Origin of the sequence: Blautia sp. SF-50 (assembly GCF_900101315.1) — a bacterium.
Classification (GTDB): domain Bacteria; phylum Bacillota; class Clostridia; order Lachnospirales; family Lachnospiraceae; genus Blautia_A; species Blautia_A fusiformis.
The window spans coordinates 1-53,291 of sequence record NZ_FMUW01000021.1; the positions used below are offsets into that span (position 1 = coordinate 1).

General features: G+C 39.7%; 66 protein-coding genes and 5 pseudogenes. 2 read left to right on the forward strand and 69 right to left on the reverse strand.

What is annotated here, in order from left to right:
• The 29 genes and pseudogenes from BLP57_RS12445 to BLP57_RS12575 form a co-directional block, all read right to left on the reverse strand.
• A partial coding sequence (locus tag BLP57_RS12445; RefSeq protein ID WP_207646710.1) for a reverse transcriptase domain-containing protein occupies nucleotides 1-903 on the reverse strand: 903 nt, incomplete at its 3' end.
• Between the two features lie 582 nt (nucleotides 904-1,485).
• Nucleotides 1,486-2,829: pseudogene (locus tag BLP57_RS12450) on the reverse strand (VirD4-like conjugal transfer protein, CD1115 family); the annotation flags it as partial.
• A 42-nt stretch (nucleotides 2,830-2,871) separates the two neighbouring features.
• Nucleotides 2,872-4,035, reverse strand: coding sequence for a PcfB family protein (locus BLP57_RS12455; RefSeq protein WP_021650613.1), 1,164 nt, complete (start codon nucleotides 4,033-4,035; stop codon nucleotides 2,872-2,874).
• Nucleotides 4,036-4,045: 10 nt separating this feature from the next.
• Entirely contained in the window at nucleotides 4,046-4,465 is a 420-nt protein-coding gene (locus BLP57_RS12460) for a hypothetical protein (RefSeq protein WP_021650614.1), read from the reverse strand.
• The gene (locus BLP57_RS12465) at nucleotides 4,466-5,419 is read right to left on the reverse strand and encodes a hypothetical protein (protein WP_072448027.1); all 954 of its coding nucleotides are present in this window, start codon (nucleotides 5,417-5,419) and stop codon (nucleotides 4,466-4,468) included. It abuts the gene before it with no gap.
• The gene (locus BLP57_RS12470) at nucleotides 5,420-6,835 is read right to left on the reverse strand and encodes a relaxase/mobilization nuclease domain-containing protein (RefSeq protein WP_092072128.1); all 1,416 of its coding nucleotides are present in this window, start codon (nucleotides 6,833-6,835) and stop codon (nucleotides 5,420-5,422) included. It abuts the gene before it with no gap.
• A 3-nt stretch (nucleotides 6,836-6,838) separates the two neighbouring features.
• The gene (locus BLP57_RS12475; protein WP_072448023.1) at nucleotides 6,839-7,162 is read right to left on the reverse strand and encodes a plasmid mobilization protein; all 324 of its coding nucleotides are present in this window, start codon (nucleotides 7,160-7,162) and stop codon (nucleotides 6,839-6,841) included.
• A 511-nt stretch (nucleotides 7,163-7,673) separates the two neighbouring features.
• Nucleotides 7,674-9,197 (reverse strand): DNA (cytosine-5-)-methyltransferase, encoded by a 1,524-nt coding sequence (dcm, locus tag BLP57_RS12480; RefSeq protein ID WP_092072131.1) that lies wholly within the window; start codon nucleotides 9,195-9,197, stop codon nucleotides 7,674-7,676.
• Nucleotides 9,198-9,427: 230 nt separating this feature from the next.
• Nucleotides 9,428-10,345 (reverse strand): DUF5688 family protein, encoded by a 918-nt coding sequence (locus BLP57_RS12485; protein ID WP_139148846.1) that lies wholly within the window; start codon nucleotides 10,343-10,345, stop codon nucleotides 9,428-9,430.
• Nucleotides 10,335-10,583, reverse strand: a complete 249-nt coding sequence (locus BLP57_RS12490; protein WP_072448017.1) for a hypothetical protein — start codon at nucleotides 10,581-10,583, stop codon at nucleotides 10,335-10,337. The genes BLP57_RS12485 and BLP57_RS12490 overlap by 11 nt, the downstream gene beginning before the upstream one ends.
• A 12-nt stretch (nucleotides 10,584-10,595) precedes the next feature.
• Nucleotides 10,596-11,657: a DUF3991 domain-containing protein gene (locus BLP57_RS12495; protein WP_072448015.1), complete on the reverse strand. Its 1,062-nt coding sequence runs from the start codon at nucleotides 11,655-11,657 to the stop codon at nucleotides 10,596-10,598.
• Nucleotides 11,638-12,693: a hypothetical protein gene (locus tag BLP57_RS12500; RefSeq protein ID WP_072448653.1), complete on the reverse strand. Its 1,056-nt coding sequence runs from the start codon at nucleotides 12,691-12,693 to the stop codon at nucleotides 11,638-11,640. Before BLP57_RS12500 ends, BLP57_RS12495 begins: the two co-directional genes overlap by 20 nt.
• Before the next feature lie 216 nt (nucleotides 12,694-12,909).
• The gene (locus tag BLP57_RS12505) at nucleotides 12,910-18,345 is read right to left on the reverse strand and encodes a SpaA isopeptide-forming pilin-related protein (RefSeq protein ID WP_159430635.1); all 5,436 of its coding nucleotides are present in this window, start codon (nucleotides 18,343-18,345) and stop codon (nucleotides 12,910-12,912) included.
• 130 nt (nucleotides 18,346-18,475) lie between these two features.
• Nucleotides 18,476-18,628, reverse strand: a complete 153-nt coding sequence (locus tag BLP57_RS17855) for a hypothetical protein (protein ID WP_155512673.1) — start codon at nucleotides 18,626-18,628, stop codon at nucleotides 18,476-18,478.
• Nucleotides 18,629-18,641: 13 nt separating this feature from the next.
• A complete protein-coding gene (locus BLP57_RS12510; RefSeq protein WP_072448012.1) occupies nucleotides 18,642-19,058 on the reverse strand; it encodes a hypothetical protein in 417 nt (138 codons plus the stop codon).
• A 16-nt stretch (nucleotides 19,059-19,074) separates the two neighbouring features.
• Nucleotides 19,075-20,001, reverse strand: coding sequence for a ParM/StbA family protein (locus BLP57_RS12515; RefSeq protein WP_092072137.1), 927 nt, complete (start codon nucleotides 19,999-20,001; stop codon nucleotides 19,075-19,077).
• Nucleotides 20,002-20,034: 33 nt separating this feature from the next.
• Nucleotides 20,035-20,577, reverse strand: a complete 543-nt coding sequence (locus tag BLP57_RS12520; RefSeq protein WP_072448009.1) for a hypothetical protein — start codon at nucleotides 20,575-20,577, stop codon at nucleotides 20,035-20,037.
• Nucleotides 20,574-20,750, reverse strand: a pseudogene (locus BLP57_RS18750) (helix-turn-helix transcriptional regulator); the annotation flags it as partial. The pseudogene BLP57_RS18750 and the gene BLP57_RS12520, both read right to left, overlap by 4 nt.
• Nucleotides 20,751-20,783: 33 nt before the next feature.
• Nucleotides 20,784-21,899, reverse strand: coding sequence for a DUF6017 domain-containing protein (locus tag BLP57_RS12530; RefSeq protein ID WP_072448005.1), 1,116 nt, complete (start codon nucleotides 21,897-21,899; stop codon nucleotides 20,784-20,786).
• Nucleotides 21,900-21,903: 4 nt separating this feature from the next.
• Nucleotides 21,904-22,041, reverse strand: a complete 138-nt coding sequence (locus BLP57_RS17860) for a hypothetical protein (RefSeq protein WP_159430634.1) — start codon at nucleotides 22,039-22,041, stop codon at nucleotides 21,904-21,906.
• A gap of 326 nt (nucleotides 22,042-22,367) precedes the next feature.
• Nucleotides 22,368-22,502: pseudogene (locus BLP57_RS12535) on the reverse strand (ABC transporter ATP-binding protein); the annotation flags it as partial.
• A gap of 135 nt (nucleotides 22,503-22,637) precedes the next feature.
• A complete protein-coding gene (locus tag BLP57_RS12540) occupies nucleotides 22,638-23,537 on the reverse strand; it encodes a sensor histidine kinase (protein WP_092072140.1) in 900 nt (299 codons plus the stop codon).
• Nucleotides 23,530-24,207, reverse strand: coding sequence for a response regulator transcription factor (locus tag BLP57_RS12545; protein ID WP_092072143.1), 678 nt, complete (start codon nucleotides 24,205-24,207; stop codon nucleotides 23,530-23,532). Before BLP57_RS12545 ends, BLP57_RS12540 begins: the two co-directional genes overlap by 8 nt.
• A gap of 176 nt (nucleotides 24,208-24,383) precedes the next feature.
• Entirely contained in the window at nucleotides 24,384-25,340 is a 957-nt protein-coding gene (locus tag BLP57_RS12550; protein ID WP_092072146.1) for a helix-turn-helix domain-containing protein, read from the reverse strand.
• Between the two features lie 225 nt (nucleotides 25,341-25,565).
• Nucleotides 25,566-25,754, reverse strand: coding sequence for a hypothetical protein (locus BLP57_RS12555; RefSeq protein WP_005342828.1), 189 nt, complete (start codon nucleotides 25,752-25,754; stop codon nucleotides 25,566-25,568).
• A 47-nt stretch (nucleotides 25,755-25,801) separates the two neighbouring features.
• A complete protein-coding gene (locus tag BLP57_RS12560) occupies nucleotides 25,802-25,993 on the reverse strand; it encodes a DUF6019 family protein (protein WP_059085796.1) in 192 nt (63 codons plus the stop codon).
• 63 nt (nucleotides 25,994-26,056) lie between these two features.
• Complete coding sequence (locus BLP57_RS12565) at nucleotides 26,057-26,407, reverse strand: DUF2116 family Zn-ribbon domain-containing protein (protein ID WP_092072149.1); 351 nt, start codon at nucleotides 26,405-26,407, stop codon at nucleotides 26,057-26,059.
• 75 nt (nucleotides 26,408-26,482) lie between these two features.
• The gene (locus tag BLP57_RS12570; protein ID WP_173775443.1) at nucleotides 26,483-26,665 is read right to left on the reverse strand and encodes a hypothetical protein; all 183 of its coding nucleotides are present in this window, start codon (nucleotides 26,663-26,665) and stop codon (nucleotides 26,483-26,485) included.
• Between the two features lie 97 nt (nucleotides 26,666-26,762).
• Nucleotides 26,763-28,211 carry a L,D-transpeptidase family protein gene (locus BLP57_RS12575; protein ID WP_092072155.1) on the reverse strand — a complete coding sequence of 483 codons (1,449 nt, stop codon included), beginning with the start codon at nucleotides 28,209-28,211 and terminating at the stop codon, nucleotides 26,763-26,765.
• 530 nt (nucleotides 28,212-28,741) lie between these two features.
• Between BLP57_RS12575 and BLP57_RS12580 the strand changes: the two genes are divergently transcribed.
• Nucleotides 28,742-29,155, forward strand: coding sequence for a hypothetical protein (locus BLP57_RS12580; protein WP_092072158.1), 414 nt, complete (start codon nucleotides 28,742-28,744; stop codon nucleotides 29,153-29,155).
• A 108-nt stretch (nucleotides 29,156-29,263) separates the two neighbouring features.
• Here BLP57_RS12580 and galT read toward each other — a convergent pair.
• From galT to BLP57_RS12680, 22 genes and pseudogenes are all read right to left on the reverse strand, one after another.
• Nucleotides 29,264-30,753, reverse strand: a pseudogene (gene galT / locus BLP57_RS12585) (UDP-glucose--hexose-1-phosphate uridylyltransferase).
• Nucleotides 30,747-31,097 carry a DUF2500 domain-containing protein gene (locus tag BLP57_RS12590; RefSeq protein ID WP_158526443.1) on the reverse strand — a complete coding sequence of 117 codons (351 nt, stop codon included), beginning with the start codon at nucleotides 31,095-31,097 and terminating at the stop codon, nucleotides 30,747-30,749. The pseudogene galT and the gene BLP57_RS12590 overlap by 7 nt, the downstream one beginning before the upstream one ends.
• Before the next feature lies 1 nt (nucleotide 31,098).
• Nucleotides 31,099-31,278 (reverse strand): helix-turn-helix domain-containing protein, encoded by a 180-nt coding sequence (locus tag BLP57_RS18755; protein ID WP_092072164.1) that lies wholly within the window; start codon nucleotides 31,276-31,278, stop codon nucleotides 31,099-31,101.
• 353 nt (nucleotides 31,279-31,631) lie between these two features.
• Complete coding sequence (locus tag BLP57_RS18900) at nucleotides 31,632-31,730, reverse strand: hypothetical protein (RefSeq protein ID WP_173775452.1); 99 nt, start codon at nucleotides 31,728-31,730, stop codon at nucleotides 31,632-31,634.
• 25 nt (nucleotides 31,731-31,755) lie between these two features.
• Nucleotides 31,756-32,235 carry a hypothetical protein gene (locus tag BLP57_RS12600; RefSeq protein WP_092072167.1) on the reverse strand — a complete coding sequence of 160 codons (480 nt, stop codon included), beginning with the start codon at nucleotides 32,233-32,235 and terminating at the stop codon, nucleotides 31,756-31,758.
• A gap of 61 nt (nucleotides 32,236-32,296) precedes the next feature.
• A complete protein-coding gene (locus BLP57_RS12605) occupies nucleotides 32,297-32,491 on the reverse strand; it encodes a zinc ribbon domain-containing protein (RefSeq protein ID WP_055056113.1) in 195 nt (64 codons plus the stop codon).
• A gap of 80 nt (nucleotides 32,492-32,571) precedes the next feature.
• A complete protein-coding gene (locus tag BLP57_RS12610) occupies nucleotides 32,572-32,952 on the reverse strand; it encodes a DUF4825 domain-containing protein (RefSeq protein ID WP_092072171.1) in 381 nt (126 codons plus the stop codon).
• Between the two features lie 221 nt (nucleotides 32,953-33,173).
• Entirely contained in the window at nucleotides 33,174-33,506 is a 333-nt protein-coding gene (locus BLP57_RS12615) for a DUF1648 domain-containing protein (protein WP_015524994.1), read from the reverse strand.
• Nucleotides 33,494-33,844: a hypothetical protein gene (locus tag BLP57_RS12620; protein WP_092072174.1), complete on the reverse strand. Its 351-nt coding sequence runs from the start codon at nucleotides 33,842-33,844 to the stop codon at nucleotides 33,494-33,496. Before BLP57_RS12620 ends, BLP57_RS12615 begins: the two co-directional genes overlap by 13 nt.
• Nucleotides 33,845-33,867: 23 nt before the next feature.
• Nucleotides 33,868-34,071 carry a PF20097 family protein gene (locus BLP57_RS12625; RefSeq protein WP_092072177.1) on the reverse strand — a complete coding sequence of 68 codons (204 nt, stop codon included), beginning with the start codon at nucleotides 34,069-34,071 and terminating at the stop codon, nucleotides 33,868-33,870.
• 100 nt (nucleotides 34,072-34,171) lie between these two features.
• Nucleotides 34,172-34,474, reverse strand: coding sequence for a DUF3784 domain-containing protein (locus BLP57_RS12630; RefSeq protein WP_242872625.1), 303 nt, complete (start codon nucleotides 34,472-34,474; stop codon nucleotides 34,172-34,174).
• 378 nt (nucleotides 34,475-34,852) lie between these two features.
• Nucleotides 34,853-35,257, reverse strand: coding sequence for a hypothetical protein (locus BLP57_RS12635; protein WP_173775444.1), 405 nt, complete (start codon nucleotides 35,255-35,257; stop codon nucleotides 34,853-34,855).
• A gap of 14 nt (nucleotides 35,258-35,271) precedes the next feature.
• Nucleotides 35,272-35,412: a hypothetical protein gene (locus BLP57_RS17870; protein ID WP_161208826.1), complete on the reverse strand. Its 141-nt coding sequence runs from the start codon at nucleotides 35,410-35,412 to the stop codon at nucleotides 35,272-35,274.
• A gap of 18 nt (nucleotides 35,413-35,430) precedes the next feature.
• Nucleotides 35,431-35,883 (reverse strand): zinc-finger-containing protein, encoded by a 453-nt coding sequence (locus BLP57_RS12640; protein WP_055066318.1) that lies wholly within the window; start codon nucleotides 35,881-35,883, stop codon nucleotides 35,431-35,433.
• Nucleotides 35,884-35,974: 91 nt separating this feature from the next.
• Nucleotides 35,975-36,937, reverse strand: coding sequence for a S1 RNA-binding domain-containing protein (locus BLP57_RS12645; RefSeq protein WP_242872626.1), 963 nt, complete (start codon nucleotides 36,935-36,937; stop codon nucleotides 35,975-35,977).
• 558 nt (nucleotides 36,938-37,495) lie between these two features.
• Nucleotides 37,496-38,419: a thioredoxin-disulfide reductase gene (gene trxB, locus BLP57_RS12650; protein ID WP_015524990.1), complete on the reverse strand. Its 924-nt coding sequence runs from the start codon at nucleotides 38,417-38,419 to the stop codon at nucleotides 37,496-37,498.
• Between the two features lie 15 nt (nucleotides 38,420-38,434).
• On the reverse strand, nucleotides 38,435-38,758 hold the full coding sequence (locus BLP57_RS18320) for a thioredoxin family protein (protein WP_015524989.1): 324 nt from the start codon (nucleotides 38,756-38,758) through the stop codon (nucleotides 38,435-38,437).
• A 333-nt stretch (nucleotides 38,759-39,091) separates the two neighbouring features.
• Nucleotides 39,092-39,865: a NifB/NifX family molybdenum-iron cluster-binding protein gene (locus BLP57_RS12660; RefSeq protein ID WP_015524988.1), complete on the reverse strand. Its 774-nt coding sequence runs from the start codon at nucleotides 39,863-39,865 to the stop codon at nucleotides 39,092-39,094.
• A 98-nt stretch (nucleotides 39,866-39,963) separates the two neighbouring features.
• Nucleotides 39,964-40,548 (reverse strand): 4Fe-4S binding protein, encoded by a 585-nt coding sequence (locus BLP57_RS12665; RefSeq protein ID WP_092072183.1) that lies wholly within the window; start codon nucleotides 40,546-40,548, stop codon nucleotides 39,964-39,966.
• Nucleotides 40,545-40,745 carry a 4Fe-4S binding protein gene (locus BLP57_RS12670; protein WP_092072186.1) on the reverse strand — a complete coding sequence of 67 codons (201 nt, stop codon included), beginning with the start codon at nucleotides 40,743-40,745 and terminating at the stop codon, nucleotides 40,545-40,547. The genes BLP57_RS12665 and BLP57_RS12670 overlap by 4 nt, the downstream gene beginning before the upstream one ends.
• 119 nt (nucleotides 40,746-40,864) lie before the next feature.
• A complete protein-coding gene (locus tag BLP57_RS12675) occupies nucleotides 40,865-41,191 on the reverse strand; it encodes a hypothetical protein (protein ID WP_226844668.1) in 327 nt (108 codons plus the stop codon).
• Nucleotides 41,192-41,276: 85 nt separating this feature from the next.
• A complete protein-coding gene (locus tag BLP57_RS12680; protein WP_015524986.1) occupies nucleotides 41,277-42,197 on the reverse strand; it encodes a hypothetical protein in 921 nt (306 codons plus the stop codon).
• A 134-nt stretch (nucleotides 42,198-42,331) separates the two neighbouring features.
• Here BLP57_RS12680 and BLP57_RS12685 point away from each other — a divergent pair, with 134 nt between their 5' ends.
• Complete coding sequence (locus tag BLP57_RS12685) at nucleotides 42,332-42,991, forward strand: Crp/Fnr family transcriptional regulator (protein ID WP_226844672.1); 660 nt, start codon at nucleotides 42,332-42,334, stop codon at nucleotides 42,989-42,991.
• Between the two features lie 111 nt (nucleotides 42,992-43,102).
• Here BLP57_RS12685 and BLP57_RS12690 read toward each other — a convergent pair whose 3' ends face one another.
• The 18 genes and pseudogenes from BLP57_RS12690 to BLP57_RS12770 form a co-directional block, all read right to left on the reverse strand.
• Entirely contained in the window at nucleotides 43,103-44,794 is a 1,692-nt protein-coding gene (locus BLP57_RS12690) for an FAD-dependent oxidoreductase (RefSeq protein ID WP_092072197.1), read from the reverse strand.
• 1 nt (nucleotide 44,795) lies between these two features.
• Entirely contained in the window at nucleotides 44,796-45,116 is a 321-nt protein-coding gene (locus BLP57_RS12695; RefSeq protein WP_015524982.1) for a rhodanese-like domain-containing protein, read from the reverse strand.
• A 13-nt stretch (nucleotides 45,117-45,129) separates the two neighbouring features.
• Nucleotides 45,130-45,435, reverse strand: coding sequence for a thioredoxin (gene trxA / locus BLP57_RS12700; RefSeq protein ID WP_005421612.1), 306 nt, complete (start codon nucleotides 45,433-45,435; stop codon nucleotides 45,130-45,132).
• A 92-nt stretch (nucleotides 45,436-45,527) separates the two neighbouring features.
• Nucleotides 45,528-46,274, reverse strand: a complete 747-nt coding sequence (locus BLP57_RS12705; RefSeq protein ID WP_005421611.1) for an SDR family NAD(P)-dependent oxidoreductase — start codon at nucleotides 46,272-46,274, stop codon at nucleotides 45,528-45,530.
• Nucleotides 46,275-46,428: 154 nt separating this feature from the next.
• A complete protein-coding gene (locus tag BLP57_RS12710; RefSeq protein WP_005339874.1) occupies nucleotides 46,429-46,587 on the reverse strand; it encodes a rubredoxin in 159 nt (52 codons plus the stop codon).
• Nucleotides 46,588-46,681: 94 nt separating this feature from the next.
• A complete protein-coding gene (locus BLP57_RS12715) occupies nucleotides 46,682-47,056 on the reverse strand; it encodes a desulfoferrodoxin family protein (RefSeq protein WP_015524981.1) in 375 nt (124 codons plus the stop codon).
• Nucleotides 47,057-47,239: 183 nt separating this feature from the next.
• Nucleotides 47,240-47,440: pseudogene (locus BLP57_RS12720) on the reverse strand (rubrerythrin family protein); the annotation flags it as partial.
• Between the two features lie 89 nt (nucleotides 47,441-47,529).
• A complete protein-coding gene (gene yaaA / locus BLP57_RS12725; protein WP_005421606.1) occupies nucleotides 47,530-48,276 on the reverse strand; it encodes a peroxide stress protein YaaA in 747 nt (248 codons plus the stop codon).
• Nucleotides 48,276-48,731, reverse strand: a complete 456-nt coding sequence (bcp, locus tag BLP57_RS12730) for a thioredoxin-dependent thiol peroxidase (RefSeq protein ID WP_005421605.1) — start codon at nucleotides 48,729-48,731, stop codon at nucleotides 48,276-48,278. The genes yaaA and bcp overlap by 1 nt, the downstream gene beginning before the upstream one ends.
• Nucleotides 48,732-48,734: 3 nt before the next feature.
• The gene (locus BLP57_RS12735) at nucleotides 48,735-48,947 is read right to left on the reverse strand and encodes a DUF6219 family protein (protein WP_005421604.1); all 213 of its coding nucleotides are present in this window, start codon (nucleotides 48,945-48,947) and stop codon (nucleotides 48,735-48,737) included.
• Between the two features lie 179 nt (nucleotides 48,948-49,126).
• A complete protein-coding gene (locus BLP57_RS18070) occupies nucleotides 49,127-49,393 on the reverse strand; it encodes a hypothetical protein (RefSeq protein ID WP_207646711.1) in 267 nt (88 codons plus the stop codon).
• Nucleotides 49,394-49,538: 145 nt separating this feature from the next.
• A complete protein-coding gene (locus BLP57_RS12740; protein WP_015524976.1) occupies nucleotides 49,539-49,973 on the reverse strand; it encodes a bacteriohemerythrin in 435 nt (144 codons plus the stop codon).
• A gap of 76 nt (nucleotides 49,974-50,049) precedes the next feature.
• Complete coding sequence (gene rd, locus BLP57_RS12745; RefSeq protein ID WP_015524975.1) at nucleotides 50,050-50,214, reverse strand: rubredoxin; 165 nt, start codon at nucleotides 50,212-50,214, stop codon at nucleotides 50,050-50,052.
• Between the two features lie 276 nt (nucleotides 50,215-50,490).
• On the reverse strand, nucleotides 50,491-50,862 hold the full coding sequence (locus BLP57_RS12750) for a hypothetical protein (protein WP_059086885.1): 372 nt from the start codon (nucleotides 50,860-50,862) through the stop codon (nucleotides 50,491-50,493).
• 9 nt (nucleotides 50,863-50,871) lie between these two features.
• Entirely contained in the window at nucleotides 50,872-51,282 is a 411-nt protein-coding gene (locus tag BLP57_RS12755; protein ID WP_242872627.1) for a hypothetical protein, read from the reverse strand.
• 376 nt (nucleotides 51,283-51,658) lie between these two features.
• The gene (locus BLP57_RS12760) at nucleotides 51,659-51,922 is read right to left on the reverse strand and encodes a hypothetical protein (RefSeq protein ID WP_015524971.1); all 264 of its coding nucleotides are present in this window, start codon (nucleotides 51,920-51,922) and stop codon (nucleotides 51,659-51,661) included.
• 25 nt (nucleotides 51,923-51,947) lie between these two features.
• A complete protein-coding gene (locus BLP57_RS12765; protein ID WP_015524970.1) occupies nucleotides 51,948-52,418 on the reverse strand; it encodes a hypothetical protein in 471 nt (156 codons plus the stop codon).
• Between the two features lie 344 nt (nucleotides 52,419-52,762).
• Nucleotides 52,763-53,291 (reverse strand): RNA-guided endonuclease InsQ/TnpB family protein (locus BLP57_RS12770; protein ID WP_139148847.1); only part of this gene is annotated, 529 nt, incomplete at its 5' end.

The window sequence follows — 53,291 nt, forward strand, 5'->3', positions numbered from 1 at the left end:
GTTATAGACGTAAGGTGTTGTAGATTTTTCAATCATTTCCAGTTCCTTAAGATTTTTGCATCTGATTTTCTTTTCTTCGTCAGACAGACTATCCCATATCTCTCTGCCCTTTTTCCTATATCTGTATGCCTTACCGACACTGGACTTATATGCAGTAGAAAAATGTTTCTTCTTAGCTTCTGTATTGAAGTTTTCTGCATAATTTTCCATAAATTTGTCCAATTCATGAAGGTAAATATTTGCCAGCACTGGACTGACTCCCGACCCCTGCGGCACTCCGCTATAGGTTCTGTTGAATGTCCATTGTTCCATATATCCTGCTTTTAGGAATTTCCATATAAGCTGGATAAACGCTTCGTCATCAATCCTCTTTTTCAAGAGGTCGATAACTACATGGTGGTCGAAACTGTCAAAACAAGCGTGTATATCTCCTTCCACAAACCAGTTCGCACCAGTAAAGGTGTTCTGTATCTGTTTCAGTGCTGTCTGACAGCTTCTGTTTGGTCTGAACCCATGTGATTTATTACTGAACACAGGCTCATAAATACTCTCCAAAATCATCTTAACGACTTCCTGCACGAGTTTATCATCCCCCGACTGAATACCCAGAGGACGTTTTTTACTGCTGTTTTTCTTTGCAATATATTCTCTTCTTGCAGGCTTAGGTTGGTAACTTCGGTCTTTTAAGGATAAAATAATCCTCTCAATTCTCTTGTTACCCATGCCATCAATCGTTGTTCCATCAGCTCCGGCAGTCATACTGCCATCATTTGCGTAGATATTTTTATACGCAAGCCAATAAAACTCCGGATTGTACAGATTTCTGTATAATCTCTGAAATCTGTAAGTTTCATTCTTTGACTTTTCCATCAAATTTTTCAATACCTCAGTTGGATTTCTCAATGCCTCTCGCACCTTCCTTCATTTTAGTATTTTCTGATAAGCTGCTCCCCTTCGCCATGTGAACGTCATTAACGTCTCGGACTACTATGGGAGCTGTGTGACCATGCCTGTTACCAGGTTTAGGTCATCCCCAGTTAGTAAATACAGGATTAGCATTCAGTGTTGTCGGCACCGACTTTCGCCATTTATCCGCTGTCTTGCGGTTGCTCTTTCATGAGTATCGCTTGCTTTCATAACTGCGAAATGAAACCAACATGAAAAGCATACGTTTCAATCCTTTTCGTATGCGGGGCACAGGTTCCCCCACTCTGGCTATCGTTTAGGCAGTTTAGCTTTGTACCTCATACACTGATTTTTATTCTTAAATATTCTGACGCATAGGATTAGCGCCTTTCCTATTTACGTTCCAACTGGAACAACAACATGCTACACTCCCCTTCGGGTTTCCCCTCTCGGATAAGTTGTAGAATAATAGGTTGTGATTTTTCATCACCTGATACTTTTACCTACCGCTTGCTAAAGGCGGTATCCTGTAAATACCACGTCGCCAATTTATATTGCGCTGGCGACTTCTGGGCGCACACAATTACCCGGTATGGTTTCCCAGGTTTTCTCAAACAAAGCCTTGATCTGGGCAAGGTTTTGGATAAAAATGGTACATGAAATATTCCTGGAACGCATGGTACTAAGGAGGCAGCAGTAGTCATCTGGCAATGGCACGTTGGCAAATTCGTCCAGCATAAAATTGACGTTAATGGGAAGTTTTCCATTGTAATGGAAGTCTGCCTGGTAATACAATTCCTGGAAAATCTGGGAATAAAGCATACCAATTAAAAAGGCATAACTCTTATCCGAATCCGGCGTTACACAAAAAAGTGCAGTCTTCCGGTTTCTGTCCCCGTCAACACCAAGCCCAATCTCCTCAATCTCCATTTCATCATGATCCAGAATCCGCAAAATTTGTGGGTTCTGTAACAATCCCAGCCTTGCATTTGCGGAAATGATGATACTCCTTACCGTATCTCCGGCACCCCGGATCACTTTATTATACTGGATTAAAGCAGGGTGATTGCTTCCCTTTTTTCTCTCCAGTCTGCGGAAACGCCGGTCTAAATCAGAAGGGGAACCGTCTGCATGGACTTCCGCCTCATTCAAAAGCTGCAGAACCATACGGAAATTCCTTTTCTCCATTTCACACTCCTGCCACACATAAAGAAAAATGGCCTGCAAGTACAAAGACTCGGCTTTCTCCCAGAATGGATCACTGGGCTGTGCGTTTTTCGGTGTGGTATTATTGATCAGGTTGGTAACCAGTTTTACAATATCTGTTTCAGAGCGGATATAGCGGAATGGATTATATCCGTTAGACTGCTCCATTTCCACCAGGTTCAGCACCCGTATCCGGTATCCATGCGCTTTCAGCATACCTCCGCAGCATCTTAAAATCTCCCCTTTGGGATCTGTAATGATCTGGGAAGCCCTGCTTAACTGAAGGAGATTGGGTTTCACCATGAACAAGGTTTTTCCAGCGCCGCTTCCTCCGATTACCAGGACATTTAGGTTTCTCCTGGTCTTTCTGGTATTCATGGACAGCCTGACATTCTGGGATAAGATCAGGTTATTGTGTTCATCTTTATCCGCAAACTGCTTTGCCACTTTTTTCGGATCTGCAAAAACAGCGGTACCAAATTCCTGTCCCGGCATATAGTTTTTCCGGCTGGTGACATACATGACCATACCGATCACATATACAAAAATCCCCAAAATGATTGCTTTTAAGGAAGTTTCGTTCCAATAATTGGCAAACGGGGCTGCCATCACCTGATCCAGACGGTTTAAAAAATAATTGATATCCTTTCCGGGCTGATAACACACGTTCAAGAGATAACCTCCATAGCCGGAAGCTATGCCACCAATAAGATACATGCCCCAGGACTGTTTCTTCTTTTTCTGAATTGCTCCGGTTCTCTACCTCCTTCGCCCCTGTATGGTTCTTCTCCCTGCTTCCAGGTTCTGTTGTGCCTTCCTGTAATTCTGCTCCCTTCTTCTGCGTATCTTTTCCTGCTCCTGTCTGGCACGTTCCCTGTGTACCGGGTCATAGCTTTCCCTATATAAATCTTCCCCCGAAGTTTTTCTAAGAAAACGGTCCTCCAGGTCTAAAATTGCATACTCCTTCTTCTTTTCCAATCCTGCAAAAATCGTCTTATGGTCATTAATCCAGCTAATTTCCGATTTATCCAGCCAGATAAATTCATTCTTACGGTACGGAATCCTGGTTTTGATATGATGCTCTGTTTCTTCATATACCAGCTTCTGGTCTATGGTAATGGCATTCACACCTGGATTGTTCCGTTTCTCCTTTTGGATACGCTGAATGACCTGCATCTTTTCTTCTGTTTCCTGGCTGCTTCCAGTGCTGCGTCTTTGGGCTTCCTCTTCCCCAAACAACTGTTTCCACTGCTGGGAATCTACCAATTCTTCCATCTGTTCCGGTGTCCTGGTCAGTGTTACCGTACCTTCCTTCCCTTTCTCCAAAATCCCCTGTTCTTCCATGTAGCAGATAATCGGCCAGATCTGAAGCCAGGTCATATTCAGACGGGAACGGACATCACTGATCTTCTCCACCTGGTTTTTCGCCAGCTCCCGCGCAACCAGTTCACACTCCTTCGGCTCCGGCAGGGCAGGCTTTTTTACTTCTTCTACCAACTGCTCCACCTTATCCGGCTCTGCATTTTCATAGTATTCATCTAACGTCCCAATATTGGAATGTTCAATTTTTGCCATCATGGACTGAATACGGGGTGCTGCCTGGGAATGGAACAAAATTTCACTCATACCGTCCTTCTCATTCAAATCCGGCAAAATGGAATATAAAATCCCATACTTATTTGCCAGGGCTTTTACCCGCTCCAGGTCTTTTGTTTCAAAACGGAAAACCTGTAAATCGCCTCCCATTTTCAGGAGCTTTTGTACAGAAGTTTTCCCTGACAGTTTTTCCTGGTCCAGAACTTTTTTAAATACCGCACAAATATCTTTTACAAACTGCCAGCCTGTATTTCCCATTTTCAGAATGATTTCTGCGCCTTCAAAGGAAACTTTAATGATCTGCGCCGCATCTTGTATTTCACTCATGCTCTCCCTCCTATCCCATTGCCCTGTCCTTTTTTACTGGAACAGCCGCCTTTATTTTTCCTTCTGTAAGCATGGCTTCCAGGTCATACTGGATATTTTCCTGTTTTAAGAGAGCCGCCAGCATGTGGTTTGCTTTTTCCTTTTCATAGGTCATATATTGAAGCTGAAAAATATAATTCTCAATCTGCAAAATATTTTCCGGAACCTGAAAAAACGGTTCAAGGTAATGAGAAAGGATACGCTCTTTTTCTTCCTTTCCTGCATGAGGCGCCTGTAACTGCAAAATAATTTTTTCTACCTCTTCCATAGACTCCTTATGAAAAGCAATACGGTACAAATCCTGTTTCTGCTCCCTGGTAAGAAAGGGCTGTTCCTTTTCGGCAGCTTCCAAAAGGGAAAATGTTTTTACCACATGTTCAAGTTCTGCCATTTACACACCCGCCTTCCGTTTCCGCATCAAAAGGATAATTTCCCTCATTTTTTTCATTCTCTCCGGTGAAGGGCTGTTCTCCATCACCTGAAGGATTTCTGCATCTGCCAGCCCACTTTCTACGCACTGGCGGATTTCTTCCAACTGCTCTGCGGACAGGTTATATTCCAGGATCTTCTCCACAACACTTTTGGGTACTTTTTTCCCAAGCATGGCAATCCCAAGCAGCCGGCGCTTACTTTTTTGCAGCCCTTCTGCTGTTTGTATGCTTTTTTCTTCCAATACCACTTTTGTTTCCCTGGAAACAGCTTCTGTTTTTTCCCTGTATTTTTCTGCTTCTTTTTTCAGATCCTGAATTTCCTGCTCTTTCTTTGCCAGCTTTTCCCTTAATTCCTGTATATTTTTATCTTTGTATTGCAGGTTCTCATACAGGTCTTTAATCTCCTGATTTTTCTCTTCAACAACATGCTCCTTTACCAGAGAGGACAAAGCTGTAAAACGGTCATTGCTTTCCCGGAACTGCTGAATGGATTGTTCCATGATCCCCATAAGATTTTTCATATAAGAACGCATTTCTTCATCTTTCGGAACTTCTTTTTTTACCTTTGACTCTTCCAGTTGTATCCGCATGGTCCGCATACGACTGGCCGGCAGTTCATTTCCGGCATAGGTTTTCACCTCTTCCAGATCCAGCCCGTTTTTTAAGCCTTCTACGATTTCCCGTACCTGGAACTGGTTATAATTTCCTTCACATAAAAAGTCGATTTCCCCAATCCCTTCCATAAGCCCTATGATGATTGCTTTCATCACCGGGGCTTCCTGGTTACTCTTAACTACCTTCTGGATATCCGAAACAGGAAGACCAAAATCCAGCCCCATAGAAACTGCGTCCATCTGTTCTTCTTTTAAAACTTTCCGGCATTCTTCCAGATACCGTTGTCCTTCTACTGTCATTTACCCTCCTTTTCTTCTGCCCCTTGCAGACGTTTCCCTATTCTTTTCCTTCTGTTGTGCTTCCAAGTTTTCTTTTTCTTCTGCTTTTTCACGCAGACGCTCTGCAATCCTTTTTTCTTTTAAGATTTTTTTCCGTTCGATCCGCAAACGCTCCTCTTTCTCAAAGAAATAAGCGTCTGTCTGTTCTGCCTCAGACAAGGAATATCCCATTTCTTTTAACTGCCCAAGAAGGTTTTGGTATGTCTGGTGGTCTTGAAAAAATTCCTGATACCCTTCCTGATAAAGTTCTGCTTCCATCTGTTTTTCCTGCAGCTTATTGAGAAGCAGAAGCATTTCCTCATAAGGAACCATTTCTTTTCGTAGCTGCTTTCTTGCCCTGCTGTTTTCCCAAAGCTGTTCCTTTGTTGCATCAGAAATGGCTTTCAACTGCGCCTTATCCTGTATGCGATAAGCTGCCAGAAAATCAAATTCCTCCTGCAATTTTTTCAATTCATGGATTGCTACCCTGTATTTCCAGGTTTTAGAGTCTGCCATTGGTTTCCCCTGCCGGTACCTGCGAAGAAAACGTTCCTTCTGGTATCTGGTCAAATGCCGCTCCCGGTATGGGATAAACACATACGTCCATTCTATCGGTATCTCCTCTCCGGTCATTTCCGGGATTGGAAGGCGTCCAAAACGCTGCCGAAGCCTTTCCTCTGTATATTCTTCCCCTAGCTGGTCAAGCCGTCTTGCCCTTCCTGCTCCGGGTTCCCGAACAGAAAGGTGCTTTCTCCCCCGCAACTCATATCCCATGCTGGAAAGATTTTCAAGAAATTCCTCATAAGAACCTGCGTCCTGTAATGCCTGGTCCACATCTCTTCTGATCCGCCTGTCCCGTTCAGAAAGAGATTTTTCTTCCTGTCCTTTTTGTTTGCGTTTTTCCTTTACTTCTTCCTGCTCCAGCACAGATAAACCATGCTCCCTGCATATCCGGTTGGTCAGAGGCTGGATACTGTTTTCCCAATCCCCGTTTTTATAATCGTATTTATATCCCGTAGTACAGCGTACTGAATTAAAAATAATGTGCCCATGAATATGGTCCGTATCATTATGGACTGCATAAACCGCTTCAAAATCCTTCCCAAGAAATTCTGCCACAAACTCTCCTACCACTTGGAAGGCTTCTTCTTCCGAAACCTCATCTTCCTCAAACGAAAGAATGAAATGGTAGCCCTGCCTTTTATCCAGCTTTCCAAAATGACGTTTAGTATCTACCATCTGGGATAATGCCTGTTCAGGAATACAGTTATGTCCACAGACATAGCGGCCATGTTCTGTTTTCTCCGGGTTCATAATATAGCGAAGACCGTTTGCCAGATGTTTTGCCGGATAACCCGTTTTTGCCTGTTTCATGTGCAGGCACTTTGTAATTGCCATAACCTACAGCCTTTCCTGCACCTGGCTTACCAGTGTTTTTATCTGCTTCAAAAACACATACAGACGGTGTTTATCTTCCCTGGAATAAAGGGCGCTGTTATTGTTATGGGTAATCTGGTTGATGTTTACACCAATCCGGTTGATTTCCTGGTTCATGCGTTCCAGTTCCTTGCGGATTTCCGGGTAATCCCTGGGGCGGTTGGTAATCAGCATACGAAGATACTGGGAATCAGAAAGCCCCATCTTTTCTGCCTGTTTTTGTAACTCTTCCAGCTCCCACCGATACAGCCGGATTTCTTTTCTACATTTCATTGTTTCTTTTTTCATGCTCCCCCTTTCCTTATCTTTATCACAGATTTCATCTACCGATTTCTACTTCAACGCTATCTGCTGTCAACTCCTAAGACCTGCTATCGGTCACTGTATAACTTCCCGGCGTCCGGACTGGCTATGCCAGTCCTCTGCAAGATACGGATTTTACCGTACAAAATCCCATCTTGTTAGGGGGCACCCCCTAATACCCCGGATAAAATAGATAGCAAAACGCAGATACTGATAGCAGACCTGCGTTCTATATAGAGAAAAACCGATAGCAGTTCTAAACATCTGCTATCGGTTTTTCCGCTTCCTACTTCTGTTTCTGCTAACAAAACCCCAGTTCTGTTAGCAAATCTGTCAGCCTCCTGTGTCTGATGTGACAGCAGTTCTTCCATTCTGCTATCAACGCTTTTGCACAGACTCCCTGCAGGCTGCTTCTTCTTCCGCAATTTCTCTCTTTCCACCAAGTATGGGAAGACTCTCTATGGACCATTTGCCGCTTTGGGTTTCTCTTATGAAATTATTGGTTTACCTGTTCTTCCAAACGCTCCAATGCCTTTTCAAAAGCTCCAATCCCACTGAAAAAGGAAGAAAGCCGGATATTCTCAAACAGATATGGCATGGCTTTGTATAGTTCCAGAAAAATATAGTACAGCACATCAACAACAATGGAATTTCCTGCCTGTTTGTAAAGCTGGCTGTTGCTTATGCCTGCTTCTTTTGCTTTCCAAAAATCCGCATCGGAAAAGCCCATAAGCCGGAAGCACTCTAAAGGTGTCAGCCTCCGGATACGGATCAAAGACTCTAAACGGTGTATTCCATTTGATGTTGTAAGCGTAGGGCAGAGTTCCCCATGCTCCTGTACCCTTCCCCGTTTTTCCACAGACGGATAACTAAGATTTACAACACCATTTTCTAAACATTCCTCATAACCTTTCTGTGTCTTTTGACGTACCAGAATGATATTATCTTTTTGTACAGAAGTAAGGGTATGGCAGACTTCTTTTTCTCCCAGTTCCAAAGTCTGCACAATCCGACCTTCCGAATCATACCTGCCCCGGATTGCTCCAGGGTATTTTTCTACAATCTTTGGCTGGTCATGTCCTGCTAAAACCGCACCGCTGCTTCCTAAAGGGGAATAAATAACCCCGCTTGAACCATAACCGGTATGAATATCTCCTACTTGAAGAATTTTGGGCTGCTGCCCGCCACCACCACAGGCAGTTACCGTAGGGCAGCACCCGTCTGGCAGATAGACCCGTCCAGTCTGTTCAAACACCCCTTTGATATTTCCGGCTCGCTTTACCCGATTTTCCCGAAAAGCCTTCAGGCTTTTTTCGTCCGGCTCAAACAAAAGCACTTTTCTCTCTTCCATATCTTCAATCAAGCGGCGTACTTTTTCCTGGGATAAGTAGTATCTTTCCTCTACCGTATCCTCCAGAATATCCATAAGGCACTGGAAGGACTCCAGCGGTTCTGGAAACTGGAATGTTCCATTATCCACTTCCTTCTGTATCAAAATCAGATATACCCGTTCCCTGTTCTGGGGTATTCCATAATGCTTTGCATTAAGAACACTCCAATAGGTGTGGTATCCGTATTCATGCAGTTCTTCTTCAAACAACCGGAATGTGGTATCCCGGAATTTTTTTCCTACAATATTTTTCACATTTTCATAAATCCCCCATACTGGTTTTACTCCCCGTATCATACGGAGCCATTCCACCAGAAGGGAAGAACGTGTTTTATCAATATCATGAGAACCACACATGCTGCAGGTGTCCCTTTTAGAATAATGTACCTGCAGAGGGTTATACTCATGCCCGCAGCTTCGGCATTTCCAAACCGCCCCTGCCTGCTTACCTGCCAGGGAAAAATCCTGACAGGGGCTTCCGCCGCAGATCATGTTAAACGGTTCAATCTCCTTTTCGTCCACTTTTGTAATATCTCCCAGATTCAATGTTTCACTTGTACCATGAATCGCACAATAACTCTTTGCTGCATATTTATCAAACTCACAAAAATTCACCAAACTATATTTCATTCCTCATGTTTCATGAGGTGTAGCTACACATTTTACCTAGGATTACTCACTTATTTCCTCCTGTCTCCTAAATTTTTTTATAGTCTTCATGAGAAATCCACAGCTACAAACGAAATATCCATCTGGCATTACCTTACAATCATAGAATCACCCCTTCCCGTATCCAGAGTTTACCCTTCTGTCAAAAATTCTGTTGGTCTGCATCACCTCCTTCACATTCTTCTGTTTTCTTATCTCTTAATAGGCTCCTGCTTTTCAGGATTTTGTATTTCCTTTGTTCTTTGTTCTCCTGCCAATTTTAGTTCTCTTGTATAACTATCATAAACATATACCTCATTTGATAAAAAATCTGCCCCTACCAAATCTGGTTTACTGTTTATATCCCGAACCATTGTTTTAAGTTCTTCAACCGTATACACATGTGTATCTACTGCCAAACACTCATGGATACTAGAAGGAAGGATATAGGTTTTCCCACCAAAAAAATCCGCAACTTCATCCATGATATCCTTATTCAGAATAGAAGCAGCTCCCCAGTTTTTATTTTGGTTTGTAACACAATACATCTCCTGTTCCTTCGGTATCTCTGTATCCCCTGTTTCAAAAAGTCTGCTAATTGAAAATACTTCTGTTTGATCTTTAAAAGAAGGATCATTGATAAGTTCCTCCAAAAATTGTTTCGGTTCTATCTGATGGTGGTTGAAATATTCTTCCGGCAATTTTACGCTATACTCTGTACCAGGGATATTCCATCGAAAGATAATTTCCAGGTTTTCAAATGGAACATGTGCCAACTCAGGTTTAATCTCCAAACTTTCTTTAGGAACAAAAGCAGGTATAATATCTTCTTTCTTTGCCTCAAAAATCTGGATATTTTTTGCAAACTGCATTTCTCCTTTTGCTTCATCAATCATTTCTTTATATCTTTCAATAATAGAAGGAAAACTTATTCCTTCTTTATACATACGATAAAAATCTTCTGCATAAGTAGTGATTCCTACATTACTTCCTTCCGGAAAAAATACAATTCCCTGGTTCTGTTGCCCATTTTTATATACCATCCGAAAATCTATGTTTCCTTCTAATTCTTCTGAGGCGATCTCCAAAATCTGCTTTTTCAATTTTTCATAAAAGATATCAAACTCCATGTTTCCCACCCTTTCTAACCTCTTCTTTCCTGATGTTTGCCAGCACCCTGGACACATACACCTGCCTGGGTATCCCCATGCGGTATCCCTGCCGCTCATAGCTCTCTTCGATAAACGCAACCCGTACACGTCCATGCAGTTTCCTCTTTCCTATCCACTGCACTACTTTTTCCATCTCCGCTTCGCATTCGTCGATCTCCCATTTTTTGAAACATTCCTCATCATAGCTATTTTCCAAAAGAATACCCTCCTATCTTGCCTGTGCTATCTGGTATGGTACTATGTTCCTGTGTCCTACCATTTTTTCTATCTTTTGTATTTTTGTCCCTTTTGTTTCGGTAAGAAGCGCCCTTTCCTTTTCTACCAGGCTGGAAAGCTCCTGGTTTTCCTTTTTATACTGCAAAAAAGCGTTATAGTCTTTTCCCATAGGTGGAAGACGTACAAAAACCTCATAATTCATAAGGGTATATTTTCTTGCCAGTTTTTTTACCGCTTGTCTGCCCGGCGGGTCATTATCCAGACAGAACTGTATATTCCTGATATGGGAATAGTCTTTTAAAAACTTTTCCAAAGGACCATCGGAAAGCATTCCAAGTACCAGGATATTGTTCCGGTAATCTCCCCGCAGTTCCATATCGGACATGGCATCAATCGCCGCCTCATATACATAGAGCGTATCACTGTTTCGGTCTACCAGATTAACTCCATACGTTTTGTCATTCCCAGTAACATCTCCTTTAAAGGGTTTTCCGTATTTATCCAGGGTTCCTCTCTGGCTGGCAAAACGTGGGACACCTTCCGGGTCTTTTCCTACAAAAACCAGATTGTGATATTTTCCGCTTTCATATAAAAGTCCCTTTTTTATCCAGAAGTCGATCACCTGCTTTGACAGTCTCCTCTGCTTCATAAGGTATCCATATAACCGGCGGCTGGTTTCTGATTTTGGAGGCAGCACAAAAGGTTCTTTCGGTATCTCTTTTTTCTTCTTTGTATCTTTTGTCATTCCAATCTGTCTTTCCGGTTGAAATTTTTGCATGGTTTCAGTACGGATATATCCGGCAAACTCCAGCAGATATTTGACTGCCTCCACAAAATCCATATTTCTGAAATATTCCAGAAAATCAATGGTACTACCTCCTACCCCCTGGCTAAACCGGCACCAGGAAGACCGGTTGAAGATCATCACAGAGTCCATACCCACTGCCTGATAAAACCTGCCTTTTCTTTTCAGCGGAATCCCTATCTGCTCCGCCAAATCCACTAGATCCACTGCCTTTGCAATCTGAATTTCTTCAGCCGTAAATTTTCCCATACTGCACCTCTTCATATTTCATATCCAGATAATGCGCCATTTCCGGGTGCAGAGCTCCAAAAGCAGTCAGGTAGCGGAAGCAGGAACTATGCTCCCCCTGTCCGATACAAAATTCCCGCAGGCTCTTTTTTGAATACTGGGCCGGCTGGTTACACCAACGACTTAGGTTGATATACATTCCCTTATAAACCTCCGGTGCCCGTTCCCATGCTGCATAGCGCATCAAGTAAGCCAGGCACTTATACCGCATCAAAATCTCAATCCGTATGAAAACGTCCCGAATATCCTTTGCCCAAAAATCTGCTTTCCAGGTTCCTTCCCAGTCATAGCCGCACAGTACATACAGCTTAATTTTCTGGTAAGGAACTGGGATTACTTCCCGCAAAAGTTCCAGTTTTCTTACAATAAGTTCCTGATCTTTGATATGGTCAAAGGCAAAAATCATGCCATTATCCAATTTTCCTGATGCTAGAAGTTCCATCTGCCTTTTCTGCATAATCCGCAGATCCAACCCTTGCCGGAACTGAAAACGCCTGCCTGTTTCCAGGACACTGGAAAAGATTTTTTCCCACCCTGCACAGGCAAAAAAGTTATCGTCCAGAAAACATAACTTCTTTCTGGACGGATCATAAAATTCTTCCAATGGGCTTGCTGCTACTGCACCAGTGCTATTTTTGTTTACACAGAAACTACACTTCCGAAAACACCCCCTGGTGAGGAAGCCAATGGAATAGTCCGTATAAAATTGGAACTCCTTCTTCTTTTTCTCTCCTGCACTGTTTTCTTTTACCATCTGGTCATACAAATGATAGTCCGGTGTATGGTGTTCAACCGCTTCTGGAAGTACCGGTGCTTTATCGTAAAAAAATCCAGTCCCTCCATAAATGGTTGTTTCCCTCGTCAAAATATGTTCCGGCACAAAGGTATCCGTAAACACTTTTGATACATAGAGCCGGTCATATTCTCCAGCCTGGCTGTAATCCAAAAGAAGCTCTGTTTCAAATCCCCGCTCCTTCCAATAAGCGGAAAGTTTCATACATGCCAAGTTCGGAAACCGGTGTCTTTTCCGGTACAAAAGATCTGCATCTATAATCCCTATCCTCAACGCCTGCTCCTTTCCATACGGGTAGTTCCGGTTTTCTGCCTCTGCTTACTTACTTCTTTTCTTTTTTTCTCTTCCATGCTTCTCACCTCATATTGCCAAAGAAAGGACAGCCGCAGCCGCCCTTTCCCAAGTTTAAAAAACTAATTTTTATTTCCTATGCCTTTTTCTGTAATAAAGTAAGCCTGCTACCATGCCTGCACTTACACCAAGAGCCAGCAAAGGCAGGAACCAGTTTGTATCATCACCGGTTTTTGGTCCCGGTTTGACGGTACCTGGTGCTTCCGGTATTTTTTTATTCTGGATTTCTTTTACCACTTCAATGACTGGTGTTTTATCATTCTGGTAGCTGAATACAATCTCCCACTCTTCTTCTGTCTTCTCATATCCTTCTAAGGCTGCGGTTTCTTTCAGCACATAGGTAATCGGTTCTTTGAAAGTACCATTTTCATAAGTTCCAATCGGAAGCAGGCTGGAAACTGCTTTTCCATCTTTCCCAGTCTTCAGGCGTTCTACTTCTTTACCGGTTTCCTTTTCCATGAGGACAAATTCTACTCCTTCCAGAGCCGCTTTACTGTCTGCATCGGTCTTTACAATAACCAGTTGTCCCATAGCACGCTCATCTTCCATCTTCACCTTCTGAATTTCTCCCGTTTCTTCTACTGTAAACTCCACGTCATTAGCCACAATATATCCATCAACTGCCGCTTCTTCATGCAGAGTATAAGTACCTACCGGAAGGTACTCAATCAGGTGTTCCTCTCCTGTGGTCCAGGACTCTACCACTTCCCCGTCCTGATCCAGAATCTGCAGCTTCGCTCCCTCAATTTCTTTTCCATCTGTAATATCTGTTTTGGAAATCGAAACTTTGGTATGGTCGTCCTCCATTTTCACTTTTTGTACGTCCCCTGTTTCTTCCACAACAAATTTCACATCTTCTGCCCGGACATATCCCTGTTCCGTAGGCGCCTGTTCTTCATGCAGTACATATTCTCCTGGTTCCAGTGCATAGACTACATGAGGTTCTTTCTTAGATACCCACTCTTCTACCACCTTTCCGTCCTGATCTAAAATCTGCATTTTTGCACCTTCAATTTCCTGTCCGCCAGTCAAATCTACTTTTGTAACTTCTGTAATGGTAGGCTGATTAGAAATTTCTTCTGAAAAAGCGAGAAGTTCAAGCGTCTGGTCTGTATAAGACGCATCAAAGGAATACACCTCATCATTTGGCAGGTATCCCGGCTTATGCTCTACTTCCTGAATATAATATTTTCCATGAGGAAGATCTGCCTGAAATACCAGCTTGCCCTCTTCATCTGTTGTTCCCAGTTCAATCAGGGCATCTTTTTCTACAACTACTTCCCCGGCAGCATTTTTGATATCCTCCTGCGCATACAGCCCGAATACCACTCCTTCCAGCGGTTTTCCGGTTTCTGCGTCTTTCTTCAGAATACTCAGGGAAACTTTCTGTCGCTGATTGGTAAGTTCCATTGTTACATAATCCACTGCTACTTCCTGTCCCTTATATGCAATTTCAAATTCTTTTGCTTCCGGGTCAAGCACACAGTTCTGACCTGCCTTTTCTTCCACTACATAGTATTTTCCGATAGGAAGATTATTCAGGACTGCCTTTCCTTCTTTATCTGTTACCATACGGGCTACCAGGGCATCTTTTTCATATTTTACAATGCGGTTTCCTGCTTCGTCTTTCTGTCCGTCCGGGGTATAAATGGTTTCCTTTGCATGAATGGCAAATTCTGCACCTTCCATATTCCCTTCTTCATAGTCAAATTTATAACCTTTCTCTTTTTCCATGACTTCTTCCCCGGTGAAGAAACTGCTTACCTGATTTACGAAACCTGCTACACCGTTTTTCATCTTCGTCAGGAACTTTTCTTCTACTTTAGAAGCACCAGAAAGTTTTTCTCCCTTTTTATGGATTGTAAGGCTTCCTACTGCTTCATCATTATACTGTTCAATGACAACAATAAATTTACCGGTTTCCTCTTCTACCTGGTGTACGGTATCAGAATCTACGGTAATAGTGATCGGCGCTTTCTTTGCCTCCTGGTATGTGCCTCCGTCTGCAACTTCATTCAGTGGAACTTCCTTTCCGTCTTTTAAGAGGGCATTTTCAAATCCTACCTGTACATAATTTTCCGGCGCTTCCACTTCTTCAATCCGGTAAGTGCCACATTTTAACTGCTCCGGTGTAATCAGGTATCCCTCTTCGTTGGTCCTGAACACAGATACCACTTCTTTTTTCGGATATCTTACGATCATTTCCACATATTTTTCTGCTTCCACATCATAAATCTTATAAGCTGCACTGTTATCCAGCACCGGCTTCTGCGTCTGGGCATCTTTTTTCACAATCTTGAAGTAATACTGCAAAGGACGGTCATCAAACACACGCCATACCTGGGGTTCCCGGCTGTCTTCTGAAATCTGTACGATAAATGGACGAATCCCTTTTAAATTTTCCGGAACTGTAGACTCAAACACCACATAGGTTCCATAAGGAAGTTCTGGACTCTTTAAATATCCTTTCTTATCTGTAAACAGCTCTGGTACCGTAATCTTTTTACCATTCTCCCAATAAGAAGCGGTTTCGTCTTTGCTGTAATCATAGGTGATAAAATCTTCCGGGGTATAATAAGAACCATTTCCCGGCTTCAAACTTCCATCTTTTACACCAGACAGCTCACTGATGAGGAATACCTTAAATCCAGCTCCTTCTACCAGTTCTGTTTCTGTCTGCTCCCCGTCTTCTGAGATCTTGATAAGCTGAAAGGCCTGTTTCTTTACAGTTTCCTTTACAGTTACTTCCCGGTGTACAATCTGTACCTCCTGTCCTTCATACGAAACCTCTACGGGATACTCTGTTTCATCTAACAGATACCCTTCTGCCGGCTCTATTTCTTTCACGAAATAATTTCCAAGATACAGGTTTTTGAAATCTACAGTTCCTTCACTGGAAATCGTACCCTGCGCTACAAGTTCCCCTTTTTTATGGACAATCCCATCTTTCTTATTGGGGTGTTCAATATCTTCTGCAGCATATAATCCGTATTTTGCCCCTACTAAGGTTGCGTCACCCTGGGAAATAAATCCCTGGGAATCCTGATCAATCTTACTTACATGAACTTCTCCCCGTACTTCCTCATTTTTAAAATCATGGGAAAAAGTATATGTGTAGGTGCTGTCGTCTTTATATTCATAGAAGAAACGATACACCTCATCTGTCATATAATACTTATCCGGTGCCTGGATTTCTTTTACGCTGTAATGGAAATTCAAAGGAATATCCGCATGGAACACAGCCATTCCTTCCCTGTCGGAAACAGCACGTTCCACCAGGCTTCCCTTTTCTACAAGAACCTTTCCGTCTGCCGCTGTCAGGTCTTCTTCTGCATACAATCCAAACGTCGCACCCTCCAGGGTAACGTCATCATGTTTCGATTTTTTCACTACATTTACGGAAATCTCCGGTCTTGCATTGGTAAAAGTGGTTTCCCCCTGGGATAACTCTACATTCTGTCCTGCATAGGACAAGGTTACAAACTGGGTACGTTCCTGTTCTGTTTTTCCAATCACCAGATTTTCCGGTGCTTTCTGTTCTACAACCTTATATTTTCCAAGATACAATTCTTTGGAAACAGCACTTCCATCTTCCCCGGTTGTCAGACTTTCTACCAGATCCCCTGCTTTATGCACCTTCGTCACTTTATCCTGGCTGTAAATATCCTCTGCCGCATAAATGTTATATTCTGCCCCTGCAAAGTCCGCATTTCCATATACAAAAGTCAGGTTCCCCTCTTCTCCGGTTACTCCAGTCAGAACCTCACCTTTTTTACGGATTGTGATTTTTCCTTTCTGTTCCTCATTCGTCACTGCAACAGAAGTTGTTTTTCCTGTTTCCAGCTTCACATTAAAAGACTCTGTATTCAGCTTATAGCCTTCTGGAACAGAAATTTCTTTTAAATATACCGTATCCTGGGTTTTCGGAAGCTCCACCTCAGAAGTACCGTTGCTGTCTGTGGCCGGCATCTGCACAAGAAGATTTTTACATGCACTGTCTGAATAAATACCAAAAACAGCGCCGGACAGATTTACTTTACTGTTCTTATCTTTTTTTGTTACCTTTACCCTTGCCAGGTCCAGCCACTTCACCGTAAATTCCACAGAAGCACTTTCTTCTTCAAAAAATGCCCCATACCCAATGTCCTGGGAACCAGAACCCGTAGACAATACTAAGGTCTTCCACTGGGTTCCCATTTGTCCTTTCAGCTTACCGCTGTTCCATGTACCCGTTACAGTTTTGGGAGCGCTGAAATAGAATGTGGTATTCCCATTGATCTTTACGGTTCCTGTCTGTTTTGTACTTCCACTGTGATAAGTCACATTCTCTGGCATTTTTAAAGTAATATAGTTTCTATGGTCACCTTTTAAAGTAAACTCCCCGGTACGCTGTTCCTTTCCACTTTCATAAGCCTTTGCTTCCTTTGGGGACAACGTGATTGCTGCTGTCGGAGGTGCTTCCAGGCTGTAAATATGCTGGATATATCCCCACACACCGCTTGCCTTAATATCTTCAAAGGTACAGCCATAAAAACCGTCCATGCCACAATAAGAATAAGCGGCAGCTAAATGCGTAAAAATATACTTTGTCTTCCAGTCAAAAGAGGGCATATACTCCCCGGTAATGTCCCCAGGACCGCCATATCCATAATAAAGGACTTTCTGCAATTCCGGGTTGCTTTCAAATTCATTTGCTACATAATCCGAGGTCGGCGGGGAAGCCTTCATAGACTCCAGACAATATGCCACATGGCCATTTACAGTGAAATAGGAAGTAGAATAGTTCCCCACGTTAGAAGGGTATGGGATTTTTTCTCCCTGTACCAGATGTACATTGCTTCCTTTTTGCTGCTCCATTGCTGCCGGAACAACCGATAAGAACATTCCCTTATCCTCTTTTGGTGTCAGATCAATCAACTCTGCCCCTGCATCTGGCATTTCCGGTTCTTCCGTCAGTACCTCCGGTATCTCCGGGTCAGGGTCCGCCTCACCGTCCTCACCGGAGCCATCTTCGGTATGCTGGCTTACTTCTCCCTGGGGTTCCTGTGTACTGTTTTCCCTTGCTTCTACCACAATTCTTCTCATAATCTGATAGGAAGGGTTTCCGCTTAACGGATCAACACGATAAAATGCCTGGTAAGAACCTGGGGTATTGAAATCAAAAGAATTGCCGGAGTCCCCTTCTGCTTTCAGAAACGTCACCTTTACTTTTTCATCATTTTTCTGAAAACCCCTGTAATCTGTTTCCAAGTCAAAGGACTCTCCTGCTTTTATGGTAAGGTCCTCTGCATACACCAGTTCTTCTTCTGTTAGTTGCTCCTTTACCTCTTCCAACTCCGGTAATGTTTCTGAAGCAGCCTCCTCCTGTTTTACTTCCTGTATCTGTGCATGTTCCTCAGACTGTTCAGAAGCCAGTGCGGTGATCCCTGTATTGAGTAACGTAGAACAACTAAGAAGAAGTGCCAGCGTCCCAGCCAGCAGCCTTTTCTTTTTTCCTTTCATCATAGCTTTGCTCCTTTTCATTTTTTCGTCAAAAAAAGCAGGCCACACAAGCCTGCTTTCCATTTTCTATCTTCTTTTTTCTATCTTTTGTATACGGTCTGTCCCGTATCCAATGCACCTGTCAATCCCCTTTCTATTCCCTGCTCCCTGCATGGAACACTGCCAAAACAAGCTGCAGAACCAGCAGAAACAAACATATCACCAGTTTCCCTGTCAGATACAGCAGTTTCCCCACTGCAATGAAAATCCCTTTTACAACTTCCCATACACTTCTTCCTACTGCCATATCTTTTTCCTCCTTATTCTTCAAATGCCCCATAAAATTCCGCAAACCGTAAATCTTTTTCCATACAGGCTTCTTCCTTTTCCCTGTCCTCTGCTATCGTTCCACCGTCAGAAAGTTCTCCCTGAACGGTCTTTTCCAGCACACCCCGCTTCTCAAAGGCTTCTTCCTGTGCCTTTGAAACCGCTTCTTTTACGATTTTACAAAATTGTTCTTTCTGGTTTTCCAGAAGGGTATTTAATAGTTTCATCTGCTGTACTTCTTCTTCCTGCTGTAGATACTTGGCAAAATAAACGATTGCTTCTGCTATAAAATCGTCTTTTGTCTTGAAAATATCTTTGTTATACTCCTTCAGATACCGATAAGCCTGATGATGTACCGGTCTGCTTTTATACAGCCGCAGTGAAGTTGTATATACTTTTTCCGTATCCATAAGTTTTCACTTCCTATCATGCTGTCCGCATTTTCCTCTGTTTTGCCCGGATAATACTTTTCACTGCTTCTTCACAGCCCCTTGCATTGGCATGTATATCCGTTACAAACTGTACATCTTTTCCCTCATTGGCTCCAAAATGCTCCACAATGGAAGAACCACCGCCCATAAATACCATTTTGGTCAGATCCAGATTATAATGGTTTGCCTGTATGATACCATAAATTTCCTCTGCGTAGGACTTCAAACAGTTTTTTATGACGTCCTGATACTGCTTCGGGCAGTCATAGCTTCCTGTTCTCATAAATGCTTCTGTAATGTATGCCGGTACCCCTGCCCCTGTTTTGGCAATGGCTTCCTCATTGACTTTTCCGATACAGTACAAAGCTGCCTTATCCGAAATCGAATACTTCCCGTCCGGCATTCCGTCAACAAACTCTACCAGGTCGGTAGTTCCTCCACCAATATCTACTAAAAGGCAATAGCCGGGAACTGCTTCTAAAAGCGTATGGATCACCACATGCCCCTGCATAAAAACAAACACATTTTCCAAAGACACATGATAATGTACTCCTTCATAACGGAAATGCAGTTCCTTTGTCTTTAACAGATATTTCTTGAAACTTTCTTTCTGCTGCTGAAATCTTCTAGGCGGAAGGGCAGCTCCCATTTTTACGGAAGCGTCTGTCAGTCCCCGGCAGCGCATTTCCTGCGCCAGTGCTGCAAGGGTAAGAAGATAATAATTTTCATTCTCTGTCTTATCCACACACTCCTTTTCCGGCACTTTCCCTCCCACATAATAAAACTGGTTCTGGTATTCCAAAATGTGCTCCAGGCTGTCCGGCCTTGCCTGCAAAGGCTGGATTGCTGCTGAGAATACCGTATTTGCAGTTTTCATGTTACGGTTTCCATGATCAATTCCAATAATCATTTTAGTTTCCACGTTCTTATCCTCCTGAAAGTTATAGTTTGTATTTTATCTTGTCCTCTTTGGTTCTTGACCTGTTTCTTTCTTTTCTTTGTCTATCACAGGAAGTTTTTCAAACAGTTCCCCTATCACAGCTTCCATTTCCTGAAACTTCATTTCATCTGGCATACACAGAAAAACAATCACTGCGTCAGTCAGACGTTCCCCATTCTCTTTCCGGTAAAGTTCCGTATAAGAACCCCAACAACCGTCCTCACCTGCATAAAACTTTTTTGTCTTCTCATTTACTTTTATGAGGTATTCCTCGGTATCAACAAAAATTTTCCGAATGGATACTTTTTGTAAATCGTATTTCATGCTGTCCATATAAACCGGAAGGTGTTCCTCCGGGGCAAAATAGACATACATTGTGCAATAAGTATCTCCTTCCGTCCCCATCTCCTGTAAGACAATCCCGGCTTCAAACATTTCCGGCGGAGCATAATCTACTACAAAATCCGACTCCTTATCCTGCGAAGGTTTTTCAAAACGCCCTGAATCTCCAACCTGAAAATGTTCGGGGCACTGAATACGAAACCTTTCTTCCCTCATTCTGTATATTCCTCCATAATCTCACTAATATCTTTTTGAAATAACCGCTGAAGTCGGACAACTACATAGACATTGGGCTTTTGCTGTCCGTATTCAATCCTCTGATACGTCCGAAGACTGATACCCAAGACAGCCGCAAGTTCTATCTGTGTATATCCATGAGCTGTCCTGAATTTTCTTAATTTTGTTACTTTCTATCACGCTCCTTACGTCTGAGGGATAGCTTCCTGATAAGCAAACAGATTGGATATATAGCTGTTTGCTGTCAATGTGGCATTGTATAAAGCGGTAAGCAGCACTGCCCGGATATTATTGGCTTTCCTTGTACACTGCTTAATTGAGTCTATCACATACTCTACGGTAAACTTATCCAGCTTTTTATACATTCCCTGTACAATGCCAAGAGGTCGTTCTTCCTGATTTACCCTTATGGTCTTTGCATTGGACGTCAAAACATCTACTGCAAGCCCTACAATCTCATTAAGCAGTTTTCTGTCAAAAGGTCTGTCTATCCATATCGCATCATAATCAATCTGATCTTTGAACTGTTCTTCTGCTGCCTGATAGGATAAGATAGGATTATCTCTATACCCATTCACCATTTCTGTTGTATTCTTTTGGGTACTTTCTGCTGTAGTCTTTGTAGTAATCTCTGTATTTGTCTGCCCGCTATCGGTCTGAGGTACCTCTTTGGGTATCCAGGGCTCTGTTTCCCTGTGGGGGTATGCTCTCTCTTTGAATGGTGACACCCTCTCCCTTTGGAAAGGGACAGCCCTCTCTTCTACAAAATGTATCTCTTCCTCTATGACTGTATGGGGACTGATTTTCTCTGCTTTGGATTTCTCTCTTCTTTTTTCAAAGGAAACCGGATCTGCTCCTGTTTCTTCTGGATAAGTCAATTCTTTTAACCGGTCTACGATCAATTCCAGATACAGAACATTATTTACAACAATCCCATTCATGGAAATGGTTCTAAATACCCGTTTTACCACACCCAGCTTCTCTAAAAATACTACTGCATTTGTCGCTTCTTTTTTGGAAATCCCAAACTGTTCGCTGATCTGCTGGTAACTTCTCTGAAGAAGATCTGACTTAAATTTCTTTCTCACCCCAATGACCTGTCCGGTTCCTTCATCTCTGATTTCTGTAGGCTTATACCAATACACAATATCTGCCAGTATAATAATGGCTGTCAGATTTGGCTTTCCACTTTCTCTGATGATTGTCCGATACCACACCTGCGGAATGATATTTCCAGATATATTCAGTTTTGCATTTTCATCTACAATTTCATTTCCAGTGCTATAAATACCTCCATTCATACGTTTATTCCTCACTCCTCTGCTTCTTTTCTTTTTCAAATAAAGCACTTATTTCTTCATCTGCTCTTTTGCCTGCCACCAGACACGCATACAACGAAACGAGGAAAAAAATTATTCCAACAATCATAATCACCTTTATCATTGCTCCGTCCTCCCAAGAAAAAAGGACTAAGCCAGCTAACAGAATCTTTTAACTAACCTAGTCCTTAACATATTTTTTTACAATGTATTGCAACCGAATGGTTTTTCACAAACTTGACCGCCTGTGAGAATGGATATAATTTTGACAGGACCAGTAGCAATAGGTTTCTATCTTTAAGAGCCCCTGCCATTTGATTTTTACTATGAAAAATTCATTCCCGGTCTATGAATTTTCTACCTTTTATGGTATAATAGAAAAAAGACTAAATTGGCGTGAGCCCTTATTTTATAAGGAATCTGCTAACTTAGTCTTATTTTAACATAATCACCGGATCCGGATGTGCCGACAATTGCAACAAACTCTCCCTTCTTCACACTTAAATCAACTCCATCCAACGCATGAACTGCGTTATTACCGGAGCCATAAATCTTTTTCAGGTCTTTTGCCTGTAAAACCTCCATAAACGAGTACCTCCATGAAAAAATCTGTATGTATGAAAGGAAATGATCCTTTGATACATACAGATTATCGCATAGGATTCTTTCCACATTCTTTCCGGCAGAAAATGAAATCTAACAGTTTTGATAGAATTGTTGTTATTTCGGCAGAAATATGGAAAACGTACTTCCTTTTCCCGGAACGGAAGCAACCTTGATATAACCGCTCTCACCGGATATAATCTGTCGGGCAAGGTATAAGCCGATGCCAACCCCTTCTTGTTCCTGAACAGCATTTGAACGATAAAAACGGGAAAATATCTTTGCCTGCTCGTTTTCCGGGATACCTGAACCGGTATCCGATATATCGATCCTTGTAAACATTTCGTAACTTACGGTAGAAATCGTGATTGTTCCATGCTCCGTATATTTGATGGCATTGTCTACAATATTAGCCAGTGCTTCCGCTGTCCATTTTAAGTCAAATGTAGCGGAAATATCTGTATCGTACAGATATATGGATAATCCTTTTCCAGAAGCCTTGGCGGCATATTGTTCTACTACGCTTTCAAGCAGCGGCTGAAGTGATGCTTGCTGAGGGGAAAGTGAAATGATCCCATTTTCCAGTCTGGAAAGTTTTACGAGAGAGTCAATCAGAAATCGTAGCTTTTCCGATTGTTTGTACAGTGCCTCCACGTTTTCCTTTGCCGATGCAGGCAGAGTTTCCTCCATCAAAAGCTCGCTGTATAACAGCAGGTTTGCAATCGGCGTTTTCGTCTGGTGGGAAATGTCCGCAATCAAGGATTTGATTTTGTCTTTTTCCTGTGCCATATTTCGAGAAGATGCTTCTGCGGCAGAAAGATAGTGTGCAAACTTTGTTTCCAAAGCAGACAGCTGGCTTTCATCAAAAGTGATTTCAGAAAAAGAACCGGTCATGGCAGCGTCCAGCATCCTTTCGATTTCTTCCATCGTTTTTCTGACCTTTCTCCGCTCCCATAATACAACAGCTGCCGCCGCCAGAGAACACAGCAGTATGATCACAATGCCGGTTTTATTCATCTTTTGTCACCCAGCTATAACCGATTCCATAGACGGTTTTAATGTATTTCTGTGCCCCAAGCTTATCCCTCAGACGCTTGATCGTAACAGACAAAGCATTTTCATCCACATATTCTGCGCCATCTGTCCAGATCTTGTCTATAAGGTTTCCACGCGTCATGGTCTGACCGCGGTTTTCAACAAGAAGACGCAGTAATTTTTGCTCTGTTTTACTTAATTCCACTTTTGAATCTCCCACATAAAAGGTCATTGCTTCAAAGTCAAAGTGAAATAGATCCATATGGATCGGTGCATTTTTATGGCTTGACGTTTGCTTTCGCAGTTGGGTATTCACTCTTGCCCGCAAAACCGAAAGAGAAAAGGGCTTGGTAATGTAATCATCAGCGCCCCTCTCCAGTCCGTCCACGATGTCCAGATCGGTATCATTGGCAGTCAGCAGAATAACAGGAATCCCGGGTGTGGTTTCCTTGACATCCCGTAGCAATTCAAGCCCACTGCCATCCGGCAGATTGATATCCAACAGGATCAGGGATACACCGCCGCAAAACAGCTGCTCCTTCGCCGTTTTCAAGTCTTGGCAGGAAATGATCTTCCGATCATCTACTTTCAGTGCTTTGCATAAACCTTGATTCAAACCAATATCATCTTCAACAATCAATAATTGCTCCATATATCTCACTCCCTCGTTACTCAAAGGTATTCGGCAAAGTTAATAACAAGACACAAAAATAACCGCCCCAGCCTCGCAAACTGAACGGTTATTTTCAATCAATTAAGTATGTGGACTAACCGTCTATCGGCAGCACACTTTTTCTATAATCATATTAGCACGCATATGTGACAATGTCAAAAAATTTCTTCATTCTCTTGGTTATTAATCTCCTTGATCAGCTGTACTGCCTTCTCTGTATCATCGGTTTTCACGAATATATCCACGCCATATATTCCAAATCCGGGTGCCCCATGCATTGCAACATTCGCACCTGCTTCCTGGGAAAAAGCTTCTATTTCACTTTGCTTTAACATTTCTACGAGCTGTTCTGTCTCTACTATATTCTGTGCATTATAAATCTTTGTCCATTCTGTCTTAGATTGGGAAGTTTCTTTTCTCTCCTGAACATTTGGTGAATTCTGATTTCTTTTTCGATTAATAAATGCTAAGGTCCTAAGAATAATAAATGACACAATAGTAATACCTATCAGAAATCCCAATGCCAATCGTGTTATCTGTGTTTCTGTAGCTCCCATTCTAAATAAACATGTACCATAGATGACTGTAAAAATTCCTGCACATATTACACTGGTGAGAAAATTCCGCCATATAGCAGCACTTTTTGGCAGGCATTTATCCCATATTCCATTATACACCATAATAGCTACATATAGGATTCCTCCTACTAAGACAGTTACTATCTCTCCCAAAACCAAACGAGTATCCACCATTAATAGCATCTGAATAATAATCGCTAACACACCAATCACAAACATTGATGCAAATGCAAGATTTCCAGCCTTTAATGCTTTTTGTTTCACCCATTCTTCATACACCGCAACTTTGTCCAGTGTTTCTTTCATATCTTTATTCATAGTCTGGCTCCTTTCTCCATCCAGGAGCTCTCTCATCTCAACATCGTAATATTCAGCAAGTTGAACAAGTACACTGAGATCTGGCATATTTATTCCTGTTTCCCATCTGGAAACTGTTCTTGCAGATACCCCAAACTTCTCGGCAAGCTGTTCTTGCGTAAGATTCTTTTCTTTACGACATTGCTTTAAAAAAGCTCCAATCTTTTTTGTATCCATATCTCTACCTCTCTTCCACTTACAGCTTACCAATATGCACCAAAATTACCACGACATAAAACGAGAATCCGTTAATTTTCAACCGGACATCTTATGTCTAGAATAAATAAACGGTATTTTCATACCGAAAACAAATACCTATAATCATTCCAACATTCAAACAAGAAGTATCTCTCGCCCAATGCGCTCGGTCAATTTCGATTTTCCAACAATACAAGCAGGAAATTATTTATCATCTGTATTGTTTTCCTTTTTCTTATGAGTCGAACCCAAGCAAAGAAATGAAGAACCAAGACATAACCATACTATAGCCATAGAACTTTCATTTCCACTCGTAAAGCCAATAGCTGACGCTATGAAAAACAGAACTGATGCAATGTAAAATAAAATTGATTTGTTTATCCCTTTTTTCATAAATAAGAATCTCCTCCAAATCCCGATTTTCTCAATTCTCCAAACTTTTATTTATCTTCTAACTCAAATCCGAGTTCTTTCAATTCTTTTTCGTTTCTGACATCTTCTTCCGTTTTCTTTCCAGTAATGGCACTGTAGGCTTCTTTGATTCCATTTTTCACTGCCCATTTGATGACGAAATACAGCGCAATCAAAATAATAATTGCGGTTCCCCCGCTTAAGCCTAATTCATTCCACATAATCATTAACTCCTCCGATTTCGTGACTTTCAATTTATTTTCAATTTTGCAGGCTGGGATTTATCATTGAATAAAACACATCCATACTCCAACTGCTATAAGCAATATGCCTGATATTCTTCCTGCGAATTTTGACTTTTGATATCCTAGAAAATTAATTGTTTCAGGAGTTGTAAATGGCAATAAAACAACATCTATACCCATTACTACAATCCCAATTCCTATTATAAAGACATTATTGTTAGAAATAATGCCATAAAACATAACTAAGAATCCCAAAATAATGCCTAATGTAAAATACTTGATTTTATGGCTGTCTTTATCCATCATCTTTTCATAACAATTTTCACATTTACTGTTACAAAATTCAAAATTATCATTGAGTTTTTTGCCACAATATTTGCATTTTTTCACACTCTATTCCTCCATGATTTTCGTTTTGTCACTAACATGATATCATATTTTTTCCTCAATTACATCCACCTAATTTTAATACACTGCCATTCGTTTTGCTTCTGTAACCAGCATCCTCTTGTTCTTCTCCTGCAAGGTTTCCTTTGCATCTTCATCAATCGAATAGTTCTCATTTATCTCGATTTTTTTCGATTCCCGGTCAAAATAGTCAAAGACTTCTTTCCATATCTGGACGGAACATATACACTTTTCTTCCATAAAATTATTGCTGATAATTATAAAAAAACAGAAGACCAATTAAGATCTTCCATTTTATAAACAAATCTCTATATGAAGCTATATATCCTGCCCATTTTTAATAAAAACAGACAATCGGCACACTTTCGTCTATCCTATTATAAAGTTCTGCCGCTTTGTCCGCCGGAAGATTAATGCATCCATGGGATCCACCACCTTCTCGGAAACGATTTCCTCCAAAGTATGGCTGCCATGAAGCATCATGAAATCCAATCCCCCCATTAAAAGGCATCCAGTAAGTTACTGGTCTTTCATATTCATATTTCCCATTTTCCAACATTTTTCCTTTCAGCACAGATGGACTTTTCTTGTAATACAGTTGAAAAATTCCCGATGGTGTCTGCCGTTCTGCATACTGCATATCTCCTGACACAATATCCGATTCCAAAATGATCGAACCATCCTGATAGTAATATAAATGCTGTGCAGACAGGTCCACTTCAATATACGTGCTGCCTATATCATTCATTCCCCGTGCATTTGCCCGCATAGCGTATACCGGTTCCCGGTTTATCTGTACTCCTGCAATCATTTCCTGCATAATGGTTTCTATTTCCTTTTCCTGATCGATCTTCCATCCATAAACGGAACTATACACCTGAACAGTACGTCCGTTTGTTGTACAAAATTTCCTCTCTGTATTTACGGTATCATGTGTGGCAGCCAGCTGTGCCACATATTCTGCCACACACTGTCTCAGTTCATCCTCATTTTTTTGCAGCTTTCCTCTTTCATCAAAAATAAGCCAGTTTCTGATCTCGTCTCCCTCCAATGTTACCGTTTCTTCTCCAAATATATATACGATTTTGGTCCGGATCAGATTTTGGCATTCTTCCAATGAATTTTTAAGATCTGGATCATCTTTCAGTACTGCTGCTTTTACATAAACAGCCGGACAACTATTCAGATCAATGGTTCTTTTTTTGTCAGTAACCGCTTCTGACAGTGCCTGATAAGCTCCATTGAAATCCATGGTATTCCCTTCCGTTTCCGGTACGATTTCAAACTTCGAATCTTTATAAGCTACATAAGCATCTTCTGGTGCTGTCTGATTCTCTTTTTTTACACATTCCAGTTTTTCCAGCTGTTTTTTTAACTTCACTTTATCATAGGTCATATTTTCCTTGGCTGTATAATTTTGTTTTTTCCAAAATCCCCGAACCCATTTATATGGTTTTTGTTCATCCAGATATTGGGAAATACTGCCATCCGAAACATAACGATATCCGATCAATTTTCCATTGATACTCTGTGATTTCAGATTTCTTGCCTTTACTTCCAGCAGATAGTCCTCTGCTTTTTTAGCAACCGCCTGTTCTGCCTCTTCCGATGTTTTTCCAGAACAGTTAATTCCATTGATCGTTGTTCCCCGAAAAAATCTGTCTGAATAGTAATAAGACATTCCTGCATAGCCAGCCATAGCAAAGAACACTATGATGACAGTGATTATTATCCACATTTTTTGCTTTCCATTATCCTTACTGGTTATCTCTTTTCTTTTTCCCATCCATGCCCCCTGTTTTTAACGATAAACAGCATTCAGACAAATTTTTTAAATCGTCTGATTTTAATATCTCCGATTTAATAAAAAATAACCAAGGCTGCTGGAAAAAACATTTTCTTTTACAAACAGTAAGCTGATTTCTACAAAACATTTTCCGCTGTTTTTTTACGGATAGAAACACCGCATCATCATTTATCTCATATTTAGCACTTTTTGGGTATTTTCAGACACTTTCCTTTTTCTCTGTGAACAGAACCCTGAAAACAGGAAAAAAGGGGCTGACATGACCGGTCAGGGATGTTTCATCCTAGACTGATTCATGACAGCACCTAATCAGATCTCACTTATTTTCTTCTATACAAAATCGCTTCTCTGTTTTCTCCTTCTGTCCGGCCGGATTGTACACGTGTTTGTTTTACACTAATTAGATGCAGATACAAGCAAATCGGTTCTCATAATAATAAATTTTTTCTTTCTATCGAATTTTCCTGGTTCATTTGATAAAATGTCCTTATCTAACAGGAGGGGATTTTTTGAAAAGAGTATTTGATAGTCCTTTTTTGAATAAAGCTGCACTGGTGCTGATCTGGCTTCTATTAATGGGCGGGACATTCTTTTATGCCAATAAAAACTATTTTCTTTACCATGAAAATCCAAATTTAATCAAAGCAGACGGATATTATCTTTATAATTTTGGTAGTCCGCGTCATTATTACTGGGCACTGCCTGTTAAATTCAGCCATGAAGGCAAAGTATATCATTCTCAGTTTCCTTTAGATATACGAGATGAAAGTTCATCCTGTACTGTAGATCTTCGCATTTACATACCGGCAGATTCTTCTGGCAGTGCATTTGCATTCCGAAACAATATCACCATTCCTGCACTATGGAGGATCTTTATTTTTGTTCCACTGCTACTTCTTCTTACATCCAAAAGAAAAGCCTAGGAAGGTTTCACACCTTATAAAAAATATTCTATTTTCATCATCTTCCTTTTAAAAAATGGGAGGTTTCACTTACCTCCCATTTTCCCAAAAATCCTTTTATTTCAGTTTTTATAATGTTTCAAGAAAACGCATGAATGCTTCTCTTCCCTCGGTCGTACATTTGTATACTCCTGCATCTTCCAGAACATGGGTAAATACGATTCCAATCTCTTTCTGAAGAATGCCATGGATGTTTTCTTTTGTGATTTCCGGATATTTCGGAAGAAACTTCTTAACCCACTCTGCATGTTTCTCAATCTGTTCATTTGAAGAAATATCTTTGCCTTCGAGAATATACTCTTCCAAAAGTTCCATCTCACCTTTTAATCTGACCGGAAGAACTGCAAGTCCCATAACTTCGATCAGACCGATATTTTCTTTCTTAATATGATGATATTCTGCATGCGGATGGTACACTCCCAGCGGATGTTCTTCTGTTGTGATGTTGTTCCTTAATGTCAGATCCAGTTCGTAGGTATCACCTACTTTACGTGCAATTGGTGTAATTGTATTATGTGGTTCTCCATTGGTCTCAGCATAAATAAATGCTTTTTCATCGGTATAGCCTCTCCATACTTCCAGCACATGTGTTGCCAGATCTACCAAACGGTTGGAATCTTTATGTCGAATACGAAGCACAGATAATGGCCATTTTACAATTCCAGCCTCTACATCTTCAAATCCCGGAAGTATTACATGCTGCTCAATTGGTGCTTTTGCCATTGCAAATGTATAATGTCCACCCTGGAAATGATCATGGCTTAGGATCGAACCACCTACGATCGGCAGGTCTGCATTAGATCCAAGGAAATAATGCGGAAACAGTTTTACAAAATCAAACAGTTTAATGAATGCATTTCTCTCGATTTTCATTGGAGTATGCTGGCAGTTAAATACAATACAATGCTCATTGTAATACACATACGGAGAATACTGGAAGCCCCAAGGAGTATCATTGATCATGATCGGAATAATCCTGTGGTTCTGCCTTGCCGGATGATTAACACGTCCCGCATATCTTTCATTTTCCGGGCAAAGAAGACATTTCGGATAGCTTCCGGATTTTACATTCCTTGCCGCGGCAATTGCTTTTGGATCTTTTTCCGGTTTGGACAAATTAATGGTAATATCAATCTCACCGTATGGACTGTCTACCTTCCACTTTTGATCCTTCTCTACGCGATATCTGCGGATATAATTGCTATCCTGACTCAGTTTATAAAATAATCAGTTGCTTCCTTTGGGCTTTCTTTATATTTATCCCAGAATTCTTTTTGCACCTGGCCCGGACGCGGCATCAGACAGTTCATTAATCTGGTATCAAATAGATCCCGGTATACAATACTGTCTTCGATCAGTCCTCTTTTTACAGCTTCGTCCAGCAATTCGCCCAATGTTGCTTCAAGATTAACAGGTTCCTCAATGCTGTCCGGTTTCTCATAGTCATCCTCATGAAAAACGTCCAGCAGAAGATTTGTTGTGTAATTTCTTTCACATTCTGGTGTCAGACCTGTTGTAATCCCATACTGTACCAGTTTTGCAATGCTTTCACTTAACATTTTTCTTCCTCCTGTGCTTCACTTTTAAATTTATATTTTTGGTAACATATATACCGATTTCCCTGATAAGTCAGCATACCTCGATCGCCTTTTTCCAATTCACGAAAATCTCCCTGTTGCATTTGAAATTCCATCAAACTTCCATCTGTCATCTCAAATACAACGCGAAACCAAGGTACATGTGATTCAGACTGCATATGGGTATAGATTCCTTGCTTCTTTTCAACTACAGTCGCATCAACAGATTCAACTGCCGCACTGCTGTTATTGCCAAAACTTAACAACATTTTGGTAAATACAAACATCATGATTATGAGTGCTGCTATACAGATTATAAATGCCATCCTATTTCTCCATTCCAGATATTTCATCCTGGGTCTGACTTATATATTGTTCATGATAAAGATTCCGGTATTCCCTTGACGTTACTTTATATCTTTCACGAAATACCCTGTTAAATGTCCTTTGGCTCTCAACTCCTGCATCCAGGCAAATGTCTGTGATGCTCTTACCAGTACATTCCAATTAATCTCCTGCAAGTTTTGTCTACTTTTTCTTCCCATTTGGCAAGTAATATACGTCTTCTGATATTATAATGTGCTTGTAAGATAAAGAAAGGAGGAAAACGAAATGAAAAGATTTAAAGCATACGTCAACTACCTCATGAACTTCTATGCCAACTACTTCAGAATTTACCGCTATATGTAAAGGACATTCCTGCCATCACAGGAATGTCCAATACGGAAACCCAGTTTCAATGGTTTCCCTTATTATACTCTAATTTAGTTGCATTTGTACATGAACAGGATTCTCGAAAACATAGACAAAATTGAACAGAATTATGAAAATACTCTTACCAAGTTTTTTGATTTGTCCAATTAATAATCTCTGAATTTCCATACATCTGATGGAGTTGCATTTTTCATACTCAGCATTCTTTGAAGCTGCTCTTCTGTAAACCACAGATCGTGCAGTATTTTTCCGAAATATAGAGGCTAGATATCAGACCGCTTCATTGCAATTATAAACTGTTGATTTACCAAGATTATTTACATATACGGTAATCAAGTCGCCTTTCTTAAGATCCGGCTTTTCCCATACCAAACGGCTTTTATGATAATACACTTTATCATGATATGTAAAACTATATAAAATCCTGTATGGAATCTGTCTTCTATATCTTGTGTATTTTTGCAAATATACTTTTTCTACCAAGCCCTTCACTTTTGTACCATTTTCGATTAATTGTAAATGTAATTTATCAAGCTTTGCAGTATAAATTCCAAGAGCAGCACTTATTATACACATAAGCACTCCCGTTATAGAAAACACAGTTCCCAACATGTCTGGATTCTGAATGCCTGAGTTTACTGCTGGTTTTAATATCCCAAGAAAACTTAAGACACCGGAAACAAGAAAGAATATTCCTATCCAAAAGAAGATAACTCTCAATAAATCTTCTGTATAATTAAGTTTTTTCATATTTATTTTCTCCACAAGCATTCCATCAAAATTTTTTATCCTGTTTCAATCATATCTAATTTTACTTCAATTTAGTTAAATCCTCTAAATACATTTCTGTATGTCCACACTCTGGACAGACTGCAACTTTAACATCATCTATAGTTGTCGTTTTTTGTTTTTCATCTACATCTACAACGATCCCATAGCCACCGCCATTAACTTTAAGTCTTAAATCCGCTCTCATGACTGTTCCACACTTTTCACATTTTCTCATTGCTGTCCTCCAAATATATGTTTCGCTTTCCTATTTTTCTTACTATATAATAGCAGACAAAATATTAACCACTGAATGATCTACCGTTCATACGATGCAATGATTTCCTTACTATCCGCTATTTTATAATCAAGCGTTTCCAAATTACCAATCAAATCAAATGTCATATCCGCATTAACTTGCAATTCATCTTCAATCTTAACTGCAGACGGCTCAACTTTTAGAAATACTGTTAATCCATAAGGCTTCGTTTCAGACTGTATCTGTATGCTATCATAAGAATATCCTTCCTGATACTCTTGCCCACTTACAATATTTATAACATTCGAAGAATCTCCTACATAATCTGTCTTGTACTGTGACAGGTTAGGAATCTCGTACAGTTCTTCTTTTCTGCCACATGCAGAAAGCAATATTGCTGATACCGTAAATAAAATAATTGGAATTACTTTTTTCATCATGAACCAGCTCCTCTTCACACTTTGATATAAAACAGCCTGCCCAATGAACCAGAAACTGCCATATATTTGCTTCTTTATTTATAAGCAAGTCTTCTGACCGCAAAGGCTGATATTTACAGTAACAATGCTCCTCTTTCATCATTTTATACAGGTTCTACTGTTTTTTACGATATTTTGCGCGTTCCCTTTTTAGTCCTTGTTTTCGCTACTCAAGTAGTCATTTAAACAAACGAAGCATAAATCATAAAAATTTCTGCGATCAATATAATTCCTAAAACACAATCAATCATCAGGTTATATTGACCAACTGTTAGCCAAGTCTTCGAATGCATCAGAACATACTTTATACTTTTTATACCACTCAAGATTGTAACAGTCAGAAGGAGTATCGGCATTAAAAAAATTTCTATCTTATTGCCAAAGTCATCTGCGACTCCATTCCCAGCAAAGTGAACGGGAATAATCTCCGGTAAGAAAAAGAAGCTTATTATTGCAATCGCAATGCCAGCGATGCAAATTCCCCATGTTAATTTCCTGCTGCTTATACCATCCATAACAGTGCCTCATCTGGAACGATATCTAGTAAATATGTTTCCTTAGAAGAAATTTTTTCAAGAAGTTTTTCCAGTAAATTTTCTTCCTTACCTTCTGCTATTGGCAGAAGTTCCTTATACAAAACCGTAGGAATTCCAATAGAATACTTTTCTTCCTCATATACGAGAGAGCCAAATGTCCAGTCTTCCTGTTCCTCTGGGCCTAATTCCACGATCAACTCAACAATCTGCAAATAATGACACATTTGTAGGAAACTTAAATTAACTTTTATCCGGCCTTCCTCGCCCTCTGGATCTTTTTCTATTATCTCTATTTTATCCTTTCCCGTTACGGTCATTACAATTTAAAGAATTGAAAATCTCAATATTCGTAAGAAACAATAATCTTTCTGCAGAAATCACAATTATAGGCAGCTATGCGGTCTCCAGATATCCTTGCTGCCAACTCTGGATCCGTATTTAACCGCAAACTCTCAGAGCCTTCTTTCCACTCCAGTCCTGCCCCTGCACCAACCGCATGCAACTGACCCTTGCGCATTTTTCCTTCACAATATGGCCATCTCATATTCACGTCATCTCCTTTAAGTAGTTAAAGTTCCTCTTGTTACCGAGTATTATCCTGTTCCTGGATAGCTTGTATATCTTCTTTCGCATATAATTTTTGCCTAAATGTTCTTTTCTATTTTTTCTCGTTTCATACGTTCTTTCATCAATAAAACAAATTGAAAGGTCCATATTACACACGCTGCAAAACACCCGATTCCACTGTATAATAAATCTATGGCTGCACCGACTACAAATGGCAGTGCCATCCACATCATCCGATTTCCATATACTCTGCACATTTCTTTTTCATCATACTGTTTTCGTTCTTCCTTAGATTTCATATTATAGCCAGACAAAAATGCAGCGGCCTTTCCATTTGATTTTACAAAGCAGATTCCGAATAAAAACATAATCACTGCCATTCCCAAATCAAAGATAACACAGATTATCATTGCAGACACCTCACTTCCCGCTCTGGCTATCAAATAAAAAAAGCCAAACACAACAGTAAAACTTATTATGTTTGGCTAGGTCAACTTGTTATTTTTTTATCACTTCTTATGGTTGTATTATACTATATATTTCTCTATAGTAAAACAATTTTTTATATTATTTTTTATTTTAATATTATATTTCTACTATCATCAATTTTTCAGATATTTCCAACGCATAAACAATGCTATTAGCTACAATATTTCCGGAAAATTCATCATAGGTCTGTGTTGCCACAAAGAAACGGCGGCTTTTTTTCTTTTACCGTCATGCGGCAGATAACCAATTCATTCTATTTTGAACTTCTTTTATGCTACCTGATGTCTGCAATAGGAATGAATTGCCAAGAATATAAACACAAATAATTCAATTCCTGCCGAAAGCAAAATAATCTGCGGTGTCCAGAAACTCATTCCACCGATATTCAGATAATTGAAATCTGCAAGCTGAGAAAGGAAAATGTTCTTCAAATCAATTCCGGCAGATGGAAGTATGGTAGAGAGCCATGTTGCTCCCATCGCCACATAAGCAAAAAGCGGCATGAGAAGAACTACAATAGAGATCAGCAAAACTGTCAATGTGTCTTTACATTTTGCAGACAGGAACAACGTACAGCTAACCGTTGCTAATACAGAAAGTAAGCCCACTGCTGCGAGAATTATCTGTAACTGCCCCAGATTGATGTTTGGCAGGTTAATGATAGAGTATCGCATCTGAAACGATGTTTTTAAGCAATCCGTCCCGAACGCTGCATGAAAAAGTATGCGCTGATTCCCTCTGCCACACTGCATATTGCTGTCATAATAAAATACTGTTCTTTAAGGTCCATCAGATGATATACATCATCTTCTGTCGCCTGTAGTCTCAAGGGCATCCATCCTTTCCGTCATGCCACGCTTATTTTATCCGGGGATTTCTTTTTTTCCTCTCGGCTTTTTATATAGTCTGTACATTCCCGGATGGTCTGTTCACACAGGTAATAAGAAAATTTCCCGATATGTGTGTCCTTTTCCCGGAGATTCAAACGGTTCTGAAGCCAGATATATGTGCTGTGTTTGGTCATATAACCATTTTTCCAGATTGCATCCAAAGCTCTGTGTGCTTCGATCCGCTTATTACGCAGATTGCTGTCAGCCATGGTTCCCATGGGACGCATACTTTTTTTGTGTGCCCCAATGTATGAATCACAGGAAGGATAGCCGCTGCATACATACAGGTATTTCTCCGGATCCAGGTTGTTATCCCCATAGACATAGGCTGCCGGCCTAAGTACCCCGGGTCTTTTGCAATATGGACAGTACAAGGTTTCCCGCATCTGTTTTTTCTTCTTTTTTGCCATCTGACGTCACTCCTTTCCATCTTTATCTCCGATGTTAAAGAAATCCCTTTTTCTGTGTCAACAGAATTCTTTGAAAATCATAAAAACATTTTCAGGAAGCTCTTTTGATAAGCCTTGTGATAATGCCTTCTGCCACTTCATAGTTGTCGTTGATGCGGGTCACCACAAATCCGATCTTATCTTTCTTTCCCGGAAGTGCGGACATATTGCAGGAATGTGCCACGGCATTGACTCCGATATCAAGGCGGATAAAATAGGTTCCCTTATAGACTTCCGTAATGATCCCTGTATATTTTCCCTGTTTATGGCATTTCCGGAGGTTATCTTTATTGATATTGGCTGTCGGACTCTTTGCATCCACTTCTATAATGATCTGGTCAACAGAGCTTGCTTCCACCTTATTGACCATGACCAGCACCAGATCACCTACCTGGAATTTTTCTCCGGCATCTACCATCCACTCCCAGGCCATGTCTCTGGCCCGGACAGATACTTCTACACCAAAGACTTCCAGGCGGACTGCTTTGGGAGCTACCGCGATCACCCTTGCTTCCACGATCCTGCCTTCATAGAGCATTGGTTTTTCTGTATCTTCCCCAAGGTAAAAAGTCTGTCTCTTTTTAAGCATTGCATCTTTTCTGGATGCTACAACGCTCCGGCTCTTGTTATCCAGATCTTTGATGATGAAATCAATATCACAGCCGAGCATGTTGTTAGCAATACGGACCTGACGGTTTAAGGTATCCGCGTTTTCACGCCCGTCTCCCTGAAGGTTGATCATCATTTCATTCATTGGGATAATGATCCGGAAACCATTAAAGTATGTAACAGCAACCATCCATCCACTCTCCAGTTTTTCAATGCCCCTAAGCTGGCCCGTCAGGATCTTTCTGGTACGATGTGCATTCAAAAGCTGATGCCATCTGGCTTCTTCCTGTTCCTCCATGCTTTCAACCTGCGCGTCTACATCGATTGTCAAAACACCATCGTAGACCGCACGCGGAACATCTTTTTCCCCGTTTCCCGCCAAAACTGTTTTTCTGGTATCCTCCATATACTTCCTCCTGTTCTTATTTATTTTTGTCTTCTCTGCTCCATCCAGAAAACTCCTTTTCCTCCGGTACTCAGGAAAGACAAAAGAAGACACAAAAAAAACAGCCCGTTTAAAGCTGCTTTCTTCATGCCTTCTTTTTACAGATACCATTCTATAATACATGGAATTCTATGTCAATATTACCTCGATTGCAATAGTGTCGCATATTAGTTCCTTTTATGAAGCCTGTACGACAGAAGGATTTGGTAACACTAAGAACTGCCAGATTCCTGTGTCCTTATAGAAAATTCCATCTCATATGTAATTGTTTCATTATATAGTGTTTATTTCTTCCTCTTAATCGTCCCCAATAAGACAACCGACCTTCTTGTACATTTTTAAACTATAGATATTACGGAACAGTTGCAGTAGATATATATTTTTTCAAATAGCTGAAGGATAATACCTGATTATCTGTTATTTATATACATAATACATATTGAATTTTAGTAAAACTAGAGGATACATAAAAATGCCATTAACCAAAGAACAATTTCTTAAACAATTAAATTCTGATTGTTATTTCTCCACATACTCTTCTGCCATATGTACTGCCATAGCACCATCTGCCACTGCTGTTACTATCTGACGAAGTAACTTTGTTCTGACATCTCCTACAGCATAAACACCCGGAATACTCGTTTCAGTGTTTTCACCTGCCACAATATATCCTTTATTATCCAGTTCTATCTGATTATCTAAAAAATCTGTTGTCGGTTTTCTTCCTATACTCACAAACAGGCCGTCACATTCTATAATGTTTTCTTCTCCTGTAACTGTATCTTTCAACCGCACACCAGTCAATCGTTCTCCATAAATCAGTTCATTTACTGTATTGTTCCATCGAAACTCTATATTTTCAGTTTTCATCAGCTGGTCATGGTAGATTTTCGTTGCACGTAATGTATCTCTTCGATGAACAATGATGACTTTCTTAGCAATTCGACTTAAAAGAACAGCATCTGATACAGCAGAATTTCCACCACCAACAACCACCACGATCTTATCTTTATAAAACATACCATCACAGGAGGCACAATAAGCAACCCCATGACCTATCAATTCTTTTTCTTTAGCAAGGCCAAGTTCTCTTGGATTTGCTCCAGTAGCAATCACTACTGTTTTCCCAATATAAATTCCCGAACTAGTTTCTACTCTCTTAAGCTTTCCTGTTAAATCCATATTATAAACTTCAGCATATTCACTTTTAGCATCAAATTTTTCCGCCTGTTTTTGCATTTTCTCTGCCAATGAAAATCCGTCAATTCCATTTTCAAAACCAGGATAGTTATCAATCTGCCAGGTCAATGACATCTGACCACCTGCAGATAATTTTTCTATAACAATTGTATCAAGTCCTGCTCTGGCTGCGTATAATGCTGAAGTATACCCTCCAGGTCCTCCCCCTACGATAATCATATCGTAAACATGATTTTCATTCATACAGCAGTCCTCCTTTTATTTTTCCAATGCTTCATTAATAAAATTCTCTATCATTATTTTTGATTCAGGTGCAACAATAGAATCTATTGCCTTTCCATTTCGATATAAAACCAGCGTAGGAATCACCTCAATCTTTTCAGCTTCTGCAATCTGCGGTTCTTCATCAATATTTACTTTTCCAGCAACAAGAATATCGCTGTATTCTTCACTTATTTTTTCATAAGCTGCTCCAATTCTACGGCAATAACCACACCACGGTGCCCAGAAATCAACCAAAACCGGTTTTTCCTTATGAATTAATTGTCCAAACTTTTCTTTATTTATATTTATAGATGTCATATTTTTCAACTCCTTCTCCTATTTGAACTTAATATACCCCAAATAAGTGCTTGCTTCCGTGATGATATCACAGAAAAGTTGATTTACTTTATTACGCTTTTTTACTTCTATTTACAGCATATGTCAGTTATATAATTGACTCTTCTCAATAAATTAAGTATACTCTCATCTTTGACAGTTACAAAAAGATGGGAGTATTATACGTTCAATTCATTATTTTCGGCAAGTAAGAAATAATCAATATGAGAATCACATAACACAAAAGGATGTACTGCGGTAACTTCTACATTACCTTGGCACATCCTTTCGTACTATTATTTTTTGCTATTCTTCTTAATGGCAGCTGTGGCTTCCACATCCATGCTCACCACATGTATGTCCTTCCCCGTGGTTGTGCTCATGGTGAGAACATTTCACATCCGGATTATACTCAAGTGTTTCATTGATAAAAGCTTCTACTGCTTCATCTGCATCTCCGGAAACTCCTCCGAAAAGCTTGATGCCTGCTGCCGCTAACGCTGTCTGTGCGCCGCCTCCGATTCCGCCACAAATCAAAACATCTGCATTCAATGCATTAAGAACTCCTGCCAATGCGCCATGTCCGCTTCCATTCGTATCTACTATTTCTGAATGTACTACTTTTCCTTCCTCTACATCGTAAATCTTAAATGTCTCTGTGTGTCCAAAGTGCTGGAAAATCTGTCCATTTTCATATGTTACTGCTATTCTCATAATACCTTCTCCTTTTTCTGCTGCATATTTTTTGTAAATTTCCTGTTTGTAACATCCTCCAAAGCTGCAGTTGCCGCTCTGACCGTCACAGATTCTGAAATCCCCGCCCTCAATTCTGAGCGGATGTCCGTCAATAAGTGCATCTGCTATTTTCTTCCGGGCAATCTCGTAAATCCGCTGGACCGTCGTTCTTGCGATCTGCATAGATACTGCACACTGCTCCTGACTATAACCTTTCTTGTCCAAAAGACGGATTGTCTCGTACTCATCTACCGTCAGAACAATGGGTGTTTTTTTCTCCGTATCATCTGCCGGAAGAAATTCTAAAACATTGGGGAAATGGCAGACTTTTCTGCATTTTACTGGTCTCGGCATAAACTGCTCCTTTCTCGCTTTTCTTATATAATAGTCCTATAAAAGACATATGTCAATAACGTTTTTGACATATGCCTTTTATGAATCACCTTATAGTATTACTTCTTTTCATTATTTTTTAATTTACAGATACCCTGCGTCATTGTTCCCATTGGACAAAATGTACACCAGGTTCGTGGCTTATATAACACCATTACAATCAACCCTAACAACAAAGATGTAAGCATCAAACTATAAAATCCAAAACTAAACTGTGCCACCCAATCAGCTACTGTTCCGGCAGTGTATGTCCATCCCCACGGAACACGGAAGGTCCAGAATAATTTGATGGCTTCACGTAAGGATGATGCTCCGGCACCAACTAAATATGTCTGAAATACCATATTCCCAAACATTGTAAGGAAAAATATCAAAAAGCCGTATCGGAACCATTTTGAACTCATCCATCGCGGGGTTGGTTTATTTCTTGAGCATTTTAAATCTCCACCAAGCTTACTAAAAAGCTGGCCACGTCCACACAAATGATTACAGAAAAATTTATTTCCACCGAATATTGCTATTCCTAACGGCAACAGGAAATCAATCATCCCAAACCAGGCGAACAAAATATTAAAAAAACCGAGTGTAAAATAAAGGATCGCCCATATCCATAAATAATCATACCAATGTTTCTTTTTCTTCACATCGCTGTCCTCTCTTTCATTTCAATACAACCTGCCGGACAGGACTTTGCACATTTTCCACATCCTACACACACTGTTTCTTCTATCACAGCATAACATCCATGGTAAACTTTGGCCGCTGCCAGCGGACAAGTATTTTCACATACTCCGCAGGCAACACATCTTTTTTTATCGACACTTGCCACTCTTTTTGCCAATGCTTTGTTCCCCTTTCAAATTTTGTATCTCTATTGTACCTGAAAAAGGTAAATCCTTCTGTGACATTATTACATAAGAATTTACCTTGAACGCTAATCATTACAATGACATATTTTTATTATACATTACCTTTATATTTATATATGATGTTTAGAATCTCCTCAGTTGTTCGAATAATTTCTTTTTGTTTTTCTTTCATTGTTATAGATTTGCTTTCTTCTTCAGCTAACGAAGAGTAAAGGTGAATGGTATTAGCATGATTCCATATCTCATCGCAAATTTTCTCGATTTCATCAGAACTCCGAAATGCCTGGTCTGTTTGCATTTGCAAGTGTTCTCGTTGCTCTTCCAGATGATTCATCCGTTCTTGTAACTGATCCCTTTCTTTCTGCAATCGATCATGTTGTGCTTGCAGTTGATCTATTTGTATTTTAATTTCACTCATCTTTTCTTTCTGTCTCCGCATAAGCATCATCAAATATACAACTACAAATACAAATAATAGTATTATGTACAGCATAAACTTCTCCTCACGACACATATATTTCGACGGTTTTCCGCAAATCAACTATTGATAATGGCATAGAAAGAACAGTTAGTTTTCCTGAATTCTTTTTAATCTCAACAGCATCAGGATTGCCTGTGATTAAAATTACAGGTGTTGTCCTGTCCGCACGCCATGGCTGATTCGGTTGGCTCGTCATATCTTCGGTAACAATCCAAAGATCCGGCTTATGTCTGCCTAATTTTGTTTTAGCACTTTCCGGTGTATAAAACAGCATGATCTGATCTGAAATAAACTGCAATGTTTCTTTTAATCCTTTTGCATAACGTTCACTGCCACAGACTAGTGCAATAATAGAAGCAGCTTTCTTTTTTTGTGTTACCTGAACAAAATCCAAAACTGGTGTATTATAGAGACTAAAGTCTTTTTCCAAATGAACTTTATCATAATAACTCTTTGCTGCCTTGCACATCCTCAGACAAAACTGTTCTATGTCTATATGAACATCGTTTCCGTTCTCCTGTATGTTCATACTGTCCAACTGACAAACTGACATTCCACAGTTTAGTCCAAGATGAAAGCGTATATTATTTTCATCATTCAAAAATCCTTTATTTTGATGAAGATATTCACATCGAAGCTGCCAACAGCGTTCTCCGCAAATATATGGCTTTTCACCAGATTGAGATAGTTTAAAGTAGTCCCCTGCATATTCATCAAACCAGCGAATATACTGGGTTCCCACATCACGGGTCGGATTCTTTTGCCGATCCAGCATAACCCGGCCATCTCGATAATGTTTAACAATTTCCGGGAAAGCAATACCTCCACAAATATCTGGCAAAGTCAATGCCAATGCCAGTGCAGACTGCCATCGTCCATCTACAATATTCAGTTCTACTTCTTCAATTCGGTCCAAAAATGTAAAACTGACATCTCCCTGCATTATTTATCCCTCCCTCATATTTACAACCGTCATGTACTATAGTCAGTATATTTTTATTTATGGCATATGTCAATTATTTAATTGACGCATCTTAAAAAAGCAAGTATACTATGTTCGTAAAGGAGATGACTGCTATGAGCTTCGAAAATTATTTTCCACTATGGAATGACTTAAATACAGCACAGAAAAAACTAATTTCAGACAATTTAATCACACGGGATGTAAAAAAAGGAACGATCATTCACAATGGAAACCTGGACTGTACTGGATTATTACTGGTTAAATCCGGGCAGCTTCGAACTTACATACTTTCAGATGAAGGACGGGAGATTACACTTTACCGTCTGTTCGATATGGATATGTGTCTTTTATCCGCCTCATGTATCATGCGGTCTATTCAATTTGAAGTAACCATTGAAGCAGAAAAAGATACGGATCTTTGGATCATCCCTGCTGAAATCTATAAGGGCATCATGAAAGAATCTGCTCCTGTCGCAAACTATACCAATGAGTTAATGGCTACCCGTTTTTCTGATGTCATGTGGCTGATTGAACAGATTATGTGGAAGAGTTTGGATAAGCGTGTTGCTTCATTTCTTTTAGAAGAAACATCCATTGAAGGAACAAATGAACTGAAAATCACTCACGAAACTATCGCAAACCATCTTGGTTCCCACAGGGAAGTTATCACTCGAATGCTTCGATACTTTCAAGGCGAAGGACTCGTCAGACTCTCTCGCGGCAAAATAGCAATCCTTGATTCGAAAAGACTGGAAACACTACAAAGATCATAAAACGTTTTTTTCTCTAAAGAATCCTCCATTTATCAGAATTATGAAAGTCATTCTAATAAATGGGGGATCTTTTTATACTACAATCAAACTATAAAAATATTTTATTTATTTCTAATAATCCATACCACATGCATATGATCTTTCAATCAGTGCATGGTCATTAGCCACTGCATCATAAAAGCGGAATCCACCTGAAAAGTTGTATGTTTCATATCCATTTCCTTCCAAAATACGGCTTGCAATATAACTGCGTAGCCCACTCTGGCATATCAGGTAAACGGGCTTTCCCTTCTCAATTTCATTGATACGTTCCCTTAGTTCATCTACAGGAATGTTTTTGAATCCATCCATATGCCCCCTGTTAAATTCACCTACAGTTCTCACATCCAGCAACACAACACTTTTATCTCTAGAAATCTTATCCATATCTTCCAGATGCCATTGTTTTAAGGTACCTTTTGCTATATTGTCTATCATGAATCCTGCCATATTTACAGGATCCTTGGCAGAGGAATAAGGCGGTGCATATGCGAGATCCAAATCCTTCAGCTGGGTTGCCTTCAGCCCTGCATGAATTGCTGTTGCCAGCACATCAATACGTTTATCAACTCCTTCATATCCAATAATCTGAGCACCAAGCAAACGATAGGTCTCTTTTTCAAAAACCACCTTCATGGTCATCACTTTTCCACCAGGATAGTAACCGGCATGACTCATAGGAGAAAGAATTACTGTATCTACCTCTAATCCTGACTTTTTGGCATTGGTTTCATTGATACCTGTAGTGGCTGCTGTCATATCAAACACTTTTATAACGGAGCTTCCCTGACTGCCCAGGTAACGACTATCACCGCCACAAATATTATCAGCGATGATTCTGCCCTGTTTATTGGCTGGTCCTGCCAAAGAAATCAGCGCATCATTACCCGTAACATAATGTTTTACCTGAACTGCATCACCTGCAGCATAAATATCCGGTACAGAGGTTTCCATTCTGTCATTCACTACAATACTTTCCTTGATGCCAAGTTCCAGACCGGCTTCTTTTGCTAATACTGTGTCTGGTGTGACTCCGATTGCCAGAACTACCATATCAGCCTGAAGGGATGGATTATCTTTCAACAGGACCTCCACTCCGGTGTCTTTTTCTTTAAATCCTTCTACTGTATAGCCCAGTACCAGTTTTATCCCATGTTTTCTCATTTCATTATGGATCATGGATGCCATATCCGGGTCAAAAGGGTTCATCAGCTGCTTAGGCCGCTGGACAATCGTAACATCCATGCCAAGCTCCCTCAAATTTTCTGCCAGTTCCAGACCAATAAAACCACCACCTGCCAATACAGCCGATTTTGGATGATTCTTATTTATATATTCCTTTATCCGAAAAGTGTCTTCTACAGTACGAAGTGTAAAAAGTTTATCAATACCTACTCCGGGAAGTCTCGGCTGTGTTGGCTTTGCACCTGGAGAGAGGATCAGCTTATCATATTTTTCTTCAAATATCTCACCATTCTCTAAATTTTTCACTGAAACCGTTTTACGTTCCGGATGTATGGAGATAACTTCATGATGAATTTTCATGTTAATACGGAAGCGTTTAAAAAAACTCTCTGGTGTCTGTAGTGTAAGTTCTTCCGGGTCTGTGATCACGTCTCCAATATAATATGGAAGTCCACAATTTGCATAGGATATGTATCCGGATCTTTCAAACACAGTAATTTCAGCATGTTCATTCAGTCTGCGTATTCTTGCTGCGGCTGTAGCTCCTCCGGCTACACCTCCTACAATTATTACCTTCATCTTATTTTTCCACCTTTCCTGAGTAAGCTACAATGCCACCGATATTATTTACTTTAGAATATCCCATTCGTTGCAGTATCCCAGTTGCCTGGCGGCTTCGTGAACCGGAATAACAGTATACAAACAGTGGGATATCCTTATTCTTCGCTACAGAAGCAATATTGTCAAGTTGCTGCAACGGCACATTTTTACTTTCTGGTATATGTCCTTCCTGATATTCCTGCGGTGTACGTACATCCAGCAGAACTGCATCATCAGTCCTTTTATATTCTTCTATGCCTTGATTAATATTCGACTGTTTAAAGAGATCAAAAAATCCCATTAGCACACCCCCCCTAAAGCATTTCTAAAATCGCATTCTTAGGTCTCGCCCCTGAAACCTGCTGTACAATCTTCCCATTCTTCATAACCACTAAAGTTGGAATGCTCATAATACTGAACTTATTTGCCAGTTCAGGCTCTTCATCTACATTAATCTTTCCAACTTTAATATCTCTACGCTCACTTGCAATCTCCTCTACAATAGGTACTACCATACGGCAAGGCGCACACCAAGATGCCCAAAAATCTAAAAGAACGGGTTTATCGGAATTCAGTACTTCGTTCTGAAAATTATTTTTATTGATATTAATAGCAGACATTTTACAGTCCTCCTTATCTTTCTCTTTTTGTAGATTTATTATAGTCTTAATTTCATTTATTTTCCGTGATTACATCACCATACCTCATTAACTTAACTTCTTGCCATACCATCTACACTTAATATAACACCTGTAATGTAACTCGCCTCATCTGAAGCAAGAAACACAAACGCGTTGGCAATATCTTCTGGCTGTCCAAGACGACGCAATGGAATTCTTTCAATCATAGGTTCGATAACTTCCTTTGGCACGGCCTTCATCATATCAGTTTCTGTAATCCCAGGTGCAACAGCATTAACACGAATACCTTTAGGTCCTAGTTCTCTTGCTAATGATACAGTCAATCCGTTTACTGCAAACTTCGATGCCGGATAAGCAAACCCACTTGGCTGTCCCGAAATACTCACCATGGAAGAAGTTGAGAGAATGACCCCCTTGCCTCTTGCCACCATACATTCTGCTGCTACACGAGTAGTATTAAATACTCCTTTTACATTTAGATCCATGACTTTATCAAAAGTCTCCTCTGTATAATCCATAAATGAGGTGTTTTCTGAAATCCCTGCATTATTTACCAGTATGTCGACACATCCATATTTTTCAGTTGCCTCTTTAAAAGCCTTTCTGACAGACTCCATGCTTGCCAGATTTGGACTAATTCCAGCAACTATTGCATTGGGATATTTTTCTTTTAATTTATCTACAGCAACATCTGCCGATTCCTGTGAACTTGCTGCCAACACAACTGAAGCACCTTCCTTCAAGAATTTATCAGCTGTAGCAAATCCTATACCACGGCTTCCACCCGTAATGATTGCAACTTTATCTTTTAATCTCATTTAGACTACCTCCTTACTTAGTTTCTAACTACATTATAAGCAAAAGGTAGATTATTTTCTGTGATATCATCACAAAATATCGCAATAAAAAACCCTGTTGCTCACGCACCAGGGTTTTGGTTTATCCATCTGTATTTAACACAAGATTAGGCTTCTATTCAACTTCTGAAAACTGATCTTTTCCAACATTACATAATGGGCATTCAAAATCTTCTGGAACATCCTCCCACTTTGTTCCTGGTGCAATACCACCTTCAGGATAACCTTCCTCTTCATCATATTCCCATCCGCAAACGTCACATACATATTTCATTAGTTTATTCCTCCTTATAAATATATTAATACACAGCATATATTACTGTTGTATCTGAATTATTTTGTAATCTTAGCACGAAAGTCAAGTGTTTTTAGCATTTCCAGAGTCCATGAAGATTGCAGTATGCGTATACTTCTTCTACATATTCTCCATCACAGAGGCAGAAATCCGCAATAGGTTCCTGTCCTGGAATTAGCTGTTTTCTATAAATACCCTGATTTGTATTTAGTGTAATCCATTCAATGAAATGATTATCAAGCATTGGATGTTTTATTTCACCGACCACAACATGTACATGCTGTTTGTCCACTGTATATACAGGTACATGCTTCTCAACAGCAGCATCTGTCACTCCAGCTTTTAACTCATGCATAGCCTCTCCGCAACACATTACTGGTACGCCTTGATCCTTTAACATTTCAATAATGTTTCCACAATGATTGCATACATAATATTTTACTTCCATCTTTTTTATCTTCCTATGTTTAAAATTTAAAATCCAATTGTTTCTATAACTTTCTTCAAAGCATCCGTCGATTCTTAAACTTTAATGCTTCTTTACCAACCGATGCAGAACCAACAAAGCCACAGCCTATCATTACTGCTTTTTTTAATAATCACTTTCTTCTTTGTAATAATCTCCTTCTCTTTAATAGTTCTCTTCACGTATTTCGAAATAACTCTGTGGATGGTTACATACTGGACATATCTCAGGTGCCTTTGTTCCTACCACAACATGTCCACAGTTACGGCATTCCCATACCTTAACTTCACTCTTTTCAAACACCTGTGCAGTTTCAATATTCTTAAGAAGTGCACGATATCTCTCTTCGTGGTGCATCTCAATCTGTTTATTGTCAATAAATAATAGTAATAATTACTATTATTATAATAATCAATATTACTGATTACCTTTTATTTAAAATAATCATTCAATCATCATTTTTTCCGTTCAAAAACATATTCTGCATCTGATGATAAATCAGAGCGGAATGAATAGCCTAGTCTATCAAATTTCTTAATATCCTCAGGATTTTCAATTCTGTTTTCAGCCATGAACCTAACCATTTCACCACGGGCCATCTTAGCATATGTACCTTTTGTCACCAGTTTATCTCCTGATAACTCACAAAATGTAATCGTAATGTATCTATCCTGTCGTGTCAGATATTTTTCTATGCACTTAGAGTATTCTTTCGATGCCAGATTGATTATAATCCTGCTGTTATCAATCACTGAGCGGTATAATAAATCTCCCCAGTACTCATACAGATTTTTTGTTTCTCCTATTCCAACCTTCGCCTGCATTTCCAAACGATAAGGTGTCACACCATCCCTTGGTTTTAGCACACCATAAAATGCAGATATTATTCTCAAATGATTTTGTACATACTCGAATTGACTGTCCTCAAACACGGATGGAGCCATATATTGAAAAGCAATTCCTTCATATGATAAGACAGCTGGGGTAAGTAAATGATAAAGATCCATGTTTTCCAATCTATTGAAGTTCTGTTCTGTAATTTTGTCATTACATTTCCAGATAGTCTTCAGTTCTTCTTTTGACTTACTTTTCAACCAACTTTGTATCTCTGTCGTCTTTTCAATAAATTCAGGCAATCCATCCGGCGCTATGCTGTCAGTATCTGTAATCATCTTTTTAGCAGGGGATAATATTATCTTCATTAATCTAATTCCTTGAGCATATTTTCAGGATCATCTGCAGCCTTGACTTTATCATTTGCCTTTATAATAATCCCCTGTTCATCAATAAGATATGTGGTTCTTACTACTCCCATAGAGACTTTGCCATAATTTTTCTTTTCTTTCCATACATCATATGCTTCAATAACTTTCCGCTCTGGATCTGCTAAAAGTGTAAATGTCAATCCATATTTTTCCTCAAATCTCTTATGAGAGGATACAGAATCCTTACTGACTCCAAGAATAACTGCTCCTTTTTCGGTAAACTGAGGGTATCGCTCAGAAAACCCACATGCCTGTTTCGTGCATCCCGCTGTATTATCCTTGGGATAGAAATATAAAATCACTTTTTTTCCTGTATAATCCGATAATCTATGTATTTTCCCATTTTGATCTGGCAACTCAAAATCCGGTGCCTTAACCCCTACTTCCAACATTATTTATCCCTCCCTTTCTGTATCTTTCTCTTTATTCGCCTTTTTCTTCCTATTCCCGGTAATCATTTTATGACCTGTATATATCGCCATTACCATACATAACATAGAACTTAAAGCAAAGTATTTGTGACTTGATTTTTGCTTTTTATATCCAGTGTAAAAAGTCCCAAGCATTGTGATCAATGCTCCTACTGACCAATATTTATGTGCTTTCATGTAATTCCTCCATTTTTTCAGTGTATTCAATTCTAATTATACGCTACCATATTCCTATGTCAATTTGATAATAGAGCATTCCTATAAATTTTTTCAAAATATCATTGTCAAAACTATGTATTGTTATCCTTTAATTTTTCTTTGAAATAATTGACAAAAAGCTTGCTTTCAGGAGATTACTATTTAATCTCTTTTCCATCTATATATAGTTGAAATTTATCAGGATTATTGACAACATCATAGTCCTTTCCGTATTCTACAGGTCTATATTCGGCTGTCATTACCGATTCCCCGTCTTCAATATCCTCTTTCCATAAATAGATGTTCATATCAATGCTCGTCGCATATCCTCTGTCTGTGGAGAATTTTGTCGAATGAAAAGAGACTTTACAACTTAAAATTGGATAAAAAGGACAAAAAAAAGAAGAGCTGCTTGCTCTTCCCATATAGTAGTAGTAAAATAATATGTCATGCCAGCGCAATATATTACCTAGAATATCGCTATAACAGGAAAGGGGCTGCATTGTGACAGCCCCTAATTTACTTCATCACGTTGTCTACATTCTGAGTGAACTCGTTCCCTGGTTTATTTTAGCATCGGTCTGGATTTTGTTTCATAAAGATAAATTTTGCCACAGAGCGGTCGTATGTTTTAATGTGTCCAAACAGCCAGTCGATTACATTTTTCTGTACAAGTTCACTGAACCGATCTGTTGGTCCTTCATACTCCTGAAGGTATTCATACAGTTCTTGAATTGTCTTTTTAAACTCTTCATGTTTTTCATAATGTTTTTCACGCTCTGGATAACCGGATTTTTCCTGAAGCTTTTCCTCTTCTTTGAAATGAAAGTCAGTATATTCATCCAGATAATCCAGCATTTTGATTGCTTTTACTTTGCTGTCGCCATTTTGACAGGCAGTTACAAAGTTCTGGATACGGTCAATCAATTCTTTGTGCTGTGTATCGATTGTTTTATTTCCTGTTACTAAATTGTCATCAAAGGTAATGTTTAAATCGTAAGTCATAATTTGACCTCCATTTCTTTTATATGTTCTCTTAGGCTCTTTTAATGTCTGGCAGTTTCGTACCTGCATTTTCTGCTTAGTCTTCTACAGGAACGAAAACATCTTTTCCTAATCCGCAGATTGGGCATGTCCAGTCATCTGGAATATCCTCAAATGCAGTTTCTGGAGCGATACCGGCGTCTGGATCTCCTACTGCCGGATCATAAATATATCCACATGGTTCACATTCATATTTTTTCATAGTCATTTTCCATTTTCAATGTCGATTTATTTTTGTTACCAAGTTCCTAGCAATTTTTCTAACACTTTGTTTCTTGTATATCTGTATTATACATGATAATTATTCTTTTGTCAATAATAGTAATTATTATTATTTTTGCACTTAGCATAAACTGATATTTGAATTGCACATTTACATATTGTATATATCATGGGAATAGTTGAATAAAAAAATGAACTCTATTCATTAAAGACAGAGTTGCTGGAAATTATTTCTCTCCAACAACTTTCTTCGTCTTTAAGTCCTTGAAACACAATACTGTCCCATCAGGTTCATCCAACTGTTATATTTATTCTTTTCACACACCTTTCGACAAATTTCATTTTCCATCAATACACAGAACATCTTATCATAATCAAATGCCCAAACAGCACCATTCACATGGTTTTCCACTGCTTTCTGATCTATGTACTTTAAACGTGTGACCATTTTTTCAATTTCTCCATTTCTCAAGTTACCGATATTTTTGCAGATAAACCGAAAGAAATTCAACGTTGCATATTCGTCATGCCAATGGAACTCTTCTGGATTGTTTTTAATTTTACTGGCTCGCTGCTGTTCTTTGATTATTTGATCAGCTACACCTTTCATCGAATCTTCGTATCTCATATTACTCACCTACTCTTCCTCAACGCCCAGTGACGGTTTAAATCTTTTATCCTTTGCCTGCGGTACCACGATCTCGTAAAAATAAAATCCTAAATATCCAAGTGCCTGCTTCTTCATTTTATAAAAAGAAGTCCTGCCTATTCCTAGCTCCTGCTGTACTTCCACATCTGTCTTATTATAATGACTGCAAAAACAGGAATGAAGGATTTCACTGAGCATCACACCATTCGGTGCATAGAACTTCACCAGTGTCATTCCACGATAGATCATATCAGACAAGCCATAAATGATCATCAGGTTATTCATTTCCCGGTGCATCTTTGGCACATTCAGCTGATTGTTATAAATGCTCAAATAACTCAATGCATATGCCATATCTTCATTGATTTTCTCCTGGCACTCCATATCCAGTTCTTCCAATACAACTGGTTTTCTAAAATCAGTTTCTGGTAGCTTGTCATCAGTTCTTTAATATCAGTATAATGTCTTAATCCTGTGCATGACTTGCCATATGGAAGGTAATTTCTTTCACTGATTTAATTGCATAATCTCTGTCTGTCATCAGTTTCAAAATCTCCTTATCATCATCACACTAACTGGCGGTCTTTCAGACCAGTTCGCTTTCCCCATGATTTTGATGGGAAGCAATTACTTACTACAACTTGCAGAAGCGGATATCCAAAAGGCATTGTGGGAGCTGCCTTTGCTGACCGAAATCCATCTTCTTATGTAAAACCTGCAGGAATATAAAGGGAAAGTGACTATCCCTGCCGATTAATAATCCAAATAATATCGTCTATACCAATCTCTCCTTATTTTTCAAAGCATCTGTAAAATCGTTTTCTATCATTTGGTTATAAAGTCTCTTCTGCGCCAGTTCATCTGTATAATACGCATAGTCATGATTATAATCTTCCATAACTGTTTCTGCCGCCATAGATGCATAATCATATATGGTAGCTATTGAAAGATTCTTATCTATATTTTTGTAAATACCATATTTAATCTTTATTCCTTTAATCGGAGCATTCTCTACAAACTCATTAATAACATTGTCCATTCTCCGATGATCCAGCTCACAATCATCACTTAATAAGCAGAGAAAAGATGCTTTTTCTTTTCTCACCGGTGCTGCTCAAGTTCATAATGCCTAACTCATCTAATCTTATATCTGAATCCTCACTTGCAAACGCAAACACTATTTTTTCGAATGTATCTGCATTTCCAATTCTTGCACATTTCATACGATAACGCAAAATATCATTACCATTTTTTATCCTGTAATGTATTGTGAACTGTGAGACCAGTTGCAGTTGTTTGCATATATTATTAAAATCCGTAGCAACCAGCATTTTATTTCTGTCTTCTTCAAATACATTGGTCTCTATATACTTTTGTATTACGGTTTCATATGTTTTCTTCTCGTTCATTAATTCATCTAACTCTGTGTTTTCATTTAGATGTCTATAAATCTGAATGTACTGATCTTGACGATTTACGCAATATATACTACTAAACTCATTCCCCAAAATGTTAATAATATCCGTAATCAGCATTTTTCCCCTTACTCTTCATTTACATATCATTTTATTGTAATCCCTTGATCTTTTTCAAAGATACTTTCGCTGTTGTTCCAAAGTTTCCATGTCTCTCTTTCTTTAAAATACAACGAAAAGTGAACTCTTATGTACTTGAAGAATCTGAAATACGATTCCTCCCTGTAAATATCAATCTGTTCCACAAAGCAAGTGACATGCTCCCACCACTTAAATCTTACGATTTTGAAGTGGGGGCTTCCTGCTCGATTACCCTTTAGGGCAAAGCTAAAACAGGCTATCCCCGCGTGTCCCGCGGTTTTGTTTTTTATGTTTATCCGGTTACGGATTTTTTTCTTGTGCCGTCAGGCACATTCTTTATAGATTCTTTTTCCTTCTTCACGGATGTTGACTGCTGCATTCACATCCCGGTCTATCCTATTTCCACATTCACAAACATACATTCTGTCCGACAATGCCAGTTCCTTTTTCTTATGTCCGCATACACTGCAGATCTTACTGGATGCAAAATAACGGTCTACTTTTATAAGATGTTTTCCATATTCTTCCAGCTTGTATCCCAACATGAACAGAAACTGCCCGTACCCGTTATCCTGCACACCTTTCCCAAGGTGCAGCCCTCCGGACATTCCCTTCAGATTCAGATTTTCCACACATACTGCATCATATCTTTCCGCAAGCTCCCTGCTGAGCTTATGCTGGAAATCTTTTCTCTGGTTCTTTATCTTTTCATGACATAAAGCTACCCTTTTTTTCTGTTTCTGATAGTTCCGGCTTTCTTTTTCACAGTGGGAGAGCTTTCTCTGTTCTCTTGCAAGTTTTTTCTCTGCTTTTCTGTAAAACATAGGGTACCCGGCTCTTTCTCCTGTAGAA

Excerpts from the sequence above, each read along its gene's own strand:
- yaaA (WP_005421606.1), bottom strand. The coding sequence starts at position 48,276 with ATGAAGATAATATTATCCCCTGCTAAAAAGATGATTACAGATACTGAC.
- BLP57_RS12505 (WP_159430635.1), bottom strand. The coding sequence starts at position 18,345 with ATGATGAAAGGAAAAAAGAAAAGGCTGCTGGCTGGGACGCTGGCACTT.
- BLP57_RS12485 (WP_139148846.1), bottom strand. The coding sequence starts at position 10,345 with ATGGAGTTTGATATCTTTTATGAAAAATTGAAAAAGCAGATTTTGGAG.
- BLP57_RS12695 (WP_015524982.1), bottom strand. The coding sequence starts at position 45,116 with ATGGGATTTTTTGATCTCTTTAAACAGTCGAATATTAATCAAGGCATA.
- trxB (WP_015524990.1), bottom strand. The coding sequence starts at position 38,419 with ATGAATGAAAATCATGTTTACGATATGATTATCGTAGGGGGAGGACCT.
- BLP57_RS12640 (WP_055066318.1), bottom strand. The coding sequence starts at position 35,883 with ATGGCAAAAAAGAAGAAAAAACAGATGCGGGAAACCTTGTACTGTCCA.
- BLP57_RS12760 (WP_015524971.1), bottom strand. The coding sequence starts at position 51,922 with ATGGACAATGTTATTAATGAGTTTGTAGAGAATGCTCCGATTAAAGGA.
- BLP57_RS12705 (WP_005421611.1), bottom strand. The coding sequence starts at position 46,274 with ATGAGATTAAAAGATAAAGTTGCAATCATTACGGGTGGAAGCCGTGGT.
- BLP57_RS12545 (WP_092072143.1), bottom strand. The coding sequence starts at position 24,207 with ATGGAGCAATTATTGATTGTTGAAGATGATATTGGTTTGAATCAAGGT.
- bcp (WP_005421605.1), bottom strand. The coding sequence starts at position 48,731 with ATGTTGGAAGTAGGGGTTAAGGCACCGGATTTTGAGTTGCCAGATCAA.
- BLP57_RS12550 (WP_092072146.1), bottom strand. The coding sequence starts at position 25,340 with ATGGATACAAAAAAGATTGGAGCTTTTTTAAAGCAATGTCGTAAAGAA.
- BLP57_RS12630 (WP_242872625.1), bottom strand. The coding sequence starts at position 34,474 with ATGGCAGTGATTATGTTTTTATTCGGAATCTGCTTTGTAAAATCAAAT.
- BLP57_RS12520 (WP_072448009.1), bottom strand. The coding sequence starts at position 20,577 with ATGAGGGAAGAAAGGTTTCGTATTCAGTGCCCCGAACATTTTCAGGTT.
- BLP57_RS12510 (WP_072448012.1), bottom strand. The coding sequence starts at position 19,058 with ATGGATACGGAAAAAGTATATACAACTTCACTGCGGCTGTATAAAAGC.
- BLP57_RS12620 (WP_092072174.1), bottom strand. The coding sequence starts at position 33,844 with ATGACCGTAACGGGAAAGGATAAAATAGAGATAATAGAAAAAGATCCA.
- BLP57_RS12675 (WP_226844668.1), bottom strand. The coding sequence starts at position 41,191 with ATGAGTGAAATTAAAATACAAATAGATCAACTGCAAGCACAACATGAT.
- BLP57_RS12455 (WP_021650613.1), bottom strand. The coding sequence starts at position 4,035 with ATGAGTGAAATACAAGATGCGGCGCAGATCATTAAAGTTTCCTTTGAA.
- BLP57_RS12735 (WP_005421604.1), bottom strand. The coding sequence starts at position 48,947 with ATGAAAGCACATAAATATTGGTCAGTAGGAGCATTGATCACAATGCTT.
- BLP57_RS12540 (WP_092072140.1), bottom strand. The coding sequence starts at position 23,537 with ATGAATAAAACCGGCATTGTGATCATACTGCTGTGTTCTCTGGCGGCG.
- BLP57_RS12570 (WP_173775443.1), bottom strand. The coding sequence starts at position 26,665 with ATGGAAGAAAAGTGTATATGTTCCGTCCAGATATGGAAAGAAGTCTTT.
- BLP57_RS18070 (WP_207646711.1), bottom strand. The coding sequence starts at position 49,393 with ATGGGAAGAGCAAGCAGCTCTTCTTTTTTTTGTCCTTTTTATCCAATT.
- BLP57_RS12560 (WP_059085796.1), bottom strand. The coding sequence starts at position 25,993 with ATGTGGAATGAATTAGGCTTAAGCGGGGGAACCGCAATTATTATTTTG.
- BLP57_RS12645 (WP_242872626.1), bottom strand. The coding sequence starts at position 36,937 with ATGGAGGATACCAGAAAAACAGTTTTGGCGGGAAACGGGGAAAAAGAT.
- BLP57_RS12605 (WP_055056113.1), bottom strand. The coding sequence starts at position 32,491 with ATGAGAAAATGTGAAAAGTGTGGAACAGTCATGAGAGCGGATTTAAGA.
- BLP57_RS12460 (WP_021650614.1), bottom strand. The coding sequence starts at position 4,465 with ATGGCAGAACTTGAACATGTGGTAAAAACATTTTCCCTTTTGGAAGCT.
- BLP57_RS12465 (WP_072448027.1), bottom strand. The coding sequence starts at position 5,419 with ATGACAGTAGAAGGACAACGGTATCTGGAAGAATGCCGGAAAGTTTTA.
- BLP57_RS12660 (WP_015524988.1), bottom strand. The coding sequence starts at position 39,865 with ATGCCGAGACCAGTAAAATGCAGAAAAGTCTGCCATTTCCCCAATGTT.
- BLP57_RS12680 (WP_015524986.1), bottom strand. The coding sequence starts at position 42,197 with ATGCAGGGAGATGTCAGTTTTACATTTTTGGACCGAATTGAAGAAGTA.
- BLP57_RS12475 (WP_072448023.1), bottom strand. The coding sequence starts at position 7,162 with ATGAAAAAAGAAACAATGAAATGTAGAAAAGAAATCCGGCTGTATCGG.
- dcm (WP_092072131.1), bottom strand. The coding sequence starts at position 9,197 with ATGAAATATAGTTTGGTGAATTTTTGTGAGTTTGATAAATATGCAGCA.
- BLP57_RS17860 (WP_159430634.1), bottom strand. The coding sequence starts at position 22,041 with ATGATAAAGGTGATTATGATTGTTGGAATAATTTTTTTCCTCGTTTCG.
- BLP57_RS12750 (WP_059086885.1), bottom strand. The coding sequence starts at position 50,862 with ATGAGATACGAAGATTCGATGAAAGGTGTAGCTGATCAAATAATCAAA.
- BLP57_RS12715 (WP_015524981.1), bottom strand. The coding sequence starts at position 47,056 with ATGGAAGTAAAATATTATGTATGCAATCATTGTGGAAACATTATTGAA.
- BLP57_RS12495 (WP_072448015.1), bottom strand. The coding sequence starts at position 11,657 with ATGGGAAAATTTACGGCTGAAGAAATTCAGATTGCAAAGGCAGTGGAT.
- BLP57_RS12635 (WP_173775444.1), bottom strand. The coding sequence starts at position 35,257 with ATGCGATACTCTATCATTAACCTGCCAAACATCAATCTGGGGCAGTTA.
- BLP57_RS12555 (WP_005342828.1), bottom strand. The coding sequence starts at position 25,754 with ATGAAAAAAGGGATAAACAAATCAATTTTATTTTACATTGCATCAGTT.
- BLP57_RS12685 (WP_226844672.1), top strand. The coding sequence starts at position 42,332 with ATGAGCTTCGAAAATTATTTTCCACTATGGAATGACTTAAATACAGCA.
- BLP57_RS18320 (WP_015524989.1), bottom strand. The coding sequence starts at position 38,758 with ATGACATCTATAAATATAAATAAAGAAAAGTTTGGACAATTAATTCAT.
- BLP57_RS12500 (WP_072448653.1), bottom strand. The coding sequence starts at position 12,693 with ATGAAACTTTCCGCTTATTGGAAGGAGCGGGGATTTGAAACAGAGCTT.
- trxA (WP_005421612.1), bottom strand. The coding sequence starts at position 45,435 with ATGTCTGCTATTAATATCAATAAAAATAATTTTCAGAACGAAGTACTG.
- BLP57_RS12470 (WP_092072128.1), bottom strand. The coding sequence starts at position 6,835 with ATGGCAATTACAAAGTGCCTGCACATGAAACAGGCAAAAACGGGTTAT.
- BLP57_RS12690 (WP_092072197.1), bottom strand. The coding sequence starts at position 44,794 with ATGAAGGTAATAATTGTAGGAGGTGTAGCCGGAGGAGCTACAGCCGCA.
- BLP57_RS12765 (WP_015524970.1), bottom strand. The coding sequence starts at position 52,418 with ATGCTGATTACGGATATTATTAACATTTTGGGGAATGAGTTTAGTAGT.
- BLP57_RS12590 (WP_158526443.1), bottom strand. The coding sequence starts at position 31,097 with ATGGCATTTATAATCTGTATAGCAGCACTCATAATCATGATGTTTGTA.
- BLP57_RS17855 (WP_155512673.1), bottom strand. The coding sequence starts at position 18,628 with ATGGCAGTAGGAAGAAGTGTATGGGAAGTTGTAAAAGGGATTTTCATT.
- BLP57_RS12600 (WP_092072167.1), bottom strand. The coding sequence starts at position 32,235 with ATGAAAAAACTTAATTATACAGAAGATTTATTGAGAGTTATCTTCTTT.
- BLP57_RS12610 (WP_092072171.1), bottom strand. The coding sequence starts at position 32,952 with ATGATGAAAAAAGTAATTCCAATTATTTTATTTACGGTATCAGCAATA.
- BLP57_RS12710 (WP_005339874.1), bottom strand. The coding sequence starts at position 46,587 with ATGAAATATGTATGTGACGTTTGCGGATGGGAATATGATGAAGAGGAA.
- BLP57_RS12530 (WP_072448005.1), bottom strand. The coding sequence starts at position 21,899 with ATGAATGGAGGTATTTATAGCACTGGAAATGAAATTGTAGATGAAAAT.
- BLP57_RS12740 (WP_015524976.1), bottom strand. The coding sequence starts at position 49,973 with ATGACTTACGATTTAAACATTACCTTTGATGACAATTTAGTAACAGGA.
- rd (WP_015524975.1), bottom strand. The coding sequence starts at position 50,214 with ATGAAAAAATATGAATGTGAACCATGTGGATATATTTATGATCCGGCA.
- BLP57_RS12625 (WP_092072177.1), bottom strand. The coding sequence starts at position 34,071 with ATGAGATGGCCATATTGTGAAGGAAAAATGCGCAAGGGTCAGTTGCAT.
- BLP57_RS12575 (WP_092072155.1), bottom strand. The coding sequence starts at position 28,211 with ATGGGAAAAAGAAAAGAGATAACCAGTAAGGATAATGGAAAGCAAAAA.
- BLP57_RS12615 (WP_015524994.1), bottom strand. The coding sequence starts at position 33,506 with ATGGATGGTATAAGCAGCAGGAAATTAACATGGGGAATTTGCATCGCT.